The organism is Gramella sp. MT6 (assembly GCF_019357415.1).
Classification (GTDB): Bacteria; Bacteroidota; Bacteroidia; order Flavobacteriales; family Flavobacteriaceae; genus Christiangramia.
This window is the reverse complement of record NZ_CP048410.1, coordinates 3,730,583-3,770,983: the sequence shown is the minus strand read 5'-3', so window position 1 is coordinate 3,770,983 and position 40,401 is coordinate 3,730,583. Positions and strand designations below refer to the sequence as shown.

The 40,401-nt window shown below is 38.4% G+C and carries 39 protein-coding genes and 1 tRNA gene (1 of these 40 running past the window's edge); 24 read left to right on the top strand and 16 right to left on the bottom strand.

Annotation, left to right across the window (positions count from 1 at the left end):
- The first annotated feature begins 206 nt into the window (after window positions 1-206).
- Window positions 207-605, top strand: a complete 399-nt coding sequence (locus G3I01_RS17060; protein WP_219549964.1) for a thioesterase family protein — start codon at window positions 207-209, stop codon at window positions 603-605.
- Here the strand turns inward: G3I01_RS17060 and G3I01_RS17055 are convergent.
- From G3I01_RS17055 to ribD, 4 genes are read right to left on the bottom strand one after another with little or no spacing between them, the layout of a single operon-like run.
- Window positions 602-1,210 (bottom strand): YigZ family protein, encoded by a 609-nt coding sequence (locus tag G3I01_RS17055; protein ID WP_219549962.1) that lies wholly within the window; start codon window positions 1,208-1,210, stop codon window positions 602-604. The genes G3I01_RS17060 and G3I01_RS17055 overlap by 4 nt on opposite strands.
- The gene (locus G3I01_RS17050) at window positions 1,207-2,079 is read right to left on the bottom strand and encodes an EamA/RhaT family transporter (protein WP_219549960.1); all 873 of its coding nucleotides are present in this window, start codon (window positions 2,077-2,079) and stop codon (window positions 1,207-1,209) included. The genes G3I01_RS17055 and G3I01_RS17050 overlap by 4 nt, the downstream gene beginning before the upstream one ends.
- Window positions 2,076-2,684 carry an HAD family phosphatase gene (locus G3I01_RS17045; RefSeq protein ID WP_219549958.1) on the bottom strand — a complete coding sequence of 203 codons (609 nt, stop codon included), beginning with the start codon at window positions 2,682-2,684 and terminating at the stop codon, window positions 2,076-2,078. Before G3I01_RS17045 ends, G3I01_RS17050 begins: the two co-directional genes overlap by 4 nt.
- Complete coding sequence (ribD, locus tag G3I01_RS17040) at window positions 2,662-3,714, bottom strand: bifunctional diaminohydroxyphosphoribosylaminopyrimidine deaminase/5-amino-6-(5-phosphoribosylamino)uracil reductase RibD (protein ID WP_219549956.1); 1,053 nt, start codon at window positions 3,712-3,714, stop codon at window positions 2,662-2,664. Before ribD ends, G3I01_RS17045 begins: the two co-directional genes overlap by 23 nt.
- Before the next feature lie 28 nt (window positions 3,715-3,742).
- Here ribD and G3I01_RS17035 point away from each other — a divergent pair, with 28 nt between their 5' ends.
- From G3I01_RS17035 to G3I01_RS17015, 6 genes are read left to right on the top strand one after another with little or no spacing between them, the layout of a single operon-like run.
- Window positions 3,743-4,228, top strand: a complete 486-nt coding sequence (locus tag G3I01_RS17035; protein ID WP_219549954.1) for a GNAT family N-acetyltransferase — start codon at window positions 3,743-3,745, stop codon at window positions 4,226-4,228.
- 30 nt (window positions 4,229-4,258) lie between these two features.
- The gene (gene prmC / locus G3I01_RS17195) at window positions 4,259-5,107 is read left to right on the top strand and encodes a peptide chain release factor N(5)-glutamine methyltransferase (RefSeq protein ID WP_257710664.1); all 849 of its coding nucleotides are present in this window, start codon (window positions 4,259-4,261) and stop codon (window positions 5,105-5,107) included.
- A 3-nt stretch (window positions 5,108-5,110) separates the two neighbouring features.
- Window positions 5,111-5,713: a TIGR00730 family Rossman fold protein gene (locus G3I01_RS17190; RefSeq protein WP_257710663.1), complete on the top strand. Its 603-nt coding sequence runs from the start codon at window positions 5,111-5,113 to the stop codon at window positions 5,711-5,713.
- 2 nt (window positions 5,714-5,715) lie between these two features.
- Entirely contained in the window at window positions 5,716-6,387 is a 672-nt protein-coding gene (locus G3I01_RS17025; protein ID WP_219549952.1) for a VOC family protein, read from the top strand.
- 17 nt (window positions 6,388-6,404) lie between these two features.
- Entirely contained in the window at window positions 6,405-8,399 is a 1,995-nt protein-coding gene (ligA, locus tag G3I01_RS17020; protein WP_219549950.1) for an NAD-dependent DNA ligase LigA, read from the top strand.
- A gap of 22 nt (window positions 8,400-8,421) precedes the next feature.
- A complete protein-coding gene (locus G3I01_RS17015; RefSeq protein ID WP_219549948.1) occupies window positions 8,422-9,099 on the top strand; it encodes a M15 family metallopeptidase in 678 nt (225 codons plus the stop codon).
- Here G3I01_RS17015 and G3I01_RS17010 read toward each other — a convergent pair whose 3' ends face one another.
- Together G3I01_RS17010 and G3I01_RS17005 are read right to left on the bottom strand one after the other, a co-directional pair.
- Complete coding sequence (locus tag G3I01_RS17010; protein ID WP_219549946.1) at window positions 9,100-10,011, bottom strand: metallophosphatase; 912 nt, start codon at window positions 10,009-10,011, stop codon at window positions 9,100-9,102.
- A gap of 5 nt (window positions 10,012-10,016) precedes the next feature.
- On the bottom strand, window positions 10,017-10,781 hold the full coding sequence (locus G3I01_RS17005) for a 5'-nucleotidase (protein ID WP_219549944.1): 765 nt from the start codon (window positions 10,779-10,781) through the stop codon (window positions 10,017-10,019).
- Window positions 10,782-11,013: 232 nt separating this feature from the next.
- On the opposite strand from G3I01_RS17005, the gene G3I01_RS17000 reads away from it, so the two are divergent.
- The 15 genes from G3I01_RS17000 (at window position 11,014) to G3I01_RS16930 (ending at window position 29,302) form a co-directional block, all read left to right on the top strand.
- Window positions 11,014-11,712 (top strand): hypothetical protein, encoded by a 699-nt coding sequence (locus G3I01_RS17000; RefSeq protein ID WP_219549942.1) that lies wholly within the window; start codon window positions 11,014-11,016, stop codon window positions 11,710-11,712.
- Between the two features lie 101 nt (window positions 11,713-11,813).
- Window positions 11,814-12,347, top strand: coding sequence for a hypothetical protein (locus G3I01_RS16995; protein ID WP_219549940.1), 534 nt, complete (start codon window positions 11,814-11,816; stop codon window positions 12,345-12,347).
- The gene (dapA, locus tag G3I01_RS16990; RefSeq protein WP_219552859.1) at window positions 12,347-13,222 is read left to right on the top strand and encodes a 4-hydroxy-tetrahydrodipicolinate synthase; all 876 of its coding nucleotides are present in this window, start codon (window positions 12,347-12,349) and stop codon (window positions 13,220-13,222) included. The genes G3I01_RS16995 and dapA overlap by 1 nt, the downstream gene beginning before the upstream one ends.
- A 138-nt stretch (window positions 13,223-13,360) precedes the next feature.
- Window positions 13,361-14,170 (top strand): outer membrane protein assembly factor BamD, encoded by an 810-nt coding sequence (bamD, locus tag G3I01_RS16985; RefSeq protein ID WP_257710662.1) that lies wholly within the window; start codon window positions 13,361-13,363, stop codon window positions 14,168-14,170.
- 11 nt (window positions 14,171-14,181) lie between these two features.
- Complete coding sequence (locus G3I01_RS16980; RefSeq protein ID WP_108172244.1) at window positions 14,182-14,508, top strand: DNA-directed RNA polymerase subunit omega; 327 nt, start codon at window positions 14,182-14,184, stop codon at window positions 14,506-14,508.
- 15 nt (window positions 14,509-14,523) lie between these two features.
- A complete protein-coding gene (gene coaBC, locus G3I01_RS16975) occupies window positions 14,524-15,732 on the top strand; it encodes a bifunctional phosphopantothenoylcysteine decarboxylase/phosphopantothenate--cysteine ligase CoaBC (protein WP_219549936.1) in 1,209 nt (402 codons plus the stop codon).
- A complete protein-coding gene (locus G3I01_RS16970; RefSeq protein WP_219549934.1) occupies window positions 15,725-16,615 on the top strand; it encodes a DUF4835 family protein in 891 nt (296 codons plus the stop codon). The genes coaBC and G3I01_RS16970 overlap by 8 nt, the downstream gene beginning before the upstream one ends.
- A gap of 58 nt (window positions 16,616-16,673) precedes the next feature.
- Window positions 16,674-18,326 carry a DNA repair protein RecN gene (gene recN, locus G3I01_RS16965; protein WP_219549932.1) on the top strand — a complete coding sequence of 551 codons (1,653 nt, stop codon included), beginning with the start codon at window positions 16,674-16,676 and terminating at the stop codon, window positions 18,324-18,326.
- 270 nt (window positions 18,327-18,596) lie between these two features.
- Complete coding sequence (locus G3I01_RS16960; protein WP_219549930.1) at window positions 18,597-19,418, top strand: SDR family oxidoreductase; 822 nt, start codon at window positions 18,597-18,599, stop codon at window positions 19,416-19,418.
- Between the two features lie 80 nt (window positions 19,419-19,498).
- Window positions 19,499-20,512: a glycosyltransferase gene (locus G3I01_RS16955; RefSeq protein WP_219549929.1), complete on the top strand. Its 1,014-nt coding sequence runs from the start codon at window positions 19,499-19,501 to the stop codon at window positions 20,510-20,512.
- Entirely contained in the window at window positions 20,499-21,446 is a 948-nt protein-coding gene (locus G3I01_RS16950) for a CdaR family protein (protein WP_219549927.1), read from the top strand. The genes G3I01_RS16955 and G3I01_RS16950 overlap by 14 nt, the downstream gene beginning before the upstream one ends.
- Window positions 21,443-22,036 (top strand): dephospho-CoA kinase, encoded by a 594-nt coding sequence (gene coaE, locus G3I01_RS16945; protein ID WP_219549925.1) that lies wholly within the window; start codon window positions 21,443-21,445, stop codon window positions 22,034-22,036. Before G3I01_RS16950 ends, coaE begins: the two co-directional genes overlap by 4 nt.
- 64 nt (window positions 22,037-22,100) lie before the next feature.
- The gene (locus G3I01_RS16940) at window positions 22,101-23,678 is read left to right on the top strand and encodes a HAMP domain-containing sensor histidine kinase (RefSeq protein WP_219549923.1); all 1,578 of its coding nucleotides are present in this window, start codon (window positions 22,101-22,103) and stop codon (window positions 23,676-23,678) included.
- Between the two features lie 3 nt (window positions 23,679-23,681).
- The gene (locus tag G3I01_RS16935; RefSeq protein ID WP_108172148.1) at window positions 23,682-24,404 is read left to right on the top strand and encodes a response regulator transcription factor; all 723 of its coding nucleotides are present in this window, start codon (window positions 23,682-23,684) and stop codon (window positions 24,402-24,404) included.
- A 254-nt stretch (window positions 24,405-24,658) separates the two neighbouring features.
- Window positions 24,659-29,302 (top strand): Ig-like domain-containing protein, encoded by a 4,644-nt coding sequence (locus G3I01_RS16930; protein ID WP_219549921.1) that lies wholly within the window; start codon window positions 24,659-24,661, stop codon window positions 29,300-29,302.
- Here the strand turns inward: G3I01_RS16930 and miaA are convergent.
- The 7 genes from miaA to G3I01_RS16895 all read right to left on the bottom strand — a co-directional run bounded on the left by miaA (window position 29,292) and on the right by G3I01_RS16895 (window position 36,492).
- Window positions 29,292-30,200 (bottom strand): tRNA (adenosine(37)-N6)-dimethylallyltransferase MiaA, encoded by a 909-nt coding sequence (miaA, locus tag G3I01_RS16925; RefSeq protein ID WP_219549919.1) that lies wholly within the window; start codon window positions 30,198-30,200, stop codon window positions 29,292-29,294. The two genes, G3I01_RS16930 and miaA, sit on opposite strands and share 11 nt — an antisense overlap.
- On the bottom strand, window positions 30,193-31,002 hold the full coding sequence (locus G3I01_RS16920) for an ion transporter (protein WP_219549917.1): 810 nt from the start codon (window positions 31,000-31,002) through the stop codon (window positions 30,193-30,195). Before G3I01_RS16920 ends, miaA begins: the two co-directional genes overlap by 8 nt.
- Before the next feature lie 53 nt (window positions 31,003-31,055).
- The gene (locus tag G3I01_RS16915) at window positions 31,056-32,429 is read right to left on the bottom strand and encodes an exonuclease domain-containing protein (protein WP_219549915.1); all 1,374 of its coding nucleotides are present in this window, start codon (window positions 32,427-32,429) and stop codon (window positions 31,056-31,058) included.
- 15 nt (window positions 32,430-32,444) lie between these two features.
- The gene (locus G3I01_RS16910) at window positions 32,445-33,104 is read right to left on the bottom strand and encodes a YggS family pyridoxal phosphate-dependent enzyme (RefSeq protein ID WP_219549913.1); all 660 of its coding nucleotides are present in this window, start codon (window positions 33,102-33,104) and stop codon (window positions 32,445-32,447) included.
- Window positions 33,105-33,173: 69 nt separating this feature from the next.
- Window positions 33,174-34,409: a DUF1015 domain-containing protein gene (locus G3I01_RS16905; protein ID WP_219549911.1), complete on the bottom strand. Its 1,236-nt coding sequence runs from the start codon at window positions 34,407-34,409 to the stop codon at window positions 33,174-33,176.
- A gap of 95 nt (window positions 34,410-34,504) precedes the next feature.
- Entirely contained in the window at window positions 34,505-35,395 is an 891-nt protein-coding gene (locus G3I01_RS16900) for a 3-hydroxybutyryl-CoA dehydrogenase (RefSeq protein ID WP_219549909.1), read from the bottom strand.
- Between the two features lie 131 nt (window positions 35,396-35,526).
- Window positions 35,527-36,492, bottom strand: a complete 966-nt coding sequence (locus tag G3I01_RS16895; protein WP_219552858.1) for a Gfo/Idh/MocA family oxidoreductase — start codon at window positions 36,490-36,492, stop codon at window positions 35,527-35,529.
- Between the two features lie 135 nt (window positions 36,493-36,627).
- Here G3I01_RS16895 and G3I01_RS16890 point away from each other — a divergent pair, with 135 nt between their 5' ends.
- The gene (locus G3I01_RS16890) at window positions 36,628-37,269 is read left to right on the top strand and encodes a protein-L-isoaspartate(D-aspartate) O-methyltransferase (protein ID WP_219549907.1); all 642 of its coding nucleotides are present in this window, start codon (window positions 36,628-36,630) and stop codon (window positions 37,267-37,269) included.
- Between the two features lie 130 nt (window positions 37,270-37,399).
- On the opposite strand, the gene G3I01_RS16885 is transcribed toward G3I01_RS16890, so the two are convergent.
- Window positions 37,400-38,428, bottom strand: coding sequence for a M28 family peptidase (locus G3I01_RS16885; protein WP_219549905.1), 1,029 nt, complete (start codon window positions 38,426-38,428; stop codon window positions 37,400-37,402).
- Between the two features lie 279 nt (window positions 38,429-38,707).
- Between G3I01_RS16885 and G3I01_RS16880 the strand changes: the two genes are divergently transcribed.
- Window positions 38,708-38,792: transfer RNA gene (locus tag G3I01_RS16880), tRNA-Ser, on the top strand.
- 155 nt (window positions 38,793-38,947) lie between these two features.
- Here G3I01_RS16880 and G3I01_RS16875 read toward each other — a convergent pair.
- Together G3I01_RS16875 and G3I01_RS16870 are read right to left on the bottom strand one after the other, a co-directional pair.
- Window positions 38,948-40,084 carry an FkbM family methyltransferase gene (locus G3I01_RS16875; RefSeq protein WP_219549903.1) on the bottom strand — a complete coding sequence of 379 codons (1,137 nt, stop codon included), beginning with the start codon at window positions 40,082-40,084 and terminating at the stop codon, window positions 38,948-38,950.
- A 113-nt stretch (window positions 40,085-40,197) separates the two neighbouring features.
- On the bottom strand, window positions 40,198-40,401 hold the 3' end of the coding sequence (locus tag G3I01_RS16870) for a protein rep (protein ID WP_219549901.1). 819 nt of this gene lie beyond the right edge of the window; only the last 204 of its 1,023 coding nucleotides appear in the window; its start codon lies beyond the right edge, outside the window; its stop codon occupies window positions 40,198-40,200.

Below are 40,401 nucleotides of genomic sequence, written 5' to 3'. Positions count from 1 at the left end.
TCTTAGTTAAACGTTAATTTAGGTTAGTAGTAAGTTCATTGCCGGAAACTGGATCAACTTGCGTTTCCAACTTGAGTGGAACAAATATGTGAACAAAAAATGTAAAAAAAAAACCATTTGTGGGTTGAATTTTAAGAAAAATTTATGCATACTTGTTTCCGAGCCTGAATATAAAAAACCTTTCTCAGAAAGGCTAGTTTTTTCACATGAAATCACACAAAACTCTTGTTAAAGTTCGATATGCCGAAACCGATCAAATGGGTGTGGTACATCATGGAAATTATCCGCAATACCTTGAAATTGCTCGACTTGAATGGTTAAGCGCCTTAGGTATTTCATACAAAAATATGGAAGAGGAAGGGATAATGTTGCCGGTATACGAATTAAATTTAAAATATATCAAACCGGTAACTTTTGATGAAAATCTAACTATTGAAACTCGCCTTCGTGAATTGCCAAATGTTAAAATTACATTCAATTATTCGGTGTTCAATGAACAGGGAGATTTGGTGACTTCAGCCACCTCAGTTTTGGTATTTATGGACTCTAAAACTAGGAGACCAGTAAGATGTCCACAAAATATTTTAGAAAAACTGAAGGATTAATCCTCCATTTTTGAAATTTCAACTTTGTAGGTATTATCAAACTTTTCAAAGATACTTTCTGCATCCTTTTTTCTTACAGCAATATAAATTTTGCAATCCAGTTCAAGTTTTTGATCGATCACATTTAAGTTGTTCTGTTTGATCACCTGCATTACTTTATTCATTTCAGGATAGTCAAACTTTACTATAAAGACCTCGTCTATGGTTCGCTTTATAATATCTGAAGCTTCCAATGCCATTTGGGCAGCGGTCTTATAGGCATTAATTAGCCCGCCTACTCCAAGCTTTACCCCGCCAAAATATCTAACCACTACAATAAGAATATTGGTTACATCAAAGGATTGTATCTGCCCATAAATAGGCATTCCGGCAGAATTTGAAGGCTCTCCGTCATCATTGGCTCTATATTGATGCTCTTCCTTGCCTATTTGCCAAGCGTAACACCAATGCCTGGCCTTGTGGTGTTTAGCTCTTAATTCCTCCAGGTGTGCATTAGCTTCATCTTCGGTTTTTATAGGAAAGGCATACCCGAAAAACTTGGAGTTCCGGTCCTTGAATAATACTTCTGGTGATGGCTTGGTAATGCTTTGGTAAGTATCTTTCATATCGCGCTGTTTGCTACAAGAATTATACTAAGAATTGCAAGCCCCAAACCAATCCAGTTTTTTCGAATTAATTTTTCTTTGAATAGGATAATTCCCACCAGGGTTGAGAAAGTTACAATAGCCACATGATTCATGGTAAATATGGTAGAACTGTCAAAACCTTTAGTTCTCAGGGCTAATACAAGGAAATAAATGGAAAAGTAATTTGGAATTCCCAGAGCTATCCCGCCCAGGATATTTTTGAATGTGATCTTTAGCTTTCCCATAAATGCCTGCGCAATTAAAATAATAGAACCTATTAAACCTGCAGTAGCAAAAATGGTTGAAGAAAATAGGCCTACATCAGTTTCAGAAACATAGTTGGTTTCCAGGAATTTAAGACTAGTATCTATGATTCCGCTTCCCAGGAAGACCAGCAATGGAAAAATAAGGTTCTTGCTTTTGATACTAATTCCTTCTTCAGTCTTGATCGAGGTGAGGTATACCGCTACAAGGGCTAAGAGAATACCGGTGATTTTTAAAATACCAGTACTTTCGTTATAAAGAAAGATTCCGCAAAGCACGGGAATAGCTACAGACATTTTAGTTGCTACTGCTACCACAGATAATCCGCTTTTTTGTGTGGTAATAGCAGCAAGATTGAATACGGCTATAAAAAGAAATCCGAGCATGAAAGCTCCTGGAAACCATGATTCGTTCGGGACATGGGTAAAATCTGAACCTTCTATATATCCAAAAAAGCCAACGGTGCAGGCTATAAAATAATTTACAATGATAGCCTGTAGGGTGTTGACACCGAATTTTTTATATAACCTGAATACCACAAAAATTATGGTGGAAGATAGAACACTCAGAAGTAGGTATATCAAAACAGATCTTTTTTAGTCGTAAAGAGGTCGATAATATCTTCGTGAGTTGGTTCAATATTCCAGGTGTGAAAACCTAATCTGGAAGCTGTTTCAATATTCTCTGGAGTATCATCTATAAATAGACATTCTTCAGGTTCCAGTTCATTTTCATCAAGGACAAATTCAAAAATATCTGGATTTGGCTTGCGCATTCCTATTTCATAGGAAAGGTAAAATGCATCAAAACAGCTTTTAAATTCTTCATAAAAAGGGACTTTATTTTTTATGTGTTCAATATGATTCTCATTGGTATTGCTGAGCAAAATGAGTTTGAAATCCTTTTCTTCTGAAAGCTTCTGGATAAATTTCAATCTATATTCCGGAAACTCCAGTAAAATTGAATTCCAGGAATCGAGGAAGTCTTCTTTTTCTATTTGAGGAAAATGTGTTCTGTAATGTTCTGAGATCTCATCTGAGGTTACAAATCCCTGCTCGTATTCGCGGTTTTTAGCCGAGATTGCTTCAGGAAGGTCCTCCACATTCATTTCTCTTAACTTTCTATTGGTGCCGTCCTTATCCAGGTTGATAAAAACATCTCCAAAATCAAATATTATCGCTTTGATCATTTTTGTAAATTTTTAATCGGTCTCCTTCAATATCTGTTTCTGAAACTAACTTTCCTTTAATCTTTGGAGCTTTAACTCCTTTTTGAAACTCAGAACTTCCAGTAAAAATTCTAGCCTCGTCCCATAATCCGGAATCAATGAATTGCTGAAGTATATTGCTTCCTCCTTCAATAATTACAGACTGAAGATCATTTTTATGAAGAACTTCGCATATCTGTCTGGAAATATTATCGCTGAAATCTATTTTTTCATAGGTGATATCATCAATTTCCGGATTTTCTTGATCACAGATCACAATCGTTTTCTGAGTTCCGTCAAGAACAGAGAAGTCAACTGGTGTTTTTAATGTCCTGTCAATAATGATCCTGGTTGGATCTTTTCCCGTCCATTTTCTTATATTCAGAGAAGGGTTATCCTTTAAAACTGTTTTAGTTCCAACGAGAATAGCGTCTTCTTCGCTTCTCCATTTATGAACCATTTGCCCCGAATATTTGTTAGTGATCCACACTGGCCTGATATTTTCCTGCATTATAGGAGCAATAAAACAATCTGTGGTCTGTGCCCATTTTAAAATAATGTACGGCCGCTGCTTTTTATGAAAAGTGAAAAACCGCTTATTCAGCTCGAGGCATTCATCTTCAAGAACTCCCACTTTAACTTCGCAACCGGCGTCAAGAAGTTTCTTGATTCCACGGCCGGCCACCTTTGCAAAAGGATCCATTGTTCCAATAACAACCTTTTTGATCCCTTTAGCAATAATAAGGTCGCTGCAGGGTGGTGTTTTTCCATAATGGCTGCAAGGCTCCAGGCTTACATAGATCACAGCATCTTTTAAAAGCGCTTCATTCCTGACAGAATTGATTGCATTCACTTCAGCATGAGGTTCACCAGCTTTTCGATGCCAGCCTTCCCCAATTATTTTGTTGTTATGCACTACAACGCTGCCTACCATTGGATTAGGATAGGTAGTTCCAAGGCCGTTTTGGGCCAGTTCTATACAGCGTTTTATGTATTTTTCGTGTATATTCACAGCACAAAAATAGAATTAATTAGGCAGAATGAGCACATGGAAAATTCGGGAAATAAAACCCGAAGATAATCAGCAGGTTAAAGACTTAATTAGGAATGTACTTGTAGAAATGGGGGTTCCAAAAGTAGGTACTGCATATGAAGATAAGGCATTGGATGATATGACCGATACCTATAAAGGAGATAGAAGAGCATATTTTGTAGTGGAAGAAAAATCAAAGATCATAGGAGGTGCTGGAATTGCGCCTTTAACCGGTTTGGAAGAAAAGGTTTGTGAATTGCAAAAAATGTATTTTCTGCCTCAAGCCAGGGGAAGAGGTATTGGAATGGAAATGATCACCAGGTGTCTAGGGTTCGGCCGAGACCACGATTTTGAGAAATGCTATATCGAAACCTTACCATATATGGAAAACGCAAGAAGACTCTACGATAAAAATGGTTTCACGGTTATTGAAAAACCTATTGGAGACACGGGGCATTACAATTGCACCGTATTTATGACAAAAGATCTTTAGGGTCGAAAATTCCAAAATTTCAGGCTTGCTATGTTGATCTCCCAGTTGAAAATTCAGTTCATTGAAAGTTTAAAGGATGAATTTCCTTTAACCGAGATCGAATCCTTTTTTTATATACTGACGGAACATTTTCTTGATGTTCGCAGGATCGACCTAGCTCTTAATCGAGACCTTGAAATTTCAGAAGAACAGTTCTCGAAATTTGAGAAAGCGATGCTTCGGCTTAAAGATCACGAGCCGGTGCAATATATTACTGGCCTAACCGAATTCTACGGACTCGAGTTCGAAGTGAATAAAAATGTTCTTATTCCAAGACCGGAGACAGAAGAGTTGGTTGATTGGATAATCCATGACCATCAAAATACTGAAGAAGAACTGCATGTCCTTGACATAGGGACAGGGAGTGGCTGTATCCCCATCTGCCTTGCAAAAAATCTAAAAAATGCAAGTGTTAGTTCATTCGATATTTCGAAAGATGCCCTGGCGCTGGCTAAAAGAAATGCTTTAAGGAATAATGTGGAGGTAAATTTTCGAGAATTTGACATTCTGTCGTTAGAAAAACTGGATGGAAAGTATGGAATCATCGTCTCAAATCCTCCTTATGTGCGGGAACTGGAGAAGAAAGAAATGCACAGGAATGTGCTTGAGCATGAGCCTGAACTGGCCCTTTATGTAGATGATAATGATGCTCTCGTCTTTTACCAAAAAATAACCCAACTCGCTGCAGACGGATTAAGTGATAATGGAAAATTGTATTTTGAAATAAATCAATATCTGGGAGAGGAGACAAAGGCCCTTGTTGAAAATTTTGGCTTTGTAGCTGAATTGAAAAAGGATATTTTTGGGAATTACCGAATGTTGAAAGCGATCAGGAAATAAAATATGAATGAAAATTTAAATAAAATACATAACCTGGCTGTATTTTGTGCCAGTAGCGATGGAAATGATACCGAGATCTACAAAACGGCTTATGAGGTTGGGAAGATGATGGCTGAAAATAGTATTCGCTTAATATATGGTGGTAGTAAATTAGGGCTTATGGGTCAGGTTGCTCAGGGAGTGATGGATTATAATGGTAAAGCGACCGGGGTGATCCCAGATTTCCTGAAAACTAAGGAGGTTGTACATACCAGCCTGGATAAACTTATCACGACTCAGGATATGCACGAGCGCAAGCTCACTATGAACGAATTGAGTGATGCTTTTATAACCTTGCCAGGAGGTTTTGGTACCTTCGAAGAGTTATTTGAGATCGTTACCTGGGCACAATTAGGTTTGCATAGAAAGCCTATTGGGCTTCTAAATATTAGAGGTTTTTATGATGATCTTATTAATATGTTGAACAAAATGTGTTCTAAAGGTCTTCTGAAGAAAGATAATCTAGATATTTTACTGATCTCAGATAATTTTGAAGATCTTTTAGACCAAATGAGGAAATTTGAGCCTAAGCCTGTGCCAAAATGGATGAATAAAAATCAGACCTGATCATGAAAATCAAAAAACTCAAAATATATACTTCTAATATCAAACAACAGCTTGAGCTTTACCGCGATGAACTTGGTTTTGAGATCGCGAATTATACAGAAGATAGTTTCGAACTGGTAGCCGGTTATTCTATTTTGAGGTTTGAATTCAGAGAGAAGGCGACGCCGTATCATATTGCATTTCATGTACCCGATGTGCAGGAAAATGAAGCATTAAGATGGCTCGAGAATATTATTCCAGTCTTAAAGTATAACGATGATAAGATTATAGATTTTTCTAACTGGCAGGCGAAATCGATCTATTTTTATGATAAGGATAAAAATATAATGGAGCTTATTTCCAGAAGAGAGTTTCAGAAGCCGGAATCGGCAATTTTCAACAGCTCCAATATTGTAGGCCTTGCTGAAATTGGAATGGTGACAAAAGAAATAAAACCTAAGTTCGAAAAGCTTAAACTCGAATGTGGTCTCGATCATTTTGACGGAGATTTTGATAGGTTCTGTGCCATAGGCGATCCTTCAGGATTGTTGATCACCATAAATAATGATAAAAAAGACTGGTTCCCCACCAGTGATAAAGCATATAGTTCAGATTTCGAACTGGAATTTGAGCACGATTCAAAAACATTTAAACTGAATTTCAGCAATGATGAGCTGAAGATTTCAGAAATCTAATACCAACTGATTTTTACATGGACGTCGAAAAGAAAATTCAGACTCTTCGCAAGGAATTACAGGAGCATAATTATAATTACTATGTGCTGGATAAGCCTGTAATTAGCGATTATGAATTCGATATGAAATTAAAGGAGCTTCAGGAACTTGAGGAGAAACATCCCGAATTTGAAGATCCAAATTCTCCAACTCAAAGAGTAGGAGGGGCTATTACCAAGAATTTTGAAACTGTGGTCCATGATCACAGGATGTATTCGCTTTCTAATTCATATTCTAAAGAAGAGCTTGAAGAGTGGGAGACCCGGGTTAGAAAGATTGTTGAAGGTAAAGTGCAATATGTTTGCGAACTAAAGTATGATGGTGCGTCCATAAGTCTTACTTATAAAAATGGTATCCTGGATAGAGCGGTGACGCGAGGAGATGGATTTCAGGGAGATGATGTTACCAATAATGTGAGAACCATTCGTTCTGTACCTCTTAAGCTGAAAGGGGAGTATCCTGAAAAATTCGACATTCGAGGGGAGATTGTTCTTCCCTATGAAGGCTTTGCGAAAATGAATGCAGAGCGTGTGGATATTGGGGAAGAGCCTTATGCTAATCCCAGGAATACCGCTTCAGGAAGTTTGAAGCTTCAGGACAGTGCAGAAGTTTCCAAGCGGCCTTTAGAGTGTTTGTTATATAGTATTGTAGGGGAAAATACCGGAATAGGATCTCAATTCGAAGGTTTAGAAAGAGCCAGAAACTGGGGTTTTAAGGTACCTGCTGAGTCTGAATTGAAGAATTCTATAGATGAAGTCCTTGATTATATCAATTACTGGGATCAACATAGGCATGATCTTCCTTATGAAACTGATGGAGTGGTGGTGAAGGTGAACGATTTTCATCAGCAGGAAGAACTAGGTCATACGGCTAAATCTCCGCGCTGGGCGATCGCTTACAAGTTTAAGGCAGAGCAGGAAAGCACTAAACTTAAAAAGATCACCTACCAGGTAGGAAGAACAGGAGCGATCACTCCGGTTGCTAATCTTGAACCTGTTCAGCTTGCTGGTACTGTAGTAAAGAGAGCTTCTTTGCATAATGCAGACCAGATCGAGAAACTGGATGTTAGGGAAGGAGATACCGTTTTTGTAGAAAAGGGTGGAGAGATCATTCCTAAGATCGTTGGGGTAGATTTCACCAAAAGAGACCCTGACAGTGAGCCTACTCAATATGCGACCAATTGCCCCGAATGTGGTACAGAACTGATAAGAAATGAAGGGGAGGCTCAGCATTACTGCCCGAATACAAATGGATGTCCGCCGCAGATCATTGGCAGAATTCAGCATTATATTTCGCGAAAGGCCATGGATATTGAAGGCCTTGGAGGCGAAACGGTTGCTCTACTGGTAAATGCCGGGCTTATCGAGAATTATGCTGATCTGTACACCCTGAAAAAGGAAGATGTTCTGCCACTAGAACGAATGGCAGAGAAGTCTGCAGATAATCTTATTGCAGGAATTGAAAAATCTAAAGAGATCCCTTTTGAAAGGGTTCTTTTTGCCCTTGGAATAAGATATGTGGGTGAGACAGTAGCTAAAAAACTCGCCAAACATTTCAAGAATATCGATGCGCTTGCTTTGGCTTCAGAAGAAGAGTTAGTGAATGTAGATGAGATAGGTGAGCGTATTGCCTGGAGTGTGGTAGATTTCTTTAAGACAGAATCGAACCGCGAGATCGTGCAAAGGTTGAAAGAATATGGAGTTCAATTAGAAATTTCTGCAGAGAAACTGGCTAACCAAACAGAGCTGCTTAACGGAAATAGTTTTGTGATATCAGGAGTTTTTGAGAAGGTTTCCAGAAACGAACTAAAAAAGATGATAGAGGATAATGGCGGGAAGGTATCGAGTTCAATTTCTTCTAAAACAAATTACCTCGTTGCTGGAGATAATATGGGGCCTAGTAAACTGGCAAAAGCCGAGAAGCTGGGGACCAAAATCATTAATGAAGATGATTTCCTGAAAATGTTGAATTAAGAACACTTTTCAGAAGAAAATAATGAGAAAATTATTCCCGGTACTTTTTAGTTTTTTTAGCCTGTTTTCAGGATTAATCAATGCCCAGGAGATTCCTGAGGATTTTGTACATCTTGATGAGGTGATCCCAGATATCATTTATGAGATACGATATGCCGACAATCACAATTTTGTAGGTAAACCTATTAAAGGATACGAAGCTGAGCAGGCGATAATGAGTAAAAAAGCAGCGATGGCCTTAGCAGAAGTTCAGAAGGAATTGATACTTAAAGATTATATGCTGAAGGTGTTCGACGCATATCGGCCACAAAGAGCTGTGAATCATTTTGTAGAATGGGCAAGAGAGGAAAGTGATACCCTGATGAAATCTGAATTTTATCCTGATGTTCCAAAAAGCAAACTTTTCGAGTTAGGTTATATCGCTTCAAGTTCGGGGCATTCCAGAGGAAGTACAGTAGACCTTACGCTAATAAATGTGGATGATTGTGAAGAAGTTGACATGGGTGGAAACTATGATTTCTTCGGAGAGGTCTCTCATCATTATACAGATAGGATAACCGCAGAGCAGAAAAGAAACCGTGAAATTCTCAGACTGACCATGCGTAAGCATGGGTTCAGGTCTTATTCTGAGGAATGGTGGCATTATACTTATGATGCCGAACCATATCCAGATACTTATTTTGATTTTCCGGTTAAATAATTATTTCACTGCAACCTTGGTTCCATCGGCCTTAAGATTTTTACCGGCATCAAGATAGAAGTCTACCCTGCCTAAATAAAGTCCGTAGCATCCAACCTGATTTACCAGTACATTTTTACCAGCCTTGTTTTTTTCAACTGTTGGTTTCTCCAGGAAAGTATGAGTGTGACCACCAATAATAAGGTCGATATTTTCAGTTGCACGTGCTAGTTTAATATCAGATACCTTATTACTCTTGTATTCATAGCCTAGGTGAGAAAGACAGAGTACCAGATCACATTTTTCTTCATTCTTTAATTTTGAACCTACCTCGGTAGCCATTTCCAAGGGATCCAGATATTTGGTTTCCTTATAAAGCTTATCATTCACCAGGCCTTTCAATTCGATTCCAAGTCCAAAAACACCGATCTTTACTCCATCTTTCTTAAAAACCCTGTAATCTTTGGTCTGACCGTCCATAATGGTGTTGCTGAAATCATAATTGGAGACCAAAAAATCAAAATCGGCATGAGGCAATTGAGCGTAAAGTCCATCAATGCCATTGTCGAAATCATGATTCCCAATGGTTGCTGCATCATATTTTAATTTGCTCATGAGTTTAAATTCCAGTTCCCCACCATAAAAGTTGAAGTAGGGCGTACCCTGAAAAATATCTCCCGCATCAAGTAAAAGCGTATTCGGATTTTCAAGCCTTATCTTCTCGATCAAAGTTGCTCTTCTGGCAATGCCGCCAAGGTTGGCATTGCGGCCTTCTTCTGGACCAAATGGTTCAATATGGCTGTGTACATCATTGGTGTGCAGAATGGTAATATGTTTTTCAGCTGCCGGTTTGAAAGAAAGGGATGATAATCCTCCAATGCTTACAAATGCTGTAGCCGCTGCTGTGTTTTGTATAAAGTCTTTTCTTTTCATGCTCCTTATTCTCTAATATATCGATCGTCTATTTCGGCTTTGATAGTATCTACTTTAGTAAAGTAATCTATAAGCGCGTTCCTGATCTTGTAATCGGCACCATAAATATTCACCGGATCTTTAAAAAACATCATATTGTCCCCTCCATTAAGAAGATAATCTGAAGTAGCGACCAAAAAAGTTTTGTTTTCATCGATCTCTTTACCTTGAATCGTGGCTTTAATGGTTTTGTAATCCCTATCTGCCAGGATCTTAATTCCGCTAACCGGGTGTGCCGATTTAGCTTTTTCAAGATATTTGAGCATTTGCTTTATTTGTTTGCCGTTAAGTTCTGCTACCACGATCTCATTCTCAAAAGGCATAAGGTTATAGGCAGATCTTGCGGTCACTCCACCGGCAGGTAGTTCAGCTCTTATTCCGCCTTTATTTAGCAAAACCATATCGATATCTTTACCTGACCTTTTCTTAATGACCGGATTTGCCTGAACCATAACGATATCTGCCATAAGGTTTCCAATGGCAGTATTAAGGTCTCCGTCATTCTTGGAAAGCAGCTTTGGGTTAAAGGCGATGACAGAATCTAAAGTTGCATTTAAATGTTCTTTAAATGGAGCGATGAATTCTTCTATTTCCTTATCTCCCTTTATTGATTCATCTACGGTAAATCTTTCGGAATTTACTTCAGATAACTGGATTGAATCTGTATTTGTTCCCTTGCAGGAAATTAGCAAGACTGCTAGGGATAGTGTGAAAAATATTCTGTTATGCATAAGCTTCAATATTTTGCAAATATAAAAAACTTAATCGCTGCAAACATCCTGCGGAATCCTAAGCAGGGTAGGTTTTGAATAATAATTGAATTAAATAATAAATTGAATTTCCTTATTAATCTTAGAATTTGAAGGGTATTGTTGATTATTCTTGGTGAAAAGTGAGAAATTATTAAGCAATTCTCATATTTTTCAATTCTTTTATATATTTTGGCGATCCCATTTCTAACTTATGAAGTATAGCCGATTTTATATAATTGCTAGTATACCTCTGCTTGTTTTTATGCTAATCGCGGTTGTTTATAAGCTGCACTGGCTCTTGGTCCTTTCAGAATTGATTACCTATATTATTCTATTGAGAGGCTTTTCTCGTCGGTTGAATTTTTCAAACCTGAACATTCTTTCTTTCTTAGGTCTTAATATGGTGGCAACACTTTTTAAGTTTTTCCAGAGTGTGGATGCGATTCATAGCGTAGTGATGTTTTTCCAGATGGTTTCATACATATTCCTGGTGAGAGAAGCTTTAAAATACACCCAGAGAGAGTCAGGTAATAAGTTCATGTTTTTATTCTTTTTTTTAATGCTAAGTGTGAATAGTTATTTCGTTTTCGATCATTTTCAGGAATTAGAAAATCAGATCGTAAGCCTGGTGGAAGTAGCCTTTTACTCGATGTACTATATAGTCCTTTTTGTGCTGGCTTTAGTATGTCTTATTTATTACCTGAACTCCTATTCCAGAAAATCTGTTTTTTTTGTCACCCTGGTAATGACGATTCTAATTGCAGATATTATGAGGGATATGGCTCTTTATTACTTACCAGATACGAGCGTATTATTACTACAGAATTTCTTAAGGTTCATCGGGATCATTATGGCCTTTCAATTTTTTGCCACCCATGAGAAGAAGCTTAAACTAATCAACCTGGTATAGAACCCTCTTATTTAACAGAATAAATAAACCTGTTAAATTCCAATAACTATAAAGGTTCACAGCTTACTTTCTCCTTTTTTCCTGGTATAAATTATTTACATTTGCGCCACCTAAAATTTGAGATGATCACCAATAAACTGAAAAGTATTATCTATTCTAAGAAGATTAGAAAGGCTTTAAATAATAAGGCCTTTCAAGGAGAAGATTACTCAGGAAAAGTTGGATTGATCATCGATGCTGAAAATTTTGAGAATACGAAAGAGCTCTTAAATACCTATAATGAACTGGGAATTAAGAAGGAAGATCTCAAGGTAGTGATATGCGGTTCGATGGAACTATCGCCGGAATTACAGGATGTTGAAATTTTGTATTCTAAGGATGTGACGGTTTCAGGAGAATTCAGAGCTGAAGGGATACAAGACTTTGCTAGTAACCGTTATGATTTTCTTATTTGTCATTTTTCAGGTAAATGTCAGGCGGGATCTTTGCTTGCGGCAGTTACAAATGCTGGTATAAAACTTGGAAATCATCCTGATGAATACGGTATTTATGATATAGAGATCTTTTCTGATAGTATTGAAGATTTTCAGCAGGAGGTAATAAAATATTCTAGAATTTTAAAAAGAAATAATTGATGGAAGCCTTTGTGGGAACGGGAGTAGCATTAATCACTCCATTTAAAGAGGATTTATCTGTAGATACTGATGCTTTAACTAATCTGGTTAAGGATCAGATAGCGAATGGAATTGAATATCTGGTAGTATTGGGTACTACCGCCGAAAGCGCAACTCTAAATAAGCAAGAGAAGGAGCTAATTAAGGATACGGTGAGAACAGCTAACGCCGGGAAATTACCTCTGGTTCTTGGAATAGGTGGTAATGATACAGCTGCACTGGCAGAAGAATTAAAAACATCTAACCTTGATGGTTTTGATGCGATTCTTTCGGTTTCTCCTTATTACAATAAGCCTACACAAGAAGGGATCTATCGTCATTTTAAGGCAGTATCAGAAGCTTCTCCATTGCCGGTTATTCTTTACAATGTACCTGGAAGAACAGCTTCAAATGTTTTACCTGAAACAATAAATCGCATCGCAAGAGAATGTGATAATATTATAGGAGTTAAAGAAGCAGCCGGAGATATTGTGCAGGCTATGAAACTTATTAGCCTGGTGCCTGAAGATTTTATGGTAATCTCTGGAGATGATATGGTCACTTTACCCATGACGCTTGCCGGAGGGAAAGGTGTTATTTCTGTAATTGGTCAGGGACTTCCCAGAGAATTTTCAGATATGGTAAGAGCAGGTCTGGAAGGTAAAGTGGCTGAAGCTTATAAACTACATTACAGGATCGCCCCTTCCATCGAGCTTATTTTTGCTGAAGGTAATCCTGCCGGGATCAAAGCCCTGCTGGCTAAAAAAGGATTGATCTCTAATTATTTACGACTTCCATTGGTAGAAGCATCGGATGCATTGACCAATCGCATCCATAGTTTTATGGATAACTTTTAATTGAATTTAATTAATAGTTTTCTTTAAAATTAAACTCATATGGCAATAATCCCTTGATATTAGGGTTATTTGAGTAGTTCAGGAAAGTTTTTTTTATACTCACAAAAAATGTATTTTTGCCAGATGTTTTTACGTATCATGAAAAAAGGAATTCTAGTTTTAGGTTTGCTAATGGTAACACTTTCTTGTAGTGAATATCAGCAGCTGCTTAAGAGTAAAGAAACTGCTCCAAAATATACGGCGGCAGAAGAATTATATAACGAAGGCAAGGAGGAAGATTCTAATAAGAAGCTTAGAAAAGCTTTGAGATTGTTAGAGCAAATCGAGCCTGAATTCCGTGGAAAACCACAAGGTGAAAGACTTGTGTTTCTATTAGCAGATACGTATTACCAATTAGAAGATTATTATAATTCTCCTTTCCAGTTCGAAAGGTTTTTACAGTTGTATCCAAACAGTCAGAAAGCTGAAGAGGCTTCATATAAGGCGGCAGCGAGTTATTATTATCGTTCTCCGAGATATGACCTGGACCAGACAGATACGCATAAAGCGATCGAAGAATTGCAGGTTCACCTGAATAAATATCCCGAAGGTGAGTTTACATCTGCTGCGAATGAAATGGCAACAGAACTTCGAATCAAGCTGGAAAAAAAGGCATACGAAATTGCCAAACAATATCACCATACCGAATATTATAAAGCTGCCATAGCTTCTTTTAATAATTTCATTTCAAATTACCCGGGCTCACCTTTTAGAGAGGCGGCTTACTATTATAGATTCGATTCGGCTTACAGGCTTGCTATCAATAGTTTTGAGGTTTTAATGGAAGAAAGACTCGAAGAGGCCAAGGAGTTTTATGATGCATATAAAAAATATTATCCTGAAGGGGAATATACTTCTCAGATAGAAGATTCACTGATGGAAATTGATAAAAGGTTACAGAATTTTTAATAATAGGAATGATGGATTTTAAGAAAATTGATGCACCGGTGAACACCACTACCATAGACAGGAACAAAGTGGATGCGCCAACCGGAAATATTTACGAAGCGATCTCGATAGTTGCTAAAAGAGCTGGGCAGATCAACGGTGAGATCAAGAAAGAATTATTGGAAAAACTTGATGAATTTGCAACTTACAACGATTCTCTTGATGAGATCTTTGAAAATAAGGAGCAGATCGAAGTTTCTAAATTCTACGAAAGACTTCCTAAGCCACAGTCGCTTGCTATCCAGGAATGGTTAGAAGACAAGATCTACTACCGTAATACAAAAGATACCGAAGAATAGAATCTGGACTCAAATATGTCTGTACTTAAGGGGAAAAAAGTTTTATTGGGTATTACCGGAGGTATTGCCGCATTTAAAACTGCCTCATTAGTACGCTTGTTTGTTAAGGCTGGTGCAGAGGTGAAAGTCGTTATGACGCCAGCCGCGAAAGAATTTATCACTCCGCTAACACTTTCCACGCTTTCCAAGAATGAAGTTTTTTCTTCATTTACAGATGAGGAAGATGAAAATGCGAAATGGAATAATCATGTTGAACTCGGCCTATGGGCCGATTTCATGCTTATAGCCCCTGCCACAGCCAGTACTCTTTCCAAGATGGCTTCGGGGAATAGCGATAACTTTCTACTGGCCACCTATCTTTCAGCTAAATGTCCTGTATTTTTCGCTCCGGCGATGGATCTGGATATGTATAAGCATCCTTCTACCAAAAATAGTTTTAAGACACTCCAGGATTACGGGAATATCATGATCCCTGCAGGTGATGGCGAACTTGCCAGTGGTTTACATGGGGAAGGTCGCATGGCTGAACCAGAGGACATCCTGCAATTCATTGAAAAATATTATTCTGAAGATCTTCCTTTAAAAGGTAAAAAGATAACAATAACGGCCGGTCCTACATACGAAGCTATAGATCCTGTGCGTTTTATTGGAAACCATTCCAGTGGGAAAATGGGATATGAGATCGCGACCAGGGCGATGCAATTAGGGGCTGAGGTTACTTTGATCTCCGGACCAACCTATTTAAATGTTGATGAGAAAAAGATCAATCTCATCCGGGTTACGAGTACGAGGGAAATGTATGAGGCGGCACATTCAAATTTTGAAAATGCAGATGTTTTTATAGCCGCAGCAGCCGTTGCCGATTATAAACCGAAGAACATTGCTAACGAAAAGATCAAGAAAAATGATGACTCGCTTACTCTGGAACTTACCAAGACTGAAGATATTCTTGCCAGTTTAGGTGATATTAAAAGCGGTCAGAAGTTAATTGGATTTGCTTTGGAGACGAATAACGAAGAGGAGAATGCAAGAAAAAAGCTTAAAAAGAAAAATCTTGATTTTATTGTTTTAAATTCACTTAATGATCAGGGAGCAGGATTTAAAGGTGATACCAATAAGATAAGTATTATCTATCCCGATAAAAAGAAGGATTTCGAACTGAAATCTAAAAAAGAAGTAGCCGCAGATATTTTAAACGAGATCGTAGATTTGTTACATGCGTAAGATTTTAAGTTTCATATTAATTTTTTTAGGCTTACAGCTTTGTACGGCGCAACAACTTAATTGTGAGGTTATCGTAAATGCCGAGCAAAGTGGGCAGGCAAATCTTTCTGTTTTTAAAACTCTGGAGCGTTCGTTAAATGAGTTTGTGAACCAGACAAACTGGACAGATAGAAGATTTCAGCCTCACGAGCGTATTAACTGCAGTATGTTCATCACTATTACCAGCTTTGAAGGGGAGAGTTTCAATGGCACCATTCAGGTGCAGTCTTCCAGGCCGGTTTATGGTACCTCAATGATCACTCCCGTTTTTAACTTCAATGATGAGCAATTAGCTTTTAATTACCGTGAATATCAGCCTCTAAATTATAGTCAGAATACTTATACCTCTAATCTGGTGTCAGTAATCTCGTTTTATGTTTATACCATCATGGGGCTAGATGCCGATACTTTTTCTCCGGAAGGTGGTACTCCTTATTTTGAAGAAGCTAACCGAATCGTGACCAGTGCCCAGCAGGGAAATTCTCAGGGCTGGAAAGGATCAGACGGACAGCGATCCAGATTTAGGTTGAATGCAGATATCCTTGCCAATACCTATGCAGAGTATAGAACAGCATTATACGAATATCATCGTCTTGGTTTAGATGTGATGCATGAGGATGTTCCAAAAGGTAAGGCTGTGATCGCTGAGGCTCTGGAAGAACTCGAGGTAATGAATAACAGGCGGAATAATTCCCTGTTGTTAAGAACCTTTTTCGATTCAAAGGCAGATGAGATCACCTCGGTCTACTCTGGAGGGCCGGTTTACGAAGAGAGTGCCGAGCTTATTGAAACTCTAAATAATATTGCTCCAAGGTATGCCAGGAACTGGCGAAACATTCGATAGCCTTTTTGGTTGATTTCAATTTTTTTCTCCCGTATATTTAGCACAAATTTTAACCGATTTGCTTACATCTCTTTCTATAAAAAATTACGCATTAATTGAAGATATCAATATTGGTCTTCAGCCGGGTTTTACCATTATAACAGGGGAGACCGGTGCAGGAAAATCTATAATGTTGGGAGCTCTGGGACTTTTGCTGGGTGACCGGGCAGATTTTAGTTCTATTCGAGATACAGAAAAGAAATGTGTGATAGAAGGAACCTTTGGCATCTCAAATTATAAACTGGAAAATTTCTTTAAAAAGGAAGATCTGGATTATGAAAAGCAAAGTATTATTAGACGGGAGATCCTGCCTTCAGGTAAATCACGTGCTTTTATCAATGATACTCCGGTTAAGATAACCGCGCTTCAAAAACTGGGAACTTACCTTATAGACATCCATAGCCAGCACGAGACCTTAAGTCTTGGAAATGCGGAATATCAATTCAATGTGATCGATACCATCGCCAAAAATGAAGGGGTGATCCTTGAATATAAAAAGGAGCTAAAAGAATATAAGGTTCTGCTGAACCGTTTCGAGGAACTTAAGGAGCAGCAATCTCAAGCCGCAAAAGAATATGATTATAATGTGTTCCTTCTTAATGAGCTGGAAGAAGCTAATTTGAAGGAGGGAATGCTCGAGGAACTTGAAGAGCGTTATGAAGAACTGAACAATGTAGAAGAGCTTACCGAAAATCTTAGTTCAGCTGTGAACACACTGCAGCAGGAGGAGATAGGGAGCCTTGACACCTTAAAATCTGTAAGGTCCAGTCTTTCAAAAATATCCCGGTTGTCAGCTAATTATGAGAATTTCCATGAACGCATACAAAGCGTGATCATCGAGCTTGATGATGTGGAGGCTGAAATGACTGATGCTCTGGATAGAATTGAAGCTAATCCTGAAGAACTTGAGGTAGTGAACCAAAAACTTCAGGTCATCTATAATCTTCAGAAAAAGCATAATGCCGAGAATATTGAGGAACTGTTATCTATTAAACAGGAGCTTCAGGAAAAGGTTTCAGTAACTGAAAATGCAGAGTCTGCCCTTAATGAAGTTCAGAATGCGATAAAAGATCAGGAAGTTCAATTGAGAAAGACCGCGATGAAGCTTCATGAGAACAGGGAGAAGATTATTCCCGCATTTATTGAACAAACCGAGCAGATCCTTAAAGATCTTGGGATGCCTAATGCGAGGTTGAATATTGAACTTGAGATTGGAAAGGAATTTCTTTCCAATGGCCTTGATAAACTGGAATGGTACCTGGCGGCAAATAAAGGTGGAAGTTTTAAGGAGATTAAAAAAGCGGCTTCAGGAGGAGAATTATCCAGGATCATGCTTGCCGTGAAAAGTATTCTGGCGGCACAAAGTAATTTACCTACGATCATTTTTGATGAGATCGATACAGGGGTTTCTGGAGAGATCGCCAAGAAAATGGGGGAGATCCTGAAAAAGATGGGGAATAATATGCAAGTGATCGCGATCACGCATTTACCTCAGATCGCCGGTAAAGGGGGCACACATTTCAAAATATTCAAGGAAGACAACGAGACCGCTACGCAAACGAAGATCGTTGAGTTGGAGGAAAATGATCGTATCGAGGAGCTTGCACTTATGCTCGGTGGAAATACCAAAAGTGATTCTGCAAGAGCGCACGCCAAAGCGTTGCTTAATTAGGCTTTAGATATTAGTTTCGAGAACTGAGTAAATAAGTCCTGCGTGTGAAACACAGTGGAGAAGTCTCTTTCGGCGGTTACCAGGTCTGAGAATGCTTTTGCTTTATTCTGCTCAACTCGTTATGACAAAATGAGATTGTAAAATTAGCATCTTCACTAAAACCCAGATTACCCAATAATAACTACTCAATTCTTATTAAAGAATACTGATAAGCCATTTCCAACAACTTTGCTATATTTACAGGCTTAACAACCACAAAATAAAAAATACATGTCATATAACCTGCTAAAAGGTAAAAGAGGGATAATTTTCGGAGCTCTGGATGAGAATTCTATCGCCTGGAAAACTGCTGAAAAAGTCCATGAAGAAGGTGGAACATTTGTGCTAACTAATGCGCCAATCGCCATGAGAATGGGAAGTATCAAGGATCTAGCTGAGAAAACCGGATCTGAGATCATTCCTGCTGATGCTACAAAAGTTGAGGATCTTGAGAACCTGGTTGAAAAAGCCGTTGAGATCCTTGGAGGTAAAATAGATTTTGTACTTCATTCTATCGGGATGTCTGTAAACGTGAGAAAAGGAAATCACTATACAGATATGAACTACGATTATACTACCAAAGGATGGGACGTTTCTGCCGTGTCTTTTCATAAGACCATGCAGGTTCTTTATAAGAAAGACGCGATGAACGAATGGGGAAGTATTGTAGCTCTTAGCTACATGGCTGCCCAGAGAGTTTTCCCGGATTATAATGATATGGCAGATAACAAAGCTTATTTGGAGTCTATCGCCCGTAGTTTTGGTTATTTCTTCGGAAAGGATAAAAAAGTAAGGGTGAACACCATTTCTCAATCTCCAACTCCAACTACTGCCGGTCAGGGAGTAAAAGGATTTGACGGATTTATCGCTTTTGCTGAGAAAATGTCTCCGCTTGGAAATGCTACAGCTGAAGAATGTGCAAATTATACTTTGACCTTATTCTCAGACCTTACCAGGAAAGTGACCCTTCAAAATCTTTTCCATGATGGTGGTTTCTCCAATACAGGAGTTAGCCAGGAAGTGATGGAAGCTTTTACTAAAGACGAAGAGTAAAAAATTAAACTTTATATACTGCCGAAAAACTGTATCTTAATAGAGCAGATTTCGGCAGTTTCTTTTTTTAATCAGCTTACATGCATCCAGAATATTCCTTCATAATTCCGGTTTATAATCGTCCCGAGGAGATCAGGGAATTGCTGGAAAGCATGAGGAAATTGATCTCGAAGGTTTCCTTTGAGGTGGTTATCATTGAAGATGGTTCCAGTGTTAGGGCAGATGAGGTAGTGAGGAATTTTTCAGAAGATCTCAATGTCAGGTATTATTATAAGTCGAATTCGGGTCCCGGTGATTCACGTAATTACGGGATGAAAAAGGCGAAATCAGATTACTTTATCATCCTGGATTCAGACGTGATCCTTCCAGAATATTACCTGATGGAAGTACATAAGTTTCTTTCCAGTGAATATTGTGATTGTTTCGGCGGACCAGATGCGGCACATCCTTCTTTCAGTAATATCCAGAAAGCAATAGATTATACCATGACCTCTTTTTTCACTACAGGCGGAATAAGAGGAGGTAGGAATGGTAAAGGCTTTCAGCCAAGAAGTTTTAATATGGGCATAAGCAGAAAAGCTTTTGAAGCAAGCCAGGGTTTTGGATATATCCATCCCGGTGAGGATCCCGATCTTAGCCTCAGGTTGAAAAAACAAGGATTCAAAATATGCCTGATCCCGGAAGCGAAAGTATTTCATAAACGCCGAATTGACTGGGATAGGTTCTATTTACAGGTTAAGAAATTCGGGATGGTAAGGCCAATTCTCAACAAATGGCATCCCGGGTCTTCCAGGATCACCTACTGGTTTCCCAGTCTTTTTATTTTAGGACTTATTTTCTCTGTTCTAATGGCGCTATTGGGAGAGTGGTTCTATGCCGGATGTTACCTTATTTATTTTTTAATAATTGGCATAGATGCTGCGATAAAAAATAAAAGTATTTATATTGGGATATTAGCTTTAAGGGCGGTTTTTGTTCAGTTTTCGGGTTACGGACTGGGATTTTTAATTTCAACCATAAAAACGGGAATCCTGAACAAGCAACCTGAAAAGGAGTTCCCTCAGTTATTCTTTAAAAAAAATGCCGGTGCGTAGAAGACCAAGATTTAAAAAAGCAAGTGCAAAGACCTTCAGTTTTTTTCTGATTTTTTCTGCCGTAGTGTGGGTTTTGGTTCAGTTTTCAAAAACCTATACCCAGTTAATTGAGATCCCGGTAAACTATATTAATGCTCCTTTAGATAAAAGCATATCAGATGAGCGTCCAGACCATGTAGACCTGCAGCTACAGGATAATGGTTTCAGTATTTACTATTTTAAGATCTTCAATCCTAAGCTCGATATTGATCTTTCTAAGGCCAGGGAAACCGATGATAAGCTGGTATATACACTTCAGAATCACCTTTCGGAAATCGAGCAGCAGTTAAAAATAGATTTTGAAAATTCGTTGATCGTTCAGGAAGAGATCGTAGTGCCTTTTCAGTTCAAAAAGGATAAAATGCTCAAGGTAGAACCGAGGATAGAAGTTAGCTATGCTGTTGGTTTTTCCGCGGTAAACCCTGTGGAGCTTAGACCAGATTCGGTAAAAGTTAGTGGGCCCGAAAAAATCATTGATAGTATAGAAACCGTACAAACCGAATCTATCAGGTTGAATAAGGTAAACCAGGATCTGAACGGTTCTGTAAAGATCGATACCACTGGTCTTGGAGTTCTAAGTTTTTATGAAAATAGCGTAAAATATTTTCAGAAGGTCGAAAAATTCACCGAAGGTAGTGCAGAGATCCCGGTGGAAGTGATCAATGTGCCCGAAGGTCTTAACCTGGCATATTTCCCAAAATCGGTCATTGTTTACTACCAGGTAAATCTAAAACAGTTTGAAAGTGTTAGCGCTGCAGATTTCAGGGTGGTTTGTAATTATAAGGACGTAAAAAAAGGGGATGACTATATGATCGCCCAGATCGTTGAAAAACCAGATTTTATAAATAGCGTACGATTAAATGAACGTCGTATCCAATTTGTGATCAAAAGATGAAGATCATAGGATTAACCGGTGGGATAGGCAGCGGAAAAACAACTGTTGCCGGTTTTTTTAAAGAATTGGGTATCCCTGTATATATCGCAGATGAGGCTGGAAAAAGACTGATGAATACCTCGGCGAAGATAAAAGAGCAGATCATCGAACTTTTTGGTGAAGCTTCTTATTCCGGGGATAATCCGGAGCGGAAATTCATTGCTTCAAAAGTATTCAGCGATAAAGATCTGCTGGAAAAATTAAATAAGATCATTCATCCGGCAGTAGAAAAGGATTTTAAAGATTGGGCGAAAGATCAGTCTTCAGCATATGTGATCTATGAAGCCGCAATCTTATTCGAAACCGGTGGTTATAAAAAATGTGACCTCAGTATACTCGTTACTGCGCCAAGGGATCTTAGAATTAAGAGACTTCAGAAAAGGGACGAAAGTTCCCGTGAAGAAATCCAACAGAGAATGGACAACCAGTGGATCGATGAAAAAAAGTCTGAAATGGCCGATTTCATAATAATTAATGAGGATCTCACCAGTACTAAACAACAGGTTGAACATATTCACGACAAAATCTTAAAAGCAGGCAAAAATTCTTAGAAGTTCTGTTAACATTTGGTTAAACACTTTAACCTCTAAATGTTAAAATATTACTTTTGACCGCATGAATAAGAAGCTTTTTGTCCTTCTCGTTGCCCTAATGAGCCTGTCACTAATCGGTATAATTTTCGTACAGGGATATTGGATTAAAAGCACCATTGACGATAGGGAACAGCAGTTTTCTTATAATGCCAAGCAGGTTCTAATAAACGTTTCTGAAGAGATTCAGAAAAGGGAGTTTGAACGTTATTATTTTCAGTTCAAAAATCCGGATAGTATAAACAGCAAGCTTAGCGACAGGACCCTGACCGAATATTTTTATTCTAACAGGGATGAAAGCAGGAATGAGACCTACTTCAATACAGAAACTATCCTGGAAGAAGATTATAAAGTCTCTTCAGGTTTTTTGCAGTTTGCCCAGGACAGCATACAGTTCACCAAAATGATCAATAAAAGGGTGACCGATATTGTTCGTAATAACCAGCTGGATGGGGATAATTTAAGTGCGAGGCAGCGAATAGAACATATAGAGCGCATGTCCAGGATGGAGGAAGTCGAGAAAGATATCCTGCGTTCGGCAATTTCAGAGCTGGTAGTTAGGCTTCCGGTTCATAAAAGAGTATCAGACGAAACGATTAGAGAATTATTAGAGGAAGAATTAGCCAGCAGAGATCTTAAGACCGAATTTGAGTATGGGGTTTATAATAATTCCATTGCGACAAACCTTCATTCAGAAGATTTTAGTCTTAATCACCCTGCAACCTACGCGGTTCCGCTTTTTATGGACAGGGCAGGAAATAGCGGATATCAGTTACTGGTCAATTTTACTAATAAGAAAGAAGCGGTATTATCATCGGTGATATTAATGGCGTGTCTTTCAATAATTTTCACTTTGATCATTGTGATCGCATATTCAAGTGCACTTTCACAGTTGATCAAGCAAAGACAGATATCACAGATCAAGACCGATTTTATAAATAATATGACCCACGAGTTCAAGACACCAATTGCTACGATCAACCTGGCACTGGATGCGATCAAGAACCCTAAGGTTATTGAAGATCAGTCTAAAGTATCCCGTTATCTGCAAATGATCAGGGATGAGAATAAAAGGATGCATGCCCAGGTAGAGAATGTGCTGCGTATTTCCAAGCTTGAGAAGAATGAACTCGACCTTAAGAAGGAAAGACACCAGCTACATGACATCGTCCTGGATGCGGTAACGCATGTGGAACTTATCGTGGAAGACCGCGGCGGATATATTCAAACCCATTTTGGGGCTCTTAGATCTTCTATACTGGCAAATCAGGACCACTTTACCAATGTGATCGTGAATATCCTGGATAATGCGATCAAGTATTCTGAAGATGCGCCGAAAATTGACATTTATACAACGAACGTAAAGAATTATATATACTGTGAAATAAGAGACCAGGGAGTTGGAATGAACAAACTGGTTCAGAAAAAAATATTTGAAAAATTTTATCGCGAACATACCGGCGATATCCATAATGTGAAAGGTCATGGTTTAGGTCTAGCTTATGCAAGGCAGATCGTGGAGGATCATCATGGGGAGATCACGGTACAGAGCGAAAAAGGAAAAGGAAGTACCTTTATAATTAAACTACCACTAATATCTTAATATATGGAAACTGAAAACAAGAAAATTTTATTAGTTGAGGATGATCCGAATTTCGGAACTGTCCTGAAAGATTACCTCGCAATGAATGATTACGAGGTAACTCATGCAAAAAACGGAATGGAAGGATTCGAAAAGTTCAAGAAGGACGATTTCGATCTTTGTATCCTTGACGTAATGATGCCTTACAAGGATGGATTTACGTTGGCAAAAGAGATTCGTGATAAGAACGAGGAAGTGCCAATTATCTTCTTAACTGCGAAAGCAATGAAAGAAGATGTACTTAAGGGTTATAAGGTTGGAGCAGATGATTACCTGAACAAACCTTTCGATTCTGAAGTTCTTTTAATGAAGATCAAAGCTATCATGCAGCGTAAAGCTACAGATAGCGTAGCAGACTCTAAGCAGTTTGAATTCGAGATCGGTGATTTCCACCTGAACTCAAAATTGAGATTCCTTACTTTCAGAGATGAGGAGCCACAAAAACTTTCTCCAAAAGAGAATGAATTATTGAGATTACTTGCTTTGCATGAGAATGACCTGATGCCTAGAGAACTGGCATTAACTAAGATCTGGAGAGATGATAATTACTTTACCTCCAGAAGTATGGACGTTTATATTGCCAAGCTTAGAAAATACCTGAAAAAAGACGAGAACGTGGAAATACTGAATATCCATGGTGAAGGTTTCAGACTTGTTGTAAAGAACAAGGAAGAATCTGGAGCATAGTTTAAATTTTTCAGTTTCCGGGATTTACTGCATCATGGCCAGAACCGTGATGCAGTAAAATATCTCGATCTGGATCCTGAGATCCCGAATGATCCCGGTTTTTTCTTACCTGGTCCCAATGCGGACCTATACCCGTAATCTTAGCATAATTTTAAGAACGGTTTTCCTACAATACTTATCTTTATGGCGTTCACCAAACCTGCTGGAATTTGATAAGTAAAGCCAATATATCTTTTTTTAAGGGGTCTTCTCTTATGAGGATAGCAGTTGCGGCACTATTATATTTTTCCGCTTTTGGATTTGCTTATGGGCAGGGCCCGGAGAATACTGTTCCTGCTTATGATCATTTAACAGGGGTTGATCTGGGTACTGCTGGTACCTCTTCACTAGAAAATATAATAATTTCTGTCGCTGTAGACTCTCAAGGCTTTATTTACACTCTTTCTTTCGGAAATGGAGTTGATAAAAGAAATCCGGATGGTAGCATGAATCAGGAGAAATTGATTCCAGGCAATCTATTACAAGATCCGTTGGATATTGAAATAGATAGTTCAGGTAATATTTACATTGCAGATTATTTTGAGAGTGGAAGTTGTTTAGATAATGGAAAAGTTAAAATCTTTAATTCTAATGGAGATTTTGAAAATGAGATTGCTTATTCATATTTCAGACCTTTAGGGTTAGCAATAGATATTAATGATAATATTTATGTTGCAGAATATTATGATGGTTCAACCTGTGAAAGCGAAGAAGAAAGCAGAATAAGAGTTTTTGATAGTAATGGAATTCTTTTAGATCAAACGAATTCTGTGGAAATTCCCTTTAGATTGGATGTAGACTCAAAATCTACTTTATATGTTAGTCAGGCTGGAGATGATAATCCACAAGTCCTTTATTTCGATTCGAATTTAAATTTTCAAGGCACATTATCAAATATAATTTCACCTGGTAGTGTGGTTGTTGATGAATTTGATTTTATTCATGTCGTAGAATATGCCGGAAGAGTAGATTTTGAAAAATTTTTAAACTACGACGAACTAGGTTTCCTTGACTTATTAATCTTAGCATCTAATATCCAGGAAGGAATTGATAGAAATGAATTCGGATTTAAAATTTTTAATTCTAATAAGGAATTTGAATATTATTATCAGGACAATCAGATTAGATTTCCGGTAGATATCACAATTAATGATCATAATTGTAATACCAAGTTATATTTAAATAATGCGAATATTAATGGAACTTCATTACAATTTGATTTAGAGATCTATGAACGTAGTCCTTCTTTTGATTTAACCGATCCAGTTGCTAATTGTGGAGGAGATTTTGATTTACAACTCGTAAATGGCTCAGCCTCAATTAGTGTAGAAGATGTTAATAATGGATCAACCGATAACTGCGGGATTAAGGATATTAGTCTTTCTAAAACAACATTTACTGAAACCGGGGATTTTGATGTAGTAATGACTGTTACTGATAACGCGGGAAATGAGGATACTTGTACAGTTCAAGTAACTGTTACTGGAGAAGAGACAAATAACCAGCCTCCAAATGCCGTAGACGATTCATATACGGTTATAGAAAATCAAACCTTAAATGAAGCTGCTCCCGGTGTATTGATTAATGACACTGATTCTGAGAATGATCCTTTAACGGCTGTTTTGCAGACTGATGTTTCTAATGGAACGCTAGAGTTGAGACCTGATGGATCTTTTATTTATACACCTGATCCAAATTATACAGGATCTGATTCTTTTACTTATGCAGCGAATGATGGAGAATTGAATTCGAACGTGGTATCAGTAAGTATTACGGTAACTCCAGAACCTAATCAAGCTCCGAGCGCAGTTGCCGATTCATATACGGTTATAGAAAATCAAACCTTAAATGAAGCTGCTCCAGGGGTACTGATTAATGATACTGATCCTGAGAATGATCTTTTAACGGCTGTTTTGCAGACTGATGTTTCTAATGGAACGCTAGAGTTGAGGCCTAATGGATCTTTTATTTATACACCTGATCCAAATTATACAGGAACTGATTCTTTTACTTATGCAGCGAATGATGGAGAATTGAATTCGAACGTGGTGTCAGTAAGTATTACTGTCACTCCAGAACCTAATCAAGCTCCGAGCGCAGTTGCCGATTCATATACGGTTATAGAAAATCAAACTTTAAGTGAAGTTGCTCCAGGGGTACTGATTAATGATACCGATCCTGAGAATGATCCTTTAACGGCTGTTTTGCAGACTGATGTTTCTAATGGAACGCTAGAGTTGAGGCCTAATGGATCTTTTATTTATACACCTGATCCAAATTATACAGGATCTGATTCTTTTACTTATGCAGCGAATGATGGAGAATTGAATTCGAACGTGGTATCAGTTAGTATTACTGTCACTCCTCAGGCCGAGCCAAATTTCGATTGTCCCCAGGAAGGAGATTTCGAACCAATAACCCTCGCTGAAAATTGTGATTTTGAGGTTCCAGATTACAGGGGAAGTGTCACCAATTTTCAAAATATCGAGAATCCTGTTGTTCGGCAAACTTATATAAGAAACCCTGATGCGGTAAGAGTTACCTTAGAAGTTTATGACGGCAATGAACTGGTAGGGGATTGTACCTTCGACGTTCCTGTTCTGGATGAAACTGCTCCAGAGATCCTTAATTGTGATAGCCTCAACGATATAGTGACTATAGAGGAAGGAGGGGTACATCAATTAGGTAATTATACTGAAGAAGTCGAAGTTCGTGATTGTAGTGCTTATGAGGTTACCCAGGAACCACAATCTGGAACCAGTATTAACATAACGACACAGGTCACTATTACAGTTACTGATGATACCAGGCATACCGATACCTGCACTTTTACTGTTGAGGTAAGGGAAGAATCCGAGGTTCTGGATTTAACCTGTCCGGGTAGTTACGCTGTATTGGCAGATGAGAACTGCGTTTATAAAGTTCCGGATTTTTCCGGGATCGCAACCGCAAATATCGATGGCGCGGTCATAGATCAGGATATCGAAGCTGGCTCCGTATTTCAGCCTAATAGCGATTCCTATGTGACCGTAACCGCGACTTTTGAAGATCAATCAGATTCCTGTAGAATTTATCTTTCACCAGTAGACGAGGAAGATCCGGTAGCAAGGTGTGTGGGTGATACTGAAATTCGCCTCGCAGAAGGGGAAACCATTCAACTAAATGCGGAAGATTTTGATGCTGGGAGTTCAGATAATTGCCAGATAGCTACCTATAATCTGGACCGCAACTCTCTTTCCAGCGCCGATGAAGGGGAAAATGTGATCACTCTCACGGTTAACGATGCGGCCGGAAATCTGGACTTTTGTGAATTTACCGTGAATGTAATTGTAGAAGAACCAGGAGAAATTGACTTTTCCTGTCTTATCGTAGAGTATAAACTTGCGCCAGATGAAAACTGCGAATATTTTCTGCCAGATTTCAGCGAGATCCTGGAGTATAGCCCTGCAGAGGCAGATTTTGAGCAGTCTATAACTTCCGGAACCCAGCTATTCGAAGATATAGAGGTTGAGGTAACAGTATCTTATCAGGGAGAAAGCAAAACCTGTAATCTTTATGTTTCCCTTGAGGATCAGCCTCAGGCAATTTGCAGATCAGATTTTCAGATCCAACTTGACGAAGGTGAAACAGTAACGATTCAACCCGAAGACCTGGATAACGGGTCCTTTGCAAATTGTAGTGAGATCAATTTAAGTCTGGATAAAACCGAATTCACTTCTGCGGATCTTGGTGCCAATATTGTCACCCTTACCGTTACCGACGAAGCTGGTAATACAGATACCTGTCAGACCACAGTAAATGTGGTGCTGAATGGTTCGGGAGTTAACCAGCCTCCAGTCGCCATAGATGATGAATACACGACCAGTATAAATACCACATTAGAGGTTTCTGCCTCGAACGGAGTTCTGGTGAACGATACAGATCCCGAGAATGATGAACTTACGGTTATTTTGCAGGACAATGTTTCCAATGGAACTTTGGATCTCAATGCAGACGGATCATTTACTTATACGCCAGATCAGGACTTTTTCGGGCAGGATTATTTTACCTATATAGCCAATGACGGTGAATTAAATTCTAATATCATCTTTGTTTCTATAAATGTCGAAGACGGGAACGGCGAATTCAGTTGCGTAGAAAGACTAACGCTTAGTCTTAACTCTGAAGGTTCTGCTGAATTGAATATTGAAGATCTCTACAGCGGGAATGTTGAAGGCATCGAGTTTGGGGCGACCGAAAGATTTTTTAGTTGTGAGGATATTGGCGAAAATACCGTCACTCTGGTTTATACAGGAAAACAGGAAGGATCATGCGAAATAGTGGTGGAGGTAATAGATATGTCTGCACCGGTATTGGCTTTAAATGACCTGGAGGTTTCTCTTAACGAGGCGGGTGTGGCTACTTTAACTTTTAATGACCTGGATGCAGGTTCACGAGATAATTGTAATGGAGAGATTATATATACGCTTAGCCATTCGGCTTTCACCTGCAAGAATTTAGGTGAGAATGAGATCCTGGTGACGGCTGAAGACAGCAGTGGAAATAGTTCTACCAGAACAGCGATGGTGACCGTTTTAGATAATGAAGGTTTCTGTAATGATTTTGGAGAAGGTTCTGAATATATTTTTATCTATCCTAATCCAAATACCGGAAGTTTTAAAATAGCCACTCCGGCAGATGTTCTTATTGAAAGAATTGAAGTTTTTGATCATCGCGGAAGGTTTATCGCGGCAAGAGATTACGAAAGTACAGCAACCGAATATCCTATGGAAGTAGGACCTTTACAGGAATCGGTTTATGTAGTTAAGATCGTTACCAACGAGAGAACGCTTACAAAAAGATTTATTTTTAAGTATTGATCCGTTCTTCTATATAACTGAAGATCACTTCTGGATCCTCATTATATTCAAACCACTTGATATTTTCATCTTTTCTGAACCAGGTAAGCTGTCTTTTCGCAAACCGGCGGGTATTCTTTTTTATTTCTGAAATTGCTGTTTCAAGGTCTGTCTCACCATCAAAATACTGAAATAGCTCCTTGTATCCAACAGTATTCAAAGCATTGAAGTCTCGTTTGGGATATAGAGACCTGGCATCTTCTACCAGGCCATTTTCGATCATAAGATCTACCCTTTTATTAATGCGATCATAGATCAATTCCCTTTCTGCCGTAAGGCCTATACTTATAGTTTTGAAATCGCGCTCCTGCTTCTCCTTTTCCAGGAAACTGGAAAATGGTTTTCCTGTTTCTATACAGATCTCCAATGCCCTGATTAAGCGATGTGGATTTTGAACATCGGCAGTTTTATAATAATCTGGATCCAGTACAAAAAGCTTTTGCTGTAACCAGTCTATCCCATCCTTTTCGAGGTGTTTATTCAGGTTTTTCCGGATTTGAGGATCAACCTCCGGGAATTCATCCAGGCCTTCGGTTACAGCTTTAATGTATAACCCACTTCCACCTACCATGACCACAAGATCGTATGATTGGAATAACTTCTCAAGTTTCTCAATGGCTTCCCTTTCAAAATCTCCCACGGAGTAATTGTCTTCAACAGAGATATGCTGAATAAAATGGTGCGGAGCAGCTTCCAGTTCTTCCTTTTCAGGAACAGCAGTTCCTATCTTCATTTCTTTAAAGAATTGCCGGGAATCTGCAGAAATGATCTCTGTATTAAAATGTTTGGCAACTTCTATAGAAAGCGAGGTCTTTCCGATGGCTGTAGGGCCTATAATATTGATCAGGTAATTAATCATTCAATGGGAATCCACATTTATGGCAATATTTTGCTCCATCCTGGTGCCTGCTGGCATTACAATTTTGACAAACCTGGGTATTCTGTATAGGCTTTTCTGTTGCCTTGCTATACTCAGCACTAACAATCCCGGTAGGAACCGCGATAATACCGTAACCAGTGATCATGATAAGGGAAGCTATAAGCCTTCCCAGCGGGGTTACCGGGGCAATATCTCCAAAACCAACCGTGGTAAGGGTAACAATACACCAATAGATACTTAGCGGGATATTATCGAAACCACCGCCTTTCCCTTCTACAAGGTGCATAAGGGTACCCGCAATGATACAAATAATGAGTACGGCGAATAGAAAGACAAAGATCTTAGCACGGCTGTTCCTTAAGGCATCGATCAATTTTCGGGATTCCCCGATATAACGGGTTACCTTCAATACTCTAAAAACTCTTAATAATCTTAAGGCCCTTATGGCAAAAAGAAGGTTTGCTCCTCCAAAGATAAAACCAATATAGCTTGGCAAGGTAGAAAGAAGGTCTACGATGCCATAAAAACTGAAAATATATCGCTTAGGTTTATTAATGGCGATGATACGAAGGACATATTCAATACTGAAAATTGCCGTAATGATCCATTCCGCGATATAGAACTCATAGGCATATTTCTCTATCATCCAGGTTACGCTCTCCATCATTACAAGGGCAACACTGATGATGATGACTATAAGCAACGAGATATCAAAAATTTTACCTGCAGGGGTATCTGCCTCATAGATCACTTCATGAAGCTTTGATTTCCAGGGCGGCATTGATTTTTTTTGGTCTTCCACAGTAGGTTAAAAATATGAAAAAATCCCGAAGCTTAATCCTGTATGGATAACTGGACGATTTTGAAATTATGTTTCTTTCGTAAAAAACTCTGAATGATATGTTCAGCGTCCCTATTGTTGTTCATGGGTGTAATGATAGATCTAATGATATCCAGTTTATTGATCTGATGATTAAGATTGAAATAACCAACTCCTTTAAACTCCCCATCTTCAATTAACAAAGCACTTTTTTCATCTACCTCACGGCCACGACCAATAAGCAGCATATTTTGATTTTCGTAAGAATACCTGTCTATCAATTTTTCTGCTCTATCATTATATTCTTCCGGTGTTTCTTCTTCCAGGCAGGCTCCATGACAACTTTTAATAGTATAGGCAAAACAGTTACCCGTCCCACCGTGTAAACCTGAAAGCCGCTCGCAAAGCTCATATTCTTCAACCCATTTGGTCAAAGAGTTTTTCGCAGATCTCAGTGAGCTAAAGGTGGTGATATTTTTCTTTGTTTTATGTGCCCGGCCTATTTTAAAATTCACATAACCATTTTCATCTACTGAATGGTATAGGGCATGGCTGAAAATATCCTTTTTCAAAGCACGGTTATATCTGGGCTTGATTTCCTTTATCTCCTGGTTCTCCTTTAAAAGAGCTATCAATTCATTCCCGGTAAGTTCATAGGATACCGAAGCTACTTTGCGTTGCATTTCCCTGGACTTGGGATTATCATTCGTGAAATGCTGATTCACACGTTTCCTGATATTTCTTGACTTACCAACGTAAATGATCTCCCCGTTTTCATCATGAAAATAATAGACCCCTGTTTCTGAAGGTAATTCCTCGAGTATAAAAACGAGTTTAGTGTCCAGGTTCCTTTTTGGTTCCTTGCGCACATGTTCTTTCATGATGTCTTTTTCAACATCCTTGGCCAGCAACATTTTAAACAATTTGATGGTTGCCTGAGCGTCGCCAGCAGCACGGTGCCTGTCACTTAATGGAATTCCCAGTGATCTCACCAGTTTTCCCAAACTGTAGGAGGGAAGTCCTGGAATTAGTTTTTTGGAAAGTTCTACGGTACAAAGGCTTTTTCGTTCAAATTCAAAGCCCAGTCTTCTGAATTCAGTGCGCAGGATGCGATAATCGAATTTGGCATTATGGGCAACCAGGATGCAGTCATCTGTTATCTCTACCACGCGCTTCGCTATCTCGTAAAATTTAGGTGCATTGCGAAGCATGTTATTATTGATGCCGGTAAGATTCACCACAAAGGGCTGTATGGGTTGTTCGGGGTTAATAAGGCTAATAAACTGGTCGGTTACCTTGTGACCGTCAAATTTATAGATTGCAATTTCGGTGATCCCTTCTTCATTATATTTTCCACCCGTCGTCTCTATGTCTAATATTGCGTACAAATATCCTCTTCTTCTTTAATTATAATTTCGCGCCCCAAATATACTACTTCCAATACGAACCATGGTAGATCCGCACTCCACAGCGATCTGATAATCACCGCTCATACCCATGGAAAGTTCTTTAAGGTCTGGGTGTTGGTCTCTGAATTTATCAAAAACTGACTTTAAATATTTAAATTCAAATCTTACCTGCTCTTCATCATCGGTAAACGTTGCCATACCCATAAGACCGATCACCTTTACATTCTCCATTTTGGAATAGGCTTCAGACTCTAATATTTCTTTAGCTTCATCTGCCGAAATACCAAACTTTGAATCTTCTTCAGCGATCTTTATCTGTAACAGGCAGTTAATAGTACGATCGTTCTGTTTAGCCCTTTTATTGATCTCTTTCAGAAGTTTAAGACTGTCTACGGCATGGATCAAAGATACAAAAGGAGCCATGTATTTCACCTTGTTCCGCTGAACATGGCCAACCATATGCCATTCAATATCCTTGGGTAGATCTTCCCACTTATCGGTCATTTCCTGGATCTTGTTTTCCCCTAAGATTCGCTGTCCGGCGTTGTAGGCCTCCATTAGATCTTCATTGGGTTTGGTCTTGGAAATGGCCACGAGCTTCACATTTTCAGGAAGTTCGTCTTTATATTTTTTAATATTTTCAGAAATGTCCATCCTTTATTTCAGTTTTAAATTAAGGATTCAAAAATTTAATTTGCCGGGGAAATTCTGGTCCAGCCAGATCTAAAATTCGTAGATCGTTAGACCGCTGCGTAACTTAGGTTCAATATAAGTACTTTTTGGCGGCATGGTCAAATTTTCATCTGCAATTTGTTTGATTTCTTCGATCCCGGCTGGTAACATTCCAAATCCTACCTCAAATTCACCACTGTCTACCCTCGTTTTCAGCTCAATTAGGTCGTTACGCCCATGTATATAAGCAATGCGCTTGTCATACCTTAGATCTTCAATTCCTAAAATAGGTTTCAAGATCTTTTCAAAAAGTATATAGGAATCCAGTTCGCTAAGTGAATCGGTGAATTTATAGTTCGTCTTTCTAAGGTAAAGTGAATAAAATTCCCCGCCAAGGTACATATTAAAATGATGCTTTTTCGATGGTTTGTAAACTTCGAAACCACGATTTTCTATTCTGAACCATTCATCCAGCAATATGAGAAATTCTTCTTTTGAATGTCCGTTAAGGTCTTTAATAAGCCTGCTGAATTCAAAAATTCTAAGGTTGCTTTCAGAAATGAGATAGCTCATAAAGAAATTATAAGCCTCCTCTCCTGTATGGTTAGGATTGTTTTCCCTACTCTCCTTAGCTAGTAACCAAGAAGAAGCACTGCGGTGGTGGCCATCTGCGATATAAAGCTTTTCCATTGCCCCGAATTCGGCCTTGATCTTTGCGATATTTTCCGGATCATCAATTAGCCAAAGCGAATGAATCTCCTTGTTATAAGTGGCAAATTCATATTCCGGCCTTGATTTCATCCTTTCTTCCAGAAGGTCATTAATCACCTGGTTATCGGGATAAGTGAGCAATACAGGTTCAGTATTAAATCCAACCACCTTCAGATATTCTTTAAAAAGCTCTTCACGGTGGGCGATCGTATCCTCATGCCGCCGAATCACCTCATTTTCATAATCCTCTACACTGGTCGCGGCGATAATTCCGCAGCATGAAGCATCACGGCTTTTGATGTTATAAATGTAATAACACGGCTGTTCGTCCTGTATAAAAGTGTGCTCTTCCTTGAACTCAAGATATCTGTTCTTCACCATTCCGAAGCGTTTCTCCCCACCAATCTCATGCTGGAACTTATAACCCGGGTTAATGATATGAAGAAAGGAATAAGGATTGAATTCTAATTGCGCTCTCAGCTCTTCTTCGCTGTAATCTTCATAAGAACGGGAAGCAACGAGGCCCGCAAAAGCGGGCGCCGGTCTCACTGCTTTAAAGGGAATTATTTTAGTCAAATTTTATAATATGCGTTTAAAGAGATTTGTCCCTGGGAACTAAATGACAATATTTAAATCATTTTAGGGGACAAGTAAAATCTCAATAAGTGAGTCTAACTGCTAAATTGAGATGAAACTTTTTCAGCTTTTCTGCTTTCAGAATAATCATAGAATCCTTCACCAGATTTCACCCCGATCTTGCCAGCTCGAACCATATTGGTCAATAACGGACAGGGAGCGTATTTTGGATTTTTGAATCCGTAATACATTACCTCAAGGATAGAATGACAAACGTCCAGCCCTATGAAATCTGCTAACTGAAGTGGTCCCATTGGATGTGCCATTCCCAGTTTCATTACCGTGTCTATCTCGTAAACTCCCGCTACACCATTGTAAAGGGTTTCAATAGCCTCGTTGATCATAGGCATCAAGATCCTGTTAGCAACAAATCCAGGGTAATCATTTACTTCTACAGGTGCCTTGTTCAGCTTTTCTGAAAGTTCCATCACCGTCTTTGTCACCTCGTCACTGGTATTGTAACCGCGAATGATCTCTACCAGCTTCATAACGGGCACAGGATTCATAAAGTGCATCCCAATCACCCTTTCAGGATTAGAGACCGCAGAAGCGATCTGTGTGATAGATATCGATGAGGTGTTGGTCGCCAGGATCGTGTCGTCTGAAGTATGCTGATCCAGATGTCTAAAGATCTTAAGTTTTAGCTCCGTATTTTCAGTGGCAGCTTCAACCACGAGGCTGGCATATTCCACTCCTTCAGAAATATCTGTGTAAGTGGTAATATTTTCCAGCGTTTCTTTTTTCTGATCTTCGCTGATCTTTTCTTTAGAAACCATCCTGTCAAGGTTTTTGGAAATGGTATCCATTCCTTTTTTCAGGCTTTCCTCTGAAATATCGATCAATTGAACTTTGTAGCCATTCTGCGCAAAAGTATGCGCGATACCGTTACCCATCGTTCCGGCTCCTATTACTGCAATATTTTTCATTAAATTAGTTTTTCAGGATTTTCTTAAAGCATCATCCTGTCCCGATGTTTCGGTAGTTTCAGGATCTTCATTTTGAGAAGCTGAAACGAGTTCAGCTTGACGAATTTTAATAGAAATTCCTGGTTATTATATTATACATTAAAATTAGCGATGACCTGGTTCGCAACTTTGAGGGCTTTAGCGCCCTGTTCCATGGTTACCACAGGTTCTTTATCATTTTTTATAGCATCGGCAAAACTTTCCAGTTCTTCCAGGATCGCGTTATTTGGAGAAACATTAGGATTGTCGAAATAGATCTGTTTTTTAATTCCTTCAGCATTTTGAAGGATCATCGCAAAATCGTCAGGATTTTCCGGAGCATCTTTCATCTTCACTACCTCACATTTTTTCTCTAGGAAGTCTACAGAAATATAGGCGTCTCGTTGAAAGAATCTCGATTTTCTCATATTCTTCATTGAAATACGGCTGGCCGTAAGATTCGCTACACAACCATTTTCAAATTCGATCCTGGCATTCGCAATATCGGGAGTGTCACTAATTACTGAAACTCCGCTGGCATTGATCTTTTTCACATCAGATTTCACCACACTTAGAACCGCATCGATATCATGGATCATAAGATCAAGTACTACGGGCACATCTGTACCACGCGGATTAAATTCTGCTAATCTGTGAGCTTCAATAAACATGGGGTTTTCTATGCGATCTGCTACCGCCTGGAAAGCGGGGTTGAATCTTTCTACGTGCCCAACCTGACCTTTCACGCCATGTTCTTTAGCAAGTCTTATCAATTCTTCGGCTTCCTCGAAGGTATTGGTGATCGGTTTTTCAATAAAAAGATGTTTGCCTGCCGATATTACCTTTTTCGCAACGTCAAAATGAGAAAGAGTAGGAGTAACAACATCGATCATATCTACCGCAGCGATCAGTTCATCCAAGTCATCAAACATCTTATAACCAAATTCTGAGGCGATCTTTTCAGCATTTTTCTTATTCGCGTCATAGAAGCCTATAAGTTCAAATTCTTCAGATTGCTTTAAAAGTTTCAGATGAATTTTTCCGAGGTGGCCTGCACCCAGAACTCCTGCTTTCAGCATATTTTTTGCGTTTTTCACAAAAATAGCATTTTGATATTAAATACTTTATAAAATTAGGCTAAATCCCGAAGGCGTTTTGCTTGGGATAAATCAGCTTGTTTGCCTAATTTTATAGCCTGATTAAAGCATGAAAACTTGAAGGATACTTACAGACACCAGGGGAAAAGACAGCAATTGGTGAGAACCGTAAAGAAAAAAGGCATCACCGATGAGAAAGTCCTTGCGGCCATTGGGAAAATCCCGAGGCATCTCTTTATGGATAGTAGTTTTGAAGATCATGCGTACCAGGATAAAGCTTTTCCTATTGCGGCAGATCAAACAATCTCGCAGCCTTATACCGTAGCTTTCCAGACTGAATTACTGGAAATCAAAAAAGGAGATAAGGTGCTGGAGGTAGGAACGGGTAGCGGATATCAAACTGCTGTGCTTTGCGAACTTGGGGCTAAGGTATATAGTATCGAACGCCAAAGAGAGCTTTATAAGAAGACGAAAACCTTCCTTTCCAAATTAGGCTACCGTCCTAAATATTTAAGTTTTGGAGACGGATATAAGGGTATTCCGGAATATGCGCCTTACGATAAGATCATTGTCACAGCTGGTGCTCCGGTGGTCCCAAAAGATCTGTTGAGTCAGTTAAAAGTAGGAGGAAGGCTGGTGATCCCAGTTGGAACCGAAGTGCAAACCATGACCCTTTTCATTAGGAAAACTGCCAAGGAATTTGATAAAAAGGAATTCGGCGCCTTTAGATTTGTACCGTTACTCGAGGACAAAAACTAAAAAACTATTTGGTTGATATATGAGAATTGACAAATTAGTGGTCTTAATTAAAACCACTAATTTCTTATTTGCTAGGAATAAAAAAAGCCTCATTTTATAACGAGGCTTTTTAATTTAATTTCGAAAGAAATTATTTTCCAACGCTGGCAGAATCTTCAGCTTTATCTACAACCAGTCTGGCATCGCGGTTAGCGATCTCCCAGGCAGTAAGGAATACCAGTCTTGCTCTTTTTGCTAACAGGTCATATTCAATTTTGTCTGGGGTATCTGTAGGTTTATGATAATCTGCGTGAGTCCCGTTAAAGTAAAAAATGATCGGGATATTGTTCTTGGCGAAGTTATAATGGTCACTTCGGTAATAGAACCGATTTGGATCGTTTTCATCATTATACTTATAATCCAGGTCCAGATTAATGTACTTAGAATTCACAGCCTCACTTAAATTATGTAGCTCTGTACTTAGTTTATCACTACCAATAAGGTAAACATAGTTTTCGTTGCCTTCGTGAAACGGATCTATACGTCCAATCATATCTATATTTAGATTTGCCACAGTATTTTCCAACGGAAAAACCGGCTCGTCTGTATAGAATTTTGACCCTACAAGTCCTTTTTCTTCCCCGGTAACATTTAGGAAAAGAATAGATCTTTTTGGAGTGTATCCATCTTTGCTGGCTTTTACAAAAGCTTCGGCGATCTCAAGGATCCCTACAGTACCAGATCCGTCATCATCTGCTCCATTATAGATATTTCCTTCATCATCTATACCTACATGGTCATAATGGGAAGAGATCACCAGGATCTCCTCCGGTTTTTCAGACCCTTTAAGAAAGGCCAATACGTTCTCGGTAGATTTTATATTTCCGTTTCTAAAATAACTGGAAGGAACTTCCTGGAAATAATCGTCACCACCTATAGGGGAGGGTAGGTCAAGACTTTTGTATTCATTTTTCAAATACTCTGCAGCTTTCTTTTGTCCTGGTTCGCCGGTCTCACGACCTTCAAATTCATCGCTGGCAAAAGTGTACAGATGCTCTTTTAATTCTTCTGCAGTAATGCTTTTAGCATACTCCATAGGATCAGCATTTTCTACCTTCCCATTTTGAGCACTGCAGGATAAAAGGATGGCCGGAAAGACCAAAACCAATATTTTTTTCATTTTATTATTAAATTTTAGAATAATTGGCGCCAATATAGCGGTTTTGTTATTATTTAATTATAAGAGATTCATAAATATAGACCCTGTTGATGTAAGAAGGTTTAATTATGATCTGAATAACATAGGAATGGCAATTTTAGAGATATTTTAAGGATTGAAACTTATTGATTTTGAAAGGACTAAAAATTCCTTCAAAAAAGATCGGAAATTAGTTGTGCAAAATTAAAAAAGCGTGTTATATTTGCACCCGCATTCAGCAAATAGCTGATGAGGCACTCAGGAGAAATGGCAGAGTGGTCGAATGCGGCAGTCTTGAAAACTGTTGAGGGTCACACCTCCGGGGGTTCGAATCCCTCTTTCTCCGCTAAAAAGCCCCGTATCGCAATGATAATGGGGCTTTGTTTTTATAGTTGACAATATAGTCGACAATTCGGTTGAGTTTATTTTAAAAACTATTCTAAAATTTATTATAGTTGGAGTAGATTTAAATGTTGTGTTAGAAAATAAACATTTAAATTCTTAAATACAATATAATACTGCTTCACCACCGAATCCTGTAGTACAATCCAAGTACATTTTATAATCCTTTCTTAGACTATTGATTAGTTTTGGTATCTCTAATAAATCGTCCCATTTATGATATACACTAATTGCTAATTTTGGTTTGAAGTCCTGTATTGCCCTTGATGCGCCTTTTAAAGCTGGAATTTCAGCACCTTCAATATCCATTTTAATAAAATCAATCCTTTCTAATTTCTCATCTTTTAAGATGCTGTCAATAGTTATTGTTTGTACCTGTTTAGAAGATATTTCTTTTACTATTCTAGCGCCAGGGGAAGGAGATGATATATTAACAGTCTCATCATCTTTATCAGAAAGGGCTTTTAGTACCTGGGTTATATTATTAATTTCTTTATTTATTTTGCATTGTTCTGACAAAGCATTCATTCCCTCTTCCAGAATATCAAAAGCATAAGACTTGCCGCCACTTTTAGGGTCAGCAAGGGCAGCTAAATAAATTGTGGTATCACCCCATCCTACTCCTGCATCGATAACTGTATCACCTTTATTTACTTCAACAATCACATCATTCTTTTCATATCTATATAATCTTCCTACGTTATACATTGCTAATAAAACAGGTGAAGTAAATATAGAAATTTTAGGGTTTCCTAATGAGACTTTGCCTAATTCCCAATCATATATATTAAGATAGTCTTTAGAATTTAATATTTCTTTTGACGCGAATTCATATGAATCAATGTAATCTTTTGAGAAAGACGATAATCTCATACGATTCTCCTTAACAATAGCCATTAAAATCAATTCTGTAAAAATCTGTCTTGAATAATTATCTGACATAAGTTGATATGAATTTTCAAAACATGAATATTTCTCGTTGAAATTAGCAACAACATCTTTTTTAGAATATCTTTTCCTTTTTAATCTGGATTTAATTTTAGATGCAATTTTCCTTAGAGTGAACTGTTTTATTTGTGGTAGCCAAGGCATCTTTTCAGAATTATCAAGGCGGTGACGAGAATCACGTCCCCAACTAAAATAATCCTTAGGTGTATCATTTAAATTTCTTTCTAGGGTGTCATCTAAGACACTATTAAAATGCGTTTTTAAATCCATTCTTTTTGATTCTGTCAATTGCTGAAATGTTTTGAAGAGTAATTCTTTAATTTTAATTAAAACTTAAGCCAAATGGCAATATAACTTTAATATTCAATGAAATTAAATCATTTCCGATTCATTATATCCTTTCATTTAATATTACCATTAATATTATTTGATAACATAGCAGCCAGGTCTGAAGGAAGCTTATAATCTGTAAGTACCTCAGCGTTATATATATTCTGCCAATTTGCTAAGGCAGGATTAAATTCCCATTGCTTAAAATCACTAATTAATTGAGTAGTCGAAAGGTTATTTTTTGCTTTCTTCGGTAAATTGAAACCAAAGCGGTC

Excerpts from the sequence above, each read along its gene's own strand:
- miaA (WP_219549919.1), bottom strand. The coding sequence starts at position 30,200 with ATGATTAATTACCTGATCAATATTATAGGCCCTACAGCCATCGGAAAG.
- G3I01_RS17000 (WP_219549942.1), top strand. The coding sequence starts at position 11,014 with ATGAAGTATAGCCGATTTTATATAATTGCTAGTATACCTCTGCTTGTT.
- G3I01_RS17190 (WP_257710663.1), top strand. The coding sequence starts at position 5,111 with ATGAATGAAAATTTAAATAAAATACATAACCTGGCTGTATTTTGTGCC.
- coaE (WP_219549925.1), top strand. The coding sequence starts at position 21,443 with ATGAAGATCATAGGATTAACCGGTGGGATAGGCAGCGGAAAAACAACT.
- G3I01_RS16940 (WP_219549923.1), top strand. The coding sequence starts at position 22,101 with ATGAATAAGAAGCTTTTTGTCCTTCTCGTTGCCCTAATGAGCCTGTCA.
- G3I01_RS16980 (WP_108172244.1), top strand. The coding sequence starts at position 14,182 with ATGGATTTTAAGAAAATTGATGCACCGGTGAACACCACTACCATAGAC.
- G3I01_RS16885 (WP_219549905.1), bottom strand. The coding sequence starts at position 38,428 with ATGAAAAAAATATTGGTTTTGGTCTTTCCGGCCATCCTTTTATCCTGC.
- bamD (WP_257710662.1), top strand. The coding sequence starts at position 13,361 with ATGAAAAAAGGAATTCTAGTTTTAGGTTTGCTAATGGTAACACTTTCT.
- prmC (WP_257710664.1), top strand. The coding sequence starts at position 4,259 with ATGTTGATCTCCCAGTTGAAAATTCAGTTCATTGAAAGTTTAAAGGAT.
- G3I01_RS17045 (WP_219549958.1), bottom strand. The coding sequence starts at position 2,684 with ATGATCAAAGCGATAATATTTGATTTTGGAGATGTTTTTATCAACCTG.
- G3I01_RS16900 (WP_219549909.1), bottom strand. The coding sequence starts at position 35,395 with ATGAAAAATATTGCAGTAATAGGAGCCGGAACGATGGGTAACGGTATC.
- G3I01_RS16935 (WP_108172148.1), top strand. The coding sequence starts at position 23,682 with ATGGAAACTGAAAACAAGAAAATTTTATTAGTTGAGGATGATCCGAAT.
- G3I01_RS16895 (WP_219552858.1), bottom strand. The coding sequence starts at position 36,492 with ATGCTGAAAGCAGGAGTTCTGGGTGCAGGCCACCTCGGAAAAATTCAT.
- G3I01_RS17035 (WP_219549954.1), top strand. The coding sequence starts at position 3,743 with ATGAGCACATGGAAAATTCGGGAAATAAAACCCGAAGATAATCAGCAG.
- G3I01_RS17010 (WP_219549946.1), bottom strand. The coding sequence starts at position 10,011 with ATGAAAAGAAAAGACTTTATACAAAACACAGCAGCGGCTACAGCATTT.
- G3I01_RS17055 (WP_219549962.1), bottom strand. The coding sequence starts at position 1,210 with ATGAAAGATACTTACCAAAGCATTACCAAGCCATCACCAGAAGTATTA.
- G3I01_RS16970 (WP_219549934.1), top strand. The coding sequence starts at position 15,725 with ATGCGTAAGATTTTAAGTTTCATATTAATTTTTTTAGGCTTACAGCTT.
- G3I01_RS16920 (WP_219549917.1), bottom strand. The coding sequence starts at position 31,002 with ATGCCGCCCTGGAAATCAAAGCTTCATGAAGTGATCTATGAGGCAGAT.
- G3I01_RS16930 (WP_219549921.1), top strand. The coding sequence starts at position 24,659 with ATGAGGATAGCAGTTGCGGCACTATTATATTTTTCCGCTTTTGGATTT.
- G3I01_RS17060 (WP_219549964.1), top strand. The coding sequence starts at position 207 with ATGAAATCACACAAAACTCTTGTTAAAGTTCGATATGCCGAAACCGAT.
- G3I01_RS17015 (WP_219549948.1), top strand. The coding sequence starts at position 8,422 with ATGAGAAAATTATTCCCGGTACTTTTTAGTTTTTTTAGCCTGTTTTCA.
- G3I01_RS16910 (WP_219549913.1), bottom strand. The coding sequence starts at position 33,104 with ATGGACATTTCTGAAAATATTAAAAAATATAAAGACGAACTTCCTGAA.
- G3I01_RS16955 (WP_219549929.1), top strand. The coding sequence starts at position 19,499 with ATGCATCCAGAATATTCCTTCATAATTCCGGTTTATAATCGTCCCGAG.
- G3I01_RS17005 (WP_219549944.1), bottom strand. The coding sequence starts at position 10,781 with ATGCATAACAGAATATTTTTCACACTATCCCTAGCAGTCTTGCTAATT.
- G3I01_RS16950 (WP_219549927.1), top strand. The coding sequence starts at position 20,499 with ATGCCGGTGCGTAGAAGACCAAGATTTAAAAAAGCAAGTGCAAAGACC.
- coaBC (WP_219549936.1), top strand. The coding sequence starts at position 14,524 with ATGTCTGTACTTAAGGGGAAAAAAGTTTTATTGGGTATTACCGGAGGT.
- G3I01_RS16960 (WP_219549930.1), top strand. The coding sequence starts at position 18,597 with ATGTCATATAACCTGCTAAAAGGTAAAAGAGGGATAATTTTCGGAGCT.
- ligA (WP_219549950.1), top strand. The coding sequence starts at position 6,405 with ATGGACGTCGAAAAGAAAATTCAGACTCTTCGCAAGGAATTACAGGAG.
- G3I01_RS17025 (WP_219549952.1), top strand. The coding sequence starts at position 5,716 with ATGAAAATCAAAAAACTCAAAATATATACTTCTAATATCAAACAACAG.
- dapA (WP_219552859.1), top strand. The coding sequence starts at position 12,347 with ATGGAAGCCTTTGTGGGAACGGGAGTAGCATTAATCACTCCATTTAAA.